We start from the raw sequence: 57671 nt of genomic DNA on the forward strand, positions 1-57671 counted from the left end.
GCTTTGCTCCGGCAGCACCGCAAGGCAATGCGAGTGCGCCATCAAGCCAGTATTGCGGAAACTGCAAAATACCATTGCTTTTTTTCGTAACATGCCGGTCTGCCAATACAGCAGGCGCGAAAAAAGAATTTCTGCCGGATCAACGGAATGCCCGCCGTTGCCCAAGATGGACACACATAAGGAAGACCATGAAAAAGGTTATAGAAGTATGTCCCTATTGTGCTTCAGGCTGCAAAATCAATCTGCTGGTTGAAAATGGCCGTGTAGTTGGCGCAGAAGGCGCCAACGGCCTGACCAATCAGGGGGCCTTGTGTCTCAAGGGTTTGTATGGCTGGGACTTTATCAATGACACCAAGATACTGACCCCACGGATCAAAAATCCCATGATCCGCCGTAAGCGCGGCGGCTCGTTTGAGGCTGTCTCGTGGGATACGGCCATTGACTACGCATCGTCGCGCCTCATGGCCATCAAGGAAGAATTCGGCCCTGATTCCATCATGATATCTGGTTCCTCCCGCTCAACGGGCAATGAAACCAACTACGTGATGCAAAAGTTCGCCCGCGCCGCAGTGGGCACCAATAATGTCGATTGCTGCGCGCGGGTCTGTCATGGCCCCTCTGTTGCCGGGCTTCAGATGTCCGTAGGCAATGGTGCCATGAGCAACTCCATTGTCGAGATTGAAGACACCAAGTGCATATTCATCTTTGGATGGAACCCAGCGGATTCACACCCGATCATTGCCCGCAGGGTTATCAAGGCCAAGGAAAAAGGCGCAACGATCATTGTGTGCGACCCGCGCAAGATTGAAACCGCGCGCATCGCAGACCTCTACGTGCCCATAAAAAATGGCTGCAATGTGGCTTTTGTCAACGCGCTGATGAACGTCATCATCAATGAGGGCCTCACGGACAAGGACTATATCGCCAAATACACATCCGGGTTTGAGGAACTGAAGGCCATTGTTGATAAATACACGCCCGAATCCGTAACGGAAGTAACGGGCATTGACGCCGAAACCATCCGCAAGACGGCCCGCATGTATGCGACCGCGCCGCAGGGAGCGGGGATTTTTTGGGGCATGGGCGTATGCCAGTTTTTTCAGGGTGTGGAGACGGTGCGGGCGCTCACTTCCATGGCGCTGCTCACCGGCAACATCGGCAAGCCCAATACAGGCGTTGCACCGGTGCGCGGGCAAAACAATGTTCAGGGCGCCTGCGACATGGGGGCGCTGCCCAACGTATACGTAGGCTACCAAAAAGTTGTGGATCAGGAAGCCCGCAAGAAATTTGCAAAAGCCTGGGGCCTGCCTGTTGAAAAGCTCTCTGACAAGGTTGGTCACTATCTGACCGAAGTGGCAAAACTTGCCACAGCCGGGCAGCTTAAGGCTTTTTACTGCATGGGAGAAGACCCCTTGCAGACGGAACCGGAACTTTCCGCCGTACGTAGTGGTTTCAGCAAGCTTGACCTGCTCATTGTGCAGGACTGCTTTATGACCAAGACCGCAGCCGTGGCAGACGTGATCTTCCCCACCACCACGTGGGGTGAGCACGAGGGCGTGTATTCGGCTGCCGACCGAGGTTTCCAGCGCTTTTACAAGGCCGTGGAACCGCAGGGGGACGTAAAGGTGGACTGGGACATCATCAGCCGCATGTCCACAGCCATGGGCTATCCCATGCACTACAACAACACCAAGGAAATTTGGGACGAACTTATCTCGCTCTCGCCCAAGTATGCGGAAGCGACCTATGAAAAGCTCGATGCAAACGGCGGGCTTGGCTATGCCCAGTGGCCCTGCACCAAGGATGCCCCCAATGGCACACAGGTACTCTACGCACAGCCGGACGGCAGCATCAAGTTTGAAACAGACGATGGGCTGGGCCGCCTCTACACGGTGGAATGGGTTCCGCCTGTGGACCAGATCAATGAAAAGTTCCCCATGGTGCTCTCAAGCGTGCGCGAAGTGGGCCACTACTCCTGCCGCTCCATGACCGGCAACTGCAAGGCACTGGCGGCACTGGCGGACGAACCCGGTTTTGTGCAGATGAACGACAAGGATGCGGCAAGGCTGCACATTGCAGATCAGGAGCTGGTGTGGGTCGCATCGCGCCACTCCAAGGTTATCAGCCGCGCTCAGGTCAGCCCGCGCACCAATGAAGGCGCGGTGTACATGACCTACCAGTGGTGGATCGGCGCCTGCAATGAACTGATCGGTGAAGTACTGAGTCCCATCAGCAGAACGCCGGAGTACAAATATGCCGCAGTGCGGATTGAAAAAATTGAAGATCAAAAGTGGGCGGAACAATATCTGGTTGAGACGTATACCAACCTCAGGCAACGCCTGCGCAAAGAACTGATAGACGGCTCTGCATCCAAGATCCCTGCCTGACTCCGATAACCCTCAACAACTCCCCGCGCGGCCACTCCCAAGGTGCAACCGCGCGGGGAACCACAACCATGAAACAGCCGCCAGATGCTTCCATAAGTATTGAACGCGCCATTACCCGCATCGGGCCTCAGGGCCGCCGCGAGGTCATGGACGTGCTCCTGCGCGAAGAACGCTACGAACTCTTCTGCAACGGCAATTGCGTGGCCGAGCTGCACTGCATGCCAAGCCTGCTGCGCGAGCTTGCCGTGGGGCGGCTCCGCACTCTGGGGCTTTTACATGAAATCTCCGCCTTGCGGGCGCTTTCCATTGATGAGCAAAACCGCGTCATAGAGGCATCTGTTGCGGAATTTTCCGCGACAGCCGTGAACTCCCCAAGCGATGTGCGGCTTGCCGCCGCGCAGGTGCATGCGCTGCAACTGGCCTTCAACGAGCGCTGCGACCTTTTCCGCGCCACAGGTGCGGCCCACAGCTGCGCCCTGGCAACCCCGGAAGGCCTGCTGCTTTTCTGCGAGGATATCGCCCGCCACAACGCGCTGGACAAAGTCATTGGGGCCATGCTGCTGCAAGGGCTGAGTCCGGATGGAAAGATCCTCATTTTCAGCGGGAGGCTCGCCTCCGACATGCTCTCAAAGGTTGTGGCCTGCGGGGTCAGGCTGCTTATTGCGCCGGGGGCCCCCTCGCTCACATCAGTAGAAATGGCCGAAGCTCACGGCATCACTCTGCTGGGATTTGTACGCCGCGACAACATCAACATTTACACTTGCCCGCAAAGGATCTGCTGAGATGAACCGCGCTCTGCACTCCTTTAAGGCTGACGCGCAGCCCCATATTTCTACCCCGCCGGAGCGGGAAAGTCTGCCGCTGGAGGAAGCTCTGGAGCTTCTTTTACAGCACACGCCCACAGTTGCAGAGTCGGAAGAAGTACCGCTTTTTGACGCCGATGGCCGCATATGTTTTGCCCATATGCGCGCCGAGTTGCCTCAGCCGCCCTACAACCGGGTTCAGGTGGATGGATATGCCCTGCGCAGCGCCGACATTGCCAGCGCCACGGCGGAACGTCCCGCCATGCTGCTGGTAACGCAGCACCTCTATGCCGGTGATGCACCAGGCCATCCCCTCGAACCCGGTCAGGCGGCACGCGTGACCACAGGCGCAGTTCTGCCTCCGGGTGCGGACTGCGTTGTATGGCAGGAGGACACGCTGGCAGATGACCAGACAGTGGTGATTTCCCGCAGTCTTGCGGCCATGCGCAACTGCCGCATGTGCGGGCAGGATATGGAACGCGGCAGCACACTGGCCGAGAGCGGCGATGTGCTGCACAGCGGCACCCTCAGTCTTCTGGCTGGTCAGGGCTACACCCATGTGCGCGTATTCCGCCGCCCCAGAGTCAGCCTGCTGGCAACGGGCAGCGAGCTTGTGCTGCCCGGCGCTCCGCTGCCGCAGGGCGGCATTTACAACATCAGCAGCACCCTGCTGGGCGTGCGCCTGCGCAAAATGGGCGCGCGCATACTGCGCATGATGACCAGAGGTGACAACCGGCAGGCATTGCAGGAGCATCTGGCCGAAATGCTTGCCGAGAGCGATCTTGTCATCACCACGGGCGGGGCTTCTGTGGGCCCCAAAGACCTTGTGCCCGCCATCACTTCGGAGATTGTGGCGGAACAGGGCGGCAGCATGCTTTTTCAGAGCCTGCGCCTCAAGCCCGGCTCCATGACCTTGGCCGCCGCCCTGCCGCAAACCCTGATGCTGGGCCTTTCGGGCAATCCTGTGGCTGCTGCCGCGACCTTTGGCCTGCTGGCGGTTCCGGTGCTGAAAAAAATGAGCGGCGCAACGCGTTTTGCCCCTCTGCGGCTAAAGGCCGTGGCCCGCAATGATTTTGGTTCCTGCCGCAAGGACGAGCGCCGCATTGTGCTGGCGCGCCTTGAAGGCAGGGATGTTTATTTTGCGCGCGATGCGCAACGCATGGGGCAACCAGCCCTGTGCGACGACTGCAATTGTTTTGTGGATATTCCCGCAGGCAGCGCTCCTTTGCGCAAAGGCATGGAGGTAGACGTCATTCTTGCCTGACCCCCTCGGGCAAGCTCGGTAGACAGTCCTATAATCCTGCCCTATGGTGTATGGAGAAATGTTGTGGATATCCCGTCCAGAATCCCCCCCGGACGCACGCCGCCAGCCGGGTTTTTTACAGCCAGCGCTTCCGAGATGGTAAAAAGTACAGCTATTGTCTGGCAGGAAGCCCTGCTCGCAGCCAGCCGGGTGCTGCCCCTGCAAAAAGACATTCCCAGCCTTTTGCGCATGCTGAAAAACTGCTGTGATCCACTCATGGCCTTTCAGCGCATACACATTGTCATTGCCGCGCCCATGCAGGAAAAGGCGCGGCTCTACATGCTTGACGCGCACGCTGACCGCTCTGCCGTTTCAGAACAAGACCTGACCCCCCAGCAGGGCCTGCGCCAGTTCTGGAGCCAGACCGAGGTGGCCTGCTTTGAGGGCGAACACCTGCGCCGGGAATTTCCCGCCATTGCTGATCTTGACCAGTACCGCAATGCCAGCGGCTGCCTTTTTGTTCCCATTTCCACGCAGGGCGGCTGCCACTGCGCCATGGATTTTGTCAAAACAGACGGCAGCGTGTTCAGCGACGATTCGCTTGTTTTTTTCCGTGTACTGGCCGGGGTGGTTACGGCTGCCATCACAGCCATCCTCTGCATGGACAATGTGCGGCAGGAAACCGAACACCTGCGCCGCGAACGCGACCACTTCAGCATCCTCGTTGATGTGACCAACACGGCCATCGGCACCCTTGAAATGAACGACATGGTGGCCGTGGTTGCTGGCGAGATACGGCGGTTCTTCGGCATACGCGATTTTGCCCTGCTGCTGCACGAAACGGACGACACGTTTTCCTTCCACTGCGCCCGCCCGCCGCAGTCTACTGAAAATCCTGTGCTGCCAGCGGGTACGTTTTCGCTGTCCAACACCCTGCTCAAGCGCTGCCACGATATCAACGCCCCCCTGCTGGCGCGGCAGGGCGATCTAGCCAGACTTTCGCGCAAAGATCCGGCCTCGGAATTCATTCTTGGCAACGGCAATCAGGCAGCGGGGCTGTTTCCGCTGCATTTCGGCCAGCACTGCCTCGGGGCCATGCTGCTTGCCCACCGCCACCCCGACGTCTTTACCGATGAATCCGTCAGCCTGCTGGCCCAGATCGCCTCGCGCGTGGCCATTGCCGTGCGCAATGCTCTGGACTACACCACGATATCTGTGCAGAAAAACGACCTTGCACAAGAAAACCTGTATCTTTCTGAACAGATACAAAATCAGTCGGACATGGGCGTCATCATTGGACAGAGCGATGCCATCATGCGCGTTTTGCAACAGGTGGACATGGTGGCCGCCAGCGACAGCACCGTGCTGCTGCTGGGCGAAACCGGCACCGGCAAGGAGCTTTTTGCCCAGGCCATCCACAACCGCAGCCCGCGCAAATCCAAGCGCATGGTCAAGATGAACTGCGCCGCAGTGCCTGCGGGGCTTATGGAAAGCGAACTTTTCGGGCACGAAAAAGGGGCCTTTACCGGTGCTGGCGCGCAACGCAAGGGGCGCTTTGAACTGGCTCAGGGCAGTACGCTGATGCTGGACGAAGTTGGCGACATCCCGCTGGAATTGCAGCCTAAACTTCTGCGTGTGCTGCAATCGCGCGAGATTGAACGCCTGGGCGGGCACAAGGTCATTTCCGTGGATGTGCGCCTCGTGGCCGCCACCAACCGCAACTTGCAGGAAATGGTGCTCGACGGAACGTTCAGGGATGATCTGTTCTACCGGCTCAATGTCTTTCCCATCGCCATTCCGCCACTGCGCGAACGCCGCGAAGATATCCCCCTGCTGGCAAAGCATTTTACGCAGCAGATGGCGCGGCAGATGAAGAAAAACATAACCAATATTCCTTCCGCAGCTCTGCGCTGGCTTTGCGACCAGCCCTGGCCCGGCAACGTGCGCGAGCTTGCCAACGTCATCGAACGCGCGGTCATTCTTTCCAGCGGCCCTAGCCTGAATATCTGCCCGCTGGAGGTTCCAGCCCCAGTTGCGGCCATTTCCCAGCGCAAGCAGGAGGCCAGCGCGCCGCCCGCGCCCGCGCAGCCCAGCCGGCCCGTGTATACGGATGCCCACCACCAGCCCGGCGAAACCCTCAGCGAGCGCGACCGCATTGTGGCAGCAATTCTGGCCTGTAATGGCGTGATGGCGGGTTCGCGCGGGGTGGCCGCCATGCTGGGCCTCAAGCGTACAACCCTGCTCTCGCGCATGCAGCGTATGGGCATAGACATCAAGGACGTGCTGGAATCACGCGGTCAGTCCCTGCCTGCCTAGACACTGCCAGCCCCCCTCCCTAACCCGTTGCCCCATGCCAATTTGGCCTCAGATTTCAGTTGGATATAAAAAAACGCTTGTCCCGCCTTGTTGACATAGCGGGAAGTTCTGATACCCATTACAATATATCTTGAAATTTCGCGGCCTCAGCCTGTGGCCGGTCTGCCCTCTTTTTGGCTTCAAGCTGGCCTGTTTCTGTCACCGTCACCGCAGGAGCAGACCAACATTAAGCATGTTTGTCTGTTCTGCATGGATTTTTGTAAAAATCCGCACTGCGAAGTGCCTGCATGACGAAGACAATCTATCGTCACGCAAGTACTTCAACGTGAAAATGCTCTAACCGGAGCCGCCATGAACAACCGCACTCTGCTTTACGCCCTGACGCTCACCTGTATTCTGCTGATATTTGGCGCGTGGACGCTGGCCTTTTTCCATTACGGGGCAGCCGTGCGGCAAACCCCGGCACCGCAGGCGCTGGCAACATTACAGGCAGGCCCGGCAGCAGAACCGCAGTTCAATCCGCCCAAACCGCAGGACGCGCCGGAAGATATCCGAGAAGCCGTCATGCTCGGCTACAATATTATCAACGATACGGCGCAGTACGCCCCCGAGCACGTGGGCAACGAACTCGCCTGCGCCACCTGTCATCTCGAGGGCGGCACCAGCAAGGCAAGCATCACCCTTGTGGGCGTTGCGGCAACCTATCCGCGTTTTCTGCCAAGCCACGGCTACAGCGCAGATCTTGCCCAGAAAGTGCAGGATTGCTTTGCGCGCAACCTCAATGCCGCGCCCCCGGCCCTTGACAGCCGCACCATGCAGGCTGTGCTTGCCTATCTGCACTGGATTTCAAAAGATATTCCCGTCTATGCCAAGCTGCCGTGGACCCTTCCCGCAAAGCTCGACAGCAGCCACAAGCCCGATGCCGCCAGCGGAGCCAGCGTGTATGCAGACAACTGCGCCTCCTGCCACGGCGATACGGGCGACGGTTCACCCCCGCTCTGGGGCAATGGCGCGTACACTGACGGCTCCACCATGCACGACATAAACACTATTGCCGTGTTCACCCTTCGGTTCATGCCCCCGGAGGCAGCCAACCTCACGCCGGAACAGGCCCTTGACGTGGCGGCCTATGTGGACGGCCAGCCCCGCCCCCATTACGCGCCCGCAAAGCCCGCAACGACAGCGGACGCACCCAAAGCGCCGCAGGGGAAGTAGGCCATGAACTTTCCCATCCTGCATATTCCTGTGGTGGGCGACGGCATGACCATTGCCCTCAATGCGGTGCTGCACGTTTATATCAGCCACGGCCTGGCCATAGGCCTCATGACCATGCTGGTGATCTTTCAAACCCTCACATGGAAGGGCAAGGGCGCGTTCTGGGCCGACATTGCCCGTCGGTTGCTGGGGCCGCTGGTGGTAATTACCACCTCTGTGGGCGCGGTCACAGGCGTGGGCATCTGGATTCTGACCGGGAGCCTCGCGCCGGAAGGCATCGGCGCGCTCATCCACCTGTTTTTCTGGCCATGGTTTATTGAGTGGTTCGCCTTCACCGCCGAAGTCATTTTGCTGCTCTGCTACTACTACCAGTGGGATCGGCTGATAACGCGCAAACCCGGCACCCTGGCCGCCATTGGCTGGGGCTATGTGGGGGCGTCCTTTATCTCTGCGGTTCTTATCACCGGCATTCTGGGCTTCATGCTCACCCCGCAAGGCTGGCCGTGGGCCAGAAGCTTTACCGAGGCCTATTTCAACCCCACATTTGTGCCGCAGTGCTTTTTACGTGTCAGCGGCGGCATGGCGCTGGGCATACTGTTGCTCATGAGTTGGATTGCCTGGCGCTTCAAGGGCACTGCAGAGGAACGCGGCAGAGCCTTACGGGTCTGCGGAACGGCGTTGCTGCTCTCTCTGGTTGTGACGGCAGCGGCGACCTACGTGTATTTTATGCGGGTGCCGCAAACCTACCTCACGCACTGGAAATTCTCGGTCGCCACATCCTACCTCTCGCAAATGCCGGACTTTCTGCCAGCGGTCAACGCGGTTGCCGCGCTTGTGCTCCTGCTGACAGCCCTGGCGGCAATGGCGCGCTCACGGCTTGCATGTCGCTTGCTGTGCTTCCCGGCCCTGATCATGAGCCTGTGCTTTGTCATGGAATTTGAGCGCGTGCGCGAATTTATTCGCGGCCCGTACCTGATGCCGGGCTATATGCACGCCAGCCAGATAACCCTTGTGGAAAGCGAGGCGCTGGCAGCCCAGAACGCCCCCCTGTTGCCCCGGCTGCGCTGGGTCAACACCAGCGGCAATCTGTCCCCGGCAACCCAGGCCGCCAGAACGCTTTTTGCGGCCAATTGCGGCGTATGCCACGCGGAAAGCGGCATCAACGGCATTGATCAACGCCTTGCGGGACGCTCGGCAGACGGCATCAACGCCATGCTGGGCATTACGCAGAGGCTGGCCCCCTACATGACGCCCTTTGTGGGTTCGGAGCAGGAACGCGCCATGCTCACGGAATATTTGTTCCAGCTTTCCTCCAACTATTCCCGCCGCGCCCAACAAGCCGCCAGGGAGAAGTAGCCATGCAGCAGTGGACAGACCTGTTTCTCAACAAACCATTGCCCGAAGGCTGGATGCAGGGGTTGCTCTTCATCACTTTTGGCCTGCATCTGCTCTTCGTGCTGCTCATGCTTGGCACGGCCATCCTGAGTCTGCTGTTCTTTCTGCGTGATCTGCTGCGTCAGCCCTCGCCAGATCAGCACTGGAACGAGCACGTGGCCCACTCGCACATGGGCCTCAAAAGCCTGGCCGTGGTGCTGGGCGTTGGCCCGCTGCTGCTCATGCAGATAAGTCATCCGCATGCCTTTTTTACGGTTACGGGGCTTTTTTCGTATGCGTGGCTGGCGATTATTCCGCTGCTGATCACGGCATTTCTGCTGTTTGACGGCTTTGCGCACAAAATTGGCACCAGCGCATGGCTGGCCCTCATCTGCGGACTGGTGGGCGTTGCGGCCCTCATGACTGTGCCCGCCATCTTTACCGGGGCGCTGACCCTCATGGAACGCCCTGCGGAGTGGGCCGACTTTGCCGCCAGCGGCTTCCGCTTTGATGCGCAGTGGATGCCGCACTGGGTGCTGCGCTACCTGCACGTGATGGGCGCGGCTGTGGCCTTTGGCGCGGCTTTTCACCTGTTTTTCTCCGCCAGAAATGAAAAACAGAAGGCCCCTCTGCTGCGCAAGTGGCTGCTTGGCGCTCTGATGGCTCAGGCCGTCATAGGGCTGGCCCTGCTGGCAACCATTTTGCCGCAACTGTCCGTTCCGGTGTTGTCGTTCATAAGCCTTGGCGCACTGGCCCTTGGCGCTGCGGTCTGGATTCTGAGGCCGGAATCGTCAACCGCCGATTACCGCTTGCTGGCCTTGCTGCCCCTTATCTTCGTCTCCATGCTGCTGGCCCGCCAGCTCATGCAGAACGAGGCGCTGGCCCCCGGGCAGGCGGAAGCTACGGCCCAACGCGAACAGCGCGTTCGGGAACTGGCCCCCTTCAGCCAGAAGGCTCTGGATGCCTTTGCCGTCAAACTGCGCACCGTGTACGACAATGGCGACACCATCTATGACGGCGCTTGCGAGCCGTGCCACGGCCTCACCGGACGCGGCGACGGGCCGGAAGCCTCACGGCTGCGCATCCCCGCCACAGACCTGACCACCATGCGCACAGACCGGGATTACGTGTATGAAATGGTGCGCGACGGCACCCCCGGTACAGGCATGCCTTATTTTCGCATGTTCGACCGTGAAAAGCTGGAGAGCCTGCTGGACGCCATGGGCAAGCGCTTTGGCATGTACGCGGCCACGCCGCCCCCCCCCCGCGATATCAGCCCTGTTTCGCTTGAAGTATGGATAGGTACCTGCGCCAAATGCCATGCGGCCAACGGCAGCGGCAGCCCCTCGGGGCGGGCCATGCAGCCCCCGCCCCCCGATTTTAGGCGCAGCAGCCTGACCCATGAGCAGGCCCTGAAAATCATTACTGAGGGCTATCCCGGAACAGGCATGCCCGGCTACCGGAATCAGCCTCAGACTGTGCGCGAAGACCTCGCCATCATCTGCAACAGTTTCCGCGCCGCGCATAACAAGAGCGAAAAATAGCCTTGGCGCGGGCTGCCCCCGGCCTCGTTGCTGCCATAGAGAATTGCCTGACCAGTTTCTGAGAATCCCATAACAAAGCCCCCGTTCCATAATGGATCGGGGGCTTTGATTTCAATCAGTTACTTGCTCTGTTTGCGGGCGGCTTTTCTGGCCTTGCTGCGCAAACGCCGTTCTTCGTCATCAAGCAGGGCACGCTGCTTGTCAAAGGGAATTCAACCGCAGTTCAGGCGGTCTGTGGGCAGCCAGCCTTTTTTGAGGGCAAGCAGGTATATGGCGGCAATACCGCCAAACACCAGCAGGAGAATCAAAGTATCCATAAAACCTCCGCCGCTTTATCTGGTCCAGGGATAGAGCGCCGATGATCCATCGGCGGCGGCCCTGGCGGCAGTGGCGCGGCTTGCGTACAGGTTAGTGATGCGCAGCCATGATTCCATGATCCGCTGGCGCGAAATGCGCCCGCTTTCCACAAGCCCTCGCAAGGTCTCAAAAGCCTTGCTGGGCAGGGTTTCGTCCCAATACAAGTTATTGCCGAACAGCAGAATGTCCACCCCGGCGTTAACCGCCAGCAGCATTGCCTGCTCCATGCCGTAATGGTCGGTAATGGCCTTCATCTGCATGTCGTCGCTGATGATCACGCCCTGCCAGCCCATGCGCCCGCGCAACAGGTCGGCAACAACAGCGCGGGAAAGCGTGGCAGGATACTGCGGATCAAGCCCCTTGTGGTACAGATGCCCAAGCATCACCATACCGGGCCAGCCCTGTGCAAAAGCCTGCGCATAGGGCGCAAGGTCGGCCTTGGCATTCCAGCTGCGGGTGATATCCGTCAGCCCCAGATGCGAATCCTTCTGCGCGCCGCCCTGACCGGGAAAATGCTTGAGCGCGGGGATGATGCCGCTCTGCGCCAGCCCCTGCCCAAAGGCCAGAGCGTGCGCAGCCACAAGGGCCGGATTGGGGCTGAAGCTGCGCTCCAGCGCGCCAATGGCCGGGTTGGCGGGGTTGCTGTTCACATCCGCCACCGGGGCCAGATCAACAGAAATTCCCAGCGAGGCCAGTTCCACGCCCAGTTGCCGGGCAATGGCGCGGGTTTTCTCCGGGCTGGCCGCGCCCATGCTCTGGGCGGAAGGCAGATCGGCAAAACCGCGTTGCGGCTTGAGCCGCCGCACCCGTCCGCCCTCCTGGTCAACAGCTATGAACATGGGACAGGGGGACGCGGCCCGCAGCGAGGCTGTGAGCCGCCGCACCTGCTGGGGCGAAATGATATTGCGTTCGCCGCCTGTGGTAACATCCCGGTCAAACAGGATAATATGTCCCACATGCCCGGCGCGCACATGGGCAAGAAAGGCATCGCCCTGGGGCAGATCCGCTCCGCGAAAACCCAGCATGAGCATGGAGCCGATCATGACATCCAGCGATGGCGCGACACTGCCCGTATTTGTTTTAGCGGGCGCGGCCTGCGCAGCCGAGGCTTCGGCGCTCAGCAGGGGCGAAAAACAGAGGGCCAGAGCAAATGCAAGCAGACAAAGTGCAGCCCCGCCCTTACGCGCGGCAGCAAAAAAACTCTGGCTGGCGGAACAGCGCCTCACCAAGGGGGATTTGCCCCTGTTTACAGTATCAGACACGACTTTCGCCTCAGCTTTCAGGATCAAGCGTTGTGTAAGGGGCCTGCCCTTGGCAACCAAGGCACTGCGGGCCATGATCCAGAGGATAGGCCTCGCCGCAGCGGGGGCAAATGCCGATGGTGCCCATGTGCCCATGCCCCAGAAAATTCTTGTCCACCTGCACGCGCTGCACCTTACAGATACTGTGCCCGGCTTCTTCAATTTGCCGTTCTAACTCCACGATATCCTGCGCATGCTTGGGCTTTTCCTTCATGAACCAGCCCTGGATTTCCGGATAGGCGAAGAGTTTTGCCGGGTCTATGCTCACGCGCACGCCCAGGCCTGTTTTTTTGTCGTACAGCGAAACCGCGTAAAGCCCCAGGTCGCGCACATGCAACCGTTTGTTGCCCGTGCTGCACAGGCTGAGCAGCTGCACCGCGTCCGGCAGGCATTTGCTGGTTTCCGCCAGTGCTTCAAAAAGGGTTCCTTCGGGCAGCATACCCTTGGCAAGCTCGACCATATAGCCACCGATAAGCAGGCCAGGAGCCGCGCAACCGTGAAACTCCTCTGCGATCCCGTGGAATTGCGAAAACGTATACGCGCCGATATTCATGGACATTCCGTCGTGCTGCCCGCCGTGTGCGGAAGGTAAGGTGGGATGCGCAGGCAGGATGGCTGCGCCAAGAGGCAAAATTCCTCCTGTCACTTGGCATCATTTGCCGCCCAGCGTCAAGTGCGCACGGCAGCTGTGCTTGACCCGGCAGAGCGCGGACTGCTATCGGTTGAGCACGGTCAGATTCATGCATCAGCATTCCGCGCTAACCTGTACGGGCGGCATAACCGCATGAGGCACCTCACATGCAGGCTCTTATAATCATAGATATTCAGAACGATTACTTCCCCGGCGGCAAGATGGAACTTTGCGGCAGCGAGGCAGCGGCCAATAATGCCGCCCTGCTGCTCAAGGCCTTTCGCAAGGCTGGAAAACCCGTTTTTCATGTGCAGCATATTTCTCTTGCGCCCACTGCCACTTTTTTTCTGCCCGGCACCACAGGTGCGCTCATTCATGGCAGCGTTGCCCCCCTTTCGGGCGAAGCCGTAGTGGAAAAACACTTTCCCAATTCCTTCCGCGACACCACCCTGCTTGGCCTGCTTCAGGCGCAGAATATCACGGACATTGCCATAGCGGGCATGATGACCCACATGTGCGTGGATACCACCACACGCGCTGCCTTTGACCTTGGCTTCACCTGCCATCTTGCCCACGATGCCTGCGCCACCCGCGATCTTGCGCACAATGGCAAAACAGTAAGCGCCTCCCATGTGCAAACAGCCTACATGGCTGCCCTTGGGCAGGTATTCGCTCAGGTGCGCAGCACGCAGGAACTGTGCGCGGCCATCAGCTAGAGCAGTTAAGCCACTTCATTCGCAAACTGCTTTAAACCGCGCTGCACACTCCATCAGGGGGAATATCATGGCGTCATTCCTGTTGCGATTCCGTTTTTCCGCACTGGCTCTGTTTTTGTGGGCCAGCCTGCTTGCAGGCTTTTCGCTGGTTTCCCTGCCCTGCCATGCGCAGGAAAAGGCGGGCCTCGAGCTGCTCTTGCTGCACACCAACGACCTGCACTCCTACCTTGCGGGCAGGGATGCCCACGGCAACGCCTGCCTGAAATCCGAGGGCTGCACGGGCGGCTTTGCCCGCCTTGCCACAGCCATGAAGCGCGCCCGCGCGGAGCACGACAACGTGCTGGCCGTGGACGCTGGCGACCAGTTTCAGGGCACCCTGTTTTTTACCGCCAACAAATGGCCCATGCTGGCCGACATCAACAGCCTGATGCCCTATGACGCCATGACGCTGGGCAATCACGAATTTGACGATGGCTGCGAGGCCACAGCCGGATTTGTACGGGCGCAGCCCTACCCGGTGCTGGCCGCCAATCTGGATGCCCGCCCCGGCTGCCCTCTGCGCGGAACACCCTTCCGCCCATGGATCATCAAGGAGGTGCGCGGGGTCAAGGTGGGCATTGTGGGGCTTGCCAACCCCAGCGTGCGCACGCTTTCTGCGGCCTGCCCCGAAACGTGGTTCTACAAGAGCGAAACAACGCTGAAAATGGCTGTGGCTGAGCTGGAAAAGCAGGGAGTGCGGCACATCATAGCCGTGACGCATCTTGGCCTGCCAAAGGATCTGGAACTGGCCCGCAAGGTGGACGGCGTGGATATCATTGTGGGCGGGCACACCCACGACTACCTTGGCCCCAAATCATCCAAGGGGCCGTACCCCATTGTGGAGCACTCGCCCTCGGGCAAGACTGTTCTGGTGGTCACTGCCGGGGCGCTTGCCAAGTATCTGGGCCAGCTCGACGTGACCTTTGACGCGCAGGGCGTCCCTGTGCGCTGGCAGGGCGAGGCCCTGCCGCTGGATGCCTCCATTCCGCCCGACCCGGATGTGGAAGCCAAGATCGCCCAGTATGCTCAAAAGCTGGAAGCCTTCACCTCCGTTACCGTGGGGCAGAACAACCTGAATGCGCCTGACGGCCTGCATCAGTGCCGCATAGGTGAATGCCTTTCCGGCCTGATCGCCACAGACTCCATGCTGGATTATGGCCGCGCCTATGGAGCGCAGGCCGCCATTATCAACGGCGGAGGCCTACGCGCTCCCCTGCGGCAAGGCGCGCTGAACCTTGGCGACATGCTGGCCGTGCTGCCCTTTGGCAACAAGGTCATCATCCGCGATTTCACAGGAGAACAACTGCTGGCCGCTCTGGAACACGGCGTGGCCGACAACAAGGGCGTTGGCTCCCCCGTCTTGCACACGGCGGGCCTGCGCTACGTGTATAATCCCGCCCTGCCCTCCGGCAAACGCATTGTGCGCGCAGAACTGCTGGACGCGGACGGAACCGCGCACGCCCTTGACCCTGCCGCCCGCTACCGGGTGGTTCTTGTGGATTATCTGGAACGCCGGGGCGATGGCTACGCCATGCTTGCCAAGGGATCGCCCGTGGAAGCCCCCGACCCGGTGGATGTGGACGTGCTGGCGGCATACATCAAAAAATTCAGCCCGCTGACAGCCTTGCCGCCTGACCGACTGATCCGCCAGACAAACTGATTGCTGCATGGGCGCAGGCTGCCCCCGCGCGGGCCATGCCTGAGAGAGTCTGAACATGCCGTAACATGCCCGCCCTTGGGACTTGCCAAGGGCGGGCATGTTGGGCAGTGTGGCGAAAAAGTTGAGGCCTTATGAATTCCCGCGACCTTATCATGGTCCTTTCTTCGCTGCTTTCCATGGCGGCGGGCGTTTTTCTGCCCCAGGCGGCAGAGCCACTTGCCGCAATGCCGCGCCTTATTCTCATTTTCATGCTTTATATGAGTTTTCTGGCTGTGGGCATGGAAGCCCTGATGCGCGAAACACGCCACATGAAGGGCACGCTCTGTTTTCTGGTAGCCTTGCGGCTTGCGGTGTTGCCGCTGCTGTGCCTTGCGGTTTTCCGCCTGCTCATGCCCCAGTTTGCGCTGGGGGCCTTTCTGCTTGGCGCAGCGCCCGTGGGGGTCATGGCCGCTGTTTTTTCGCTCATGGTGGGGGCCAATACGGCGCTTATTCTTGTGGCCAACATCGCCACGTCCCTGCTGCTGCCCGCAAGCCTGCCCGCCGTGCTTTCCGCTACCGATGCCGCGCTACGCCTGCTGGGCCTTGAGCCGCTCAACATGCCTGCGCACCTGGAACTGGGGCACATGAGCCTGTCGCTCTGCGTGACCATTCTTGTGCCCTTTGCCGCCGCGCATATTACGCGCATTCACCTTGACGGGCTCCGCAACCTGCTTTTACGCTGGCAGTTCCCGCTCATAACCGTGTCCATCGTGATTTCCAACATTGCCATTTTCAGCCACTACGGCGATCTGCTGCGGCAATCGCCCGACCTGCTGCTCAAATCGCTGGGCGCAGCCTCCCTGCTCTGCCTCATCATGACGCTTGCCGCCATCCCCCTGGCCCGCCGCATGAGCAGGCAGGTGGGCATGGCCTTTCAGATTTCGTTCGGCGTTATCAACAATGTGCTGGTGATGATTGTCTGCATGGAATTTTTCAGCGCCACAGAGGCGATCATGGCCGCCGCCTATCTGGCCCCCCTGTACGTGCTGCTGTTTTATTACCGCCTGTGCAGCCGGGATAAAAGGCAGGGCTGACATGGCAGGGAATGCACTACTCCGGCGGCAAAAACGGGTTTACTTGCGGCCCCGGCAGATGTAGAAATTACCCAGGGGATGGAGTTCCCCTTGAACCGCATTTGCTGATAACTCCTACCAGGGCCAGGGCGTTGGTAGACTATTTTGCGACCGCGCCAAAGCGCGGTTGCTTTTTTTATTCAACGCCGGGGCATTACCGCTGCCATCGGCAAGCATGAAAAAGCGGGCAGCGTGGGCCTTTACCAGCCGTACTTGCACCGCATAACGGATTGACGCATGGTCAAAAACGTTCTTGTCATCACATTGGGGGCCGGGGCCGGGGCCTGCCTTCGCTGGGTGCTTTCAATGCTGCTCAATTCCATCTTTCCGGCTATCCCGCTTGGTACGGTGGCCGCCAATTTCCTCGGCGGGTTCGGCATCGGGCTTTCGCTGGGCGTGTTCAACTCGCTGCCCGGTCTGGCCCCCGAATGGCGGCTGCTTGTCATCACTGGTTTTCTGGGCGGCCTCACCACCTTTTCCACCTTCACGGCAGAGATCGGCACCCTGCTGCAGGAACAACGCATAGGCATGGCCGCCGGGGCCATAGCCCTGCACGTCTGCGGCTCGCTGATCTGTTTTTTCATGGGCCTTGGCGCAGTTTCGCTTCTCAAATCCCTCTTTCGTTAGGAGCAGGCCATGAACGGCTACAGACTGACATTTTATACGCAGCAGGGGCGCTCGCACGGGCACATGAGCATTGCGGAATGGCTGCTCAAGGAAGCAAAGGCCATTGGCGTTGAGGGCGCGACCTTTGCCGCAGCGCAAGGCGGCTACGGGCGCGACGGCAAATACCACAGCGCACGCTTTTTTGATGTGGGCGAGCAGCCCATGGAAGTGACCATGGCCGTGAGCCCGGAACACAGCGAGCAGCTTTTTGCCCGCATTGAGCAGGAAAATCTGCAGATATTCTACATGAAAATCCCTGTGGAATTCGGCATCACCTGCTCGGGGAAAAATCAGCCCGCCTGACCCCAGACGGCCCCCTCCCAATAAAGAAACCCCCGGCGGAAACGGCCTCTCAGACCACATCCGCCGGGGATTCAAAACTTCGGCAGCCAAAAAACTAGGCCTGACCCAGACTCCACTGATCTTCCACCGGCAGATCGGCAAGACGGCGGCGCAGCATGTCCAGCGCATGGCTTGAGGCAAGGCGGCGCGTCCATTCGCGGCCCAGATAACGTCCCTGCGGGCGCATGACGCGCAGCCAGACATGCTCCGCATCGCTCAGGGCAATATATACAAGACCCACAGGCTTTTGCGGGGTACCGCCGCCAGGGCCAGCCACGCCGGTGATGCCAATGCCGTAATCAGCGCCGCTGTGCTCGCGCACGCCCTGGGCCATGGCCCGCGCCACCTCCGGGCTGACAGCCCCGTGCGCGCACAGCATATCGTGCGGCACGCCGAGCAGCCGTTCCTTGGCTTCGTTGGCATAGGTTACCATGCCGTAACCAAAAACATCCGATGCACCGGGCTGGTCAGTGATGCGCTTGGCAAGCAGGCCACCGGTGCAGGATTCCGCAGTGGCAAGGGTTTTGCCCTGACGCGCCAGCTCCTGCACAGCCACTGCCTCCAGCCCCGCAACATTCACGCCGTACACAAAGTGCCCCAGCAGCTTGCGCACCTCCGCCACCATGGGGGCAGCCAGAGCCTCGGCAGCGGCGGCATCCTGCGCCTTGGCTGTTACCCGCACGAACATTTCCGCATCGCCCGCATAAGTTGCCGCCGTGGGATTGGCCCCGCCAGTCAGCCCCGCAATGCGCAAGGCAGCCACGCCCTCGCCTATGCCAAAGGTCTTTACCATGAACGATGAAATGACCGACCCGCTCATGCTCCGCAAAAAGGGCACGGCGCTGTCGTGCAGCATGGGCAGCAGTTCGGATGGCGGCCCAGGCAGCATGAGCACCCAGCGCCCCTCGCCCGCAGGCGTGGCGCAGCCGGGGGCGGTACCCGCCAGATTGGGAAAAGCCACGGATCCGCGCGGCAACATGGCCTGCTTGGCCTGATTGGCCGACATGGGGCGCGTGCCAAAATATTCCCGCAGCCGCGCCATGCTGTCCGCATGTTCCTCAAGCGGCGCTTCGGCCACCAGAGCTACAGTTTCCTTGGTCAGATCGTCTTCCGTTGGGCCTAGGCCGCCGGTGGTGATGACCACCTCCGCGCGTTCCAGCGCCTCGCGCAGAGCTTTCTCGAGCCGTTGCGGATTGTCGCCCACGGTATGCACCTGCAAAAGATCCATCCCCAGTGCGGAAAGCTCCCGCGCCACATGTGTCGCATCCGTATTGACCGTATGGCCCAGCAGGAGTTCTGTGCCGACCGATATTATTTCCGCCTTCATGCGGCCTCCGTTTTGCTTGATGCACACCCCGCCCGCAAAGGCTTGGGACGTGCCGTTGAGCATCCTAATCTCCCAGCCTGCACGGCGCAAGACTGACGCGCCACGCACGCAAGATTTCCCGGCAGGACTTGCTTGACAAGCCCGAATATCTGGGCCAATCATTTCTTACCAATTTACTAAGAAATGATTTGTCGACTAGGATAATACAAACTGCAAAAGAATCAGGGGACTGAAATGAGCGAAAAAAGGAAACCACGTTTTGAAACCCTGCAAGTTCATGCCGGGCAGGAACAGCCGGATCCGGCGACCGGTGCGCGCGCAGTACCGATCTATCAGACAACATCCTTTGTTTTTGACGACTGTGCGCACGCTGAGGCGCGCTTTAACCTCAGCAATGCCGGCAACATTTACAGCCGCCTGACCAATCCCACGCAGGACGCCTTTGAACAGCGAGTTGCAGCACTTGAAGGAGGCGTTGCGGCCCTGGCCACGGCCAGCGGCGCAGCAGCCGTTACCTATGCCCTGCAAAATCTGGCTGAAGCTGGCGACCACATTGTGGCCGAAAAGACCCTCTACGGCGGCACCTACAATCTGCTGGCGCACACGCTCAAGGCCTGGGGCATAGACACCACCTTTGTGGACCCCGATGAACCCGGCGCTTTTGAGCGCGCCATCACACCCCGCACCAAGGCCATTTTTATTGAAACCCTGGGCAACCCGCACAGCAATATTGTGGATATTGAAGCGCTGGCGGATCTGGCCCACAAAAACGGCATCCCCCTGGTGGTGGACAATACCTTTGCCACTCCTTGGCTGCTGCGCCCCATCGAACACGGGGCGGACGTTGTTGTGCATTCGGCAACCAAGTTTATTGGCGGTCACGGCACAACCCTTGGCGGTGTGATTGTGGACGGCGGCAAATTTGACTGGGAGGCCTCGGGCAAGTTCCCCCGGCTGTGCGAGCCGGAACCGAGCTACCACGGCCTGAGCTTTACCAAGGCAGTGGGCGCGGCGGCCTTTGCGGTGCGCGTCCGGGCCATACTGCTGCGCGATCTTGGCGCTACGCTTTCGCCCTTCAACGCCTTTATCCTGCTTCAAGGGCTGGAAACCCTTTCGCTGCGGGTTGAGCGCCACGTCAGCAATGCGCTGGCAGTGGTGGAATATCTGGCCAAGCATCCCAAGGTTGAGCGGGTCAACCATCCGTGCCTTGCCAGCAGCCCCAGCCATGCCTTGTATCAGCGCTATTTCCCCAAGGGGGGCGGCTCCATCTTTACCTTTGAGGTCAAGGGCGGCGCGGCCGAAGCCAGGGCATTCATCGACAGGTTGCAGGTCTTCTCCCTGCTGGCCAATGTGGCGGATGCAAAATCGCTGGTCATTCACCCCGCCTCCACTACGCATTCTCAGCTCACTGCCACAGAGCTTGCCGAAACGGGCATCCGGCCCAACACGGTCAGGCTCTCCATTGGCATTGAACACGTGGATGACATTATTGAAGACATTGCACAGGCACTGGGCTAAGCCCACCCGGTGCAGGGCGCGCACAGCGCACCCGGAACCACAGCTCGGTTTCAAAGGCCCTGCCACAATACGCGGCGGGGCCTTTTTAGCTTGCAGCTTCGAGTAAAAGGCATTGTCTTTTCAGGGGCCATTGCATACAACTGGCTGATCCATTGTAATGCTCTGCGACCGGGACAGCCTACCCCCTCTGGGCAAGCCGCCCGCCGTTAACTGTGCGCTCTCAAGCAGGAGACTTTTCATGTTCAGAAAAATTGCGGTTCTTCTTTTTGTCATGCTCCTGGCCACGCCCGTGCTGGCAGATGAGGTGAGTACAAAGTATATTTCCGTTGACCTTCCCGACAACTGGAAGGCCGTTATGGCTCCCACAGAAAATCAGGGAACTACCACCGTTATTTTTTCAAATGCTTCGGGCAATTCTACGGTGGGTTTTGTGACCGGCCCCACCGGCGGCGCGGATACCAAAACTGTTGCCGAAATGTTCGCCAACCAGTTCAAGGCGCTCAAGCCCCCGGTGGAAAAAAACGGACAATACACCTTTGCCTTCACCCAGCAGCAGACCCCTTGCCAATCCTGGGTAGCGGCGTCTGGCGATATTTTTATGGTCACGACCATCACCGGCGACCGCAAGCTTGGCCTGGCTTTTATCAAAAGGTACGTAAAAAGTGCGGAATACGCCAGTTTACTGCCTAAATAGGCAAATTCTCTCGGTCAATTTTAAGGCTTGATAAAACATCAGGGGCTGTCGGCATTGCTGACAGCCCCTGATGTTAGTTACTGACGCCCCCAAAGTGCATTCACAAAGGAGTGCATTCCTGCCCGCAGCCTTTCCAGATTCTTTTCAGACGATCCACCACGGCATCTGAATACATGTCGTTATTGCGGCCTGCCGCAACCAGATTGTCCAGCAGATCCTTACTGCGGCTCAAGGCCTGTTGAATGGGCGCATAGGCGGGATCTTCCTCCAGCACCACGTTATAGCCATCCACATCCTTGATGCGGTAGCGCAGCGGTACCTTCCAGTTGCGAACGCACATGTTGTACAGATAGTAATTCACCAAAAACAATCCCATGCCGCCGGATTCATCCTTGAAAAGCCGGGCATGTTCCTTGCCTTTATTCAGGTCTGTATCTTCGTATTCCGAATTGTCGTATTTGCCGCCGTTTACAAAAAAATCATTGGCGTCATAATAGTATTGCGTCAATCCGGCACAGTTTACGCGTGAGCCGTAATCCCCGTCATCTGCGCCGTACAGACCGTAATCCTCGCTCCAGTAGCCCAATATGTCTGAAACACTTTTGGGGATGATAATGGCGCTCCCCATGAGCGTGGATGTGCAAATGCCAAGTCTGCCGTCTTCACTGGTGATCGTGCCGGGATTTTTCACCATGTCATGCGCTATGAACGTCGGCCCCAGTGTAGAAACAGGATCACCGTGCGCCCACAGCCTGAAAAGATTCTCCAGCCAGTTGGGCGTTAGGGCCGCCATATCGTTGTCGAGCTTCATGTAATAAGGGGCGTCCACAGCGCGCCAGCCGATGTTGCAGGCGCAGGATATGCCCATATTGCGCGGCAGCAAAAAAAGATTGTCGATGATCCCGTCTTTGTGCAGCTCCACCAGACGATCACGCAGGGCTTGCTCGCTGCCGTTATCCACCACTGTAACCGCAAATGGAATGCCGGGCGCTGTTTTGCGCAGGGCCAACAGTGTCTTCTGCGTAAGATGATACCTGTTAAAAACAGGTATGGTGATGTTTACGACAGGATTGGTCATCTGAACGCTCCTGTACCGACCAGTGATTCAGAATGATGTGCAGACTTACTCTAGCGCACCTCTTCCATCAACCAGCGGCGCATAAAGGCCAGCCCTGCAGCCCGTGCCTGAGCGCCGAGCCTCTGGGCGTCTTCACGTATGGCGCGGGGGTCAAAGCCGTTCACGCCAAGTTCGCAGCAATGGCCCACAAGCCATGTTTCCATCAGGGCCGCGTCCATTTCTGCGTGAAACTGCAAACCGAGCTGCCCCGGCCCGGGCCGGAAGGCCTGATGCGGGGTGATAGCCGTTGAGGCAAGCAGATCGCTGCCCCGGGGCAGATCAAACGTATCGCCATGCCAGTGCAGCACAGGCGCGCCCGCAAGCTCAGCCAGAGGGCCGCTCAATCCCGCCGGGGTGAGTTCAACCTGGCCCCAGCCAATCTCCTTGGCGGTTCCGGGGTATACGTCGGCATCAAGGGCGCTGGCCATAAGCTGCGCGCCAAGGCAGATGCCCAGCAGAGGTCGGCCCGAAGCAAGACGGCTTGCCACAAGCACTTTTTCATCGGCAAGGAAGGGATACACATCTTCCTGATACACGCCAATGGGGCCGCCCAGCACCACGGCAAGGTCGGCATCCTTCCACAGTTCCGGCTCCAGGGGCACAACCCCGGCCTGTACATAGCTGATCGCAAAGCCCGCTTCTTCAAGCGGCTGCACAAACACACCCAGATTTTCAAAAGCCACATGTTGGATAGCAACGCAACGCTTCATGCTTTCTCCCGATGCTGAAATACCTTTTACACTGGATGCCATATGGACAAATACGGCACGCAGCGCTTGCGCCCGCCACTCTGCGGGCATTCTGAACGCCACGGGGGGAAGTTGTACGCGCCCAGGAAAACAAATTAGAGCAATGCAGCTGAACATACACAGGTTCAACATTCTGCGCCGCAGCCCATGGCGCACGCGCAATCATACTGCGCCTGCGCTTTTTTGCTGCGTCTGCCCGCACAATCTTCAGGGCAATTCCAAAAAAACTCTGCCCTGAATGAGCGAGGCCAACGGTCTGCACCAGCAGTTTTCCATCTCACATAGTACGCAGCTTGTGGATGAAGCGCAAGAATGCCGAGCCTGCCCGGCAAAAACATCTTGCTACAAATTTATTTTTTTTGTTACTAAACATCCAGCTACGTCATGCCATGGCGGCAACCCCCTCCACCTCAACCAACAGGAACTTTCTATGTGGAAAATTTGCTGCGCCAGCCTTGCTCTGCTGCTCATGTGGGGAACCCAGGCCCAGGCCCATTTCGGCATGGTCATCCCCTCCACCCCCACGGTTGCAGACAAGAAGGACGCCAACGTGCAGTTGGAGATTTCCTTTGTGCACCCCATGGAGATGCAGGGTATGGATATGGCCGCGCCTGCGGCGGCTACCGTCACCCATGACGGAAAAACAGAAGACATCAAGGCAACGCTCAAGCCCGCCACGGTGCTGGGCCACAAGGCATGGCAAACAACCTACGGGATCAAAAAACCTGGCGTGTACCAGTTTGCCGTTGAGCCCGCCCCCTATTTTGAACCTGCGGAAGACAAGTTCATCGTACATTACACCAAGACCGTGGTAGCCGCCTTTGGCGAAGAAGAAGGCTGGGATGCCCCCCTTGGCCTGAAAACGGAAATCGTGCCCCTTACCCGCCCCTTTGCCAATTATACAGGCAATGTATTCCGTGGCCGCGTTTTGCTTGACGGCAAGCCCGTTGCCGGAGCTGACGTGGAAGTGGAGTGCTACAACAAGGGCAAGGCGCACACCGCTCCCAACGATTTTTATGTCACCCAGGTAGTCAAGACCGATGAAAACGGCGTCTTCAGCTATGGTATTCCCTGGGCGGGATGGTGGGGTTTTGCGGCCCTGAACACCTCCGCCGAAAAAATGGAATACAAGGGTGAAGCCAAGGAAGTGGAACTGGGCGCTGTGATGTGGGTGAATTTTGCCGCACCCAAGACCAAGTAATACTGCGCCAAACATGGCTGCGGCAGGCCGGGCCGGAAATTGCCCCTTCCGGTTCGGCCTCTGCGCATGCGGCCTTGCAAGGTGAAGCCGGGCAAAGGGCAAGCAAAGGCCCAACAAAGGATTGATCATGCATATTGCCGAAGGCGTTCTTTCCCCTGCCGTGCTTGCCACGGGTTACGCCCTTACCGCCGCCGGAACGGCTCTGGGCCTGAAAAAACTCGATTATGACCGGCTCATGACCGTGGCCATTCTGGCCGCGACTTTTTTTGTGGGTTCGCTTATCCATGTGCCCATCGGCATTACCAGCGCGCACCTTATTCTCAACGGCCTTCTGGGCGTGATACTCGGGTGGGCGGCCTTTCCGGCCATCCTGGCGGCTCTGGCGCTTCAGGCGCTACTGTTCCAGTTTGGCGGCCTTGTGGTATTGGGGGTCAACACCTTCACCATGGGATTTTCAGCCGTCGTGGCGGGTTATGTGTTTCGCGGCCTGTGCCGTGCGTGGCCCACACCAGCAGGGCAAAAAATTGCCGCTTTCTGCGGCGGTGCGCTGGGCGTTTTGGGCGCGGGCCTGCTGACGGCGGTGGCTCTGGCCTCCAGTGATGAAGGCTTTGCCACTGCTGCGCGGCTACTGTTTTTGGCGCATCTGCCCATCATGTTGGCCGAAGGGCTTATCACCATGCTGACCGTGGGATTTATCGCCAGGGTGCGCCCTGAAATGCTGCGCCTGAGCGCGGCCTGAGGCCATAAGGAGTCTCCATGCTTTCCATTTGTTCGCGCAAGGCATTCTCCCCCATACTGCCCACACTGTTGTCCACACTGTTTTTGCTCTTCACGCTGGCATTACCCCATGCGGCTCTGGCCCACCGGGTCAATATTTTTGCATGGACAGAAGGGGACCAGGTTGTTGCGGAATGCGGCTTTAACGGCGGCAACAAGGTCAAGCAGGGACAGGTGGTGGTGTACGATGCTGCCACTGGCGCAAAGCTACAGGAAGGCCGCACCGATGATCAGGGCGTGTACCGTTTTCCTGTTCCCGCTGAGGGCAAGGCCCACGGCCTGCGCATTGTCGTCAAGGCTGGCGAAGGCCATCAGAATGAATGGATGATGGACGCCGCCGAACTGGCGGCAGTTCAGACGCCAGCCATTCCCGCCAGCGCCTCCGAAGCAAAGGACGCGGCGGCTCCTGCTGCCGAAAAAACATCTCCGGTTACACACGCAGTATCCACGGCAACCCCCGGAGCAAAAGGCGCGGCTGCACCCACCCCAAGCGCTGCCGGCGTCAGCTCCGGGGAGCTGCAAACCATTGTCAACGCGGCGCTGGATGTAAAGCTTGGGCCCATCCGCCGGGAACTTGCCGAAATGCGCGTGTCCCGCCCCGGCTTTTCTGAAATTTTCGGCGGCATCGGCTGGCTGGTGGGTCTGGCGGGCATTGCCCTTTACTTCAAGGGACGTCGGGGGTAATGGCTGGGAGTGTTTGACCAGCCCTTTGTCCGCCCATCGCTCATACAGCGTATTGACCCCCGCGTTCGCATGGCCTTCGCGGGGGGGCTTGCGGTATGCATATCACTGCTGCACAGCCTGACCGCCTGCGGCATGGCCCTTGCGTTGGGTCTGGCGCTCTTGGCGGCGGCCAATCCGCCTGCCCGCGCGCTGCTGCAACGCCTCGGTGCCATCAATATCTTCATTGTTTTTCTGTGGTGCGTCACGCCCCTGACCACGCCGGGAACCCCGCTGGCGCAATGGGGAATGCTCACAGTGAGCGCCGAAGGCGTACGCCTTGCGCTGCTGGTAAGCATCAAGTCCAATGCCATTGCCTGCATTTTTCTGGCGCTTGTCGCCACCATGAACGCCCCCACCGCCGGTCATGCGCTGGAGCGGCTGCACTGCCCGGCCAAGCTCGTTTTTCTCTTTCTTTTCACAGCCAGATACGTTCACGTTATCGCCCAGGAATGGCACACCTTGCTGGTGGCGGCACGGTTGCGCGGTTTTCGTCCGCGTACCAACATGCATACCTACCGTACCATGGCATCCCTGTTGGGTCTGTTGCTGGTGCGCAGCTACGAACGCTCGCTGCGCGTGCGCGAGGCTATGGTCTTGCGGGGATTTTCCGGCCATTTCAGATCGGTGACGGTATTCCACGCCCAAAGGGGCGACTGTATTTTCGCACTGGGCCTGCTGCTGTGCATGGCGGGGATAATCGCGGTTGAATGCCTGGGAGGCCTCAATGTCTGACCACCATCACGATGCAGCCATTTTCTGCCTCGAGGGCATCTGCTTTGCTTACGGGCAGGGCAGCTCGCCGCGCACAGTGCTGTGCGATGTGGATTTTTCACTGCATCCCGGTCAGCGTATCGGCCTCTATGGACCCAACGGAAGCGGCAAAACAACGCTTTTTCGCTGCATCACGGGGCTGGCACGGCCACAGGCAGGTCAGGTGCTGTTCCACGGCACCCCCCTCAAGGAAGAAAAAGATTTCTACAATCTGCGCTGCAAGGTGGGCTTTGTGCTGCAACACGCGGAAGACCAGCTCTTTTTCCCCACCGTGCTGGAGGACGTGGCCTTTGGCCCGCTGAATCTCGGCTTTTCAGCCGACGAGGCAAGAGATTGCGCCCTGGACACCCTGCGCGATCTCGGCCTGGCAGGTTTTGAAAACCGCCTTACCCACCGGCTTTCCGGCGGCGAAAAAAAGCTCGTATCCCTGGCTTCAGTGATGGCCATGAAGCCCGAGGCGCTACTGCTCGACGAACCCACCAACGGTCTCGACAACGATGCCCGCCAGCGCATCATCGACATTCTGGGCAGCCTGAGCACAGCGCGTATAACCATTTCCCATGACTGGGATTTTCTGGCGCAAACATCCACCCAGTACCTCACCATAGCCAACAATCGGCTAAACGCCTGCGCCCCCTCCTTTGCCCACGCCCATATGCATGCTCACCCGCTGGGCAACGAACCCCACGAGCATTAGCCAAAACAATCTTTCCAGCTTAAATCTTCAACAATGTTAGACTAATACGCCATAAACTATCTGCTATGAAATAATTTTCCAGCACGCTGCTTTGCACCGTCCTTCGGTAACGCAGCGCTGGCGTTACCCTTTGACTCGCCTCTGGTCGCCGCGCATTTTAATCCCCGCACCCGATATCTACTTGCATATATAAAATGATAGTAGCATTCTTTCCTAAACAATAGTAGGGTCGCGCAGCAATTTATGCTCTGCGTCAGATTCCTCTCTTTTGGCACAAGATCTTGGCCTCCCAAGGATTGCCATGCGCGAACCCCATCCCAGCCGCCCTCTGCCGCTTATCCAGACGGACACAACCGATGCCGTGCTGGAATGGCGCGTTGCCCCAGACATTCTCCGCTTCAGCCTTGGGGCCAAGCGGCTGCTTGGCATTGAAGCAAATACTCCTTGCAGCATGGCGGCATTTCTTGGCGTATGTCATGAAGATAAAAGGGATATGCTTGGGCAATCGTTGCAGACGTTTCTCGAAGGGCACATAGGCGGGCATATGGAAATATGCTTCCCTCTCAATGCTCTTGTGGCGCGAACCCAGCTTATAGCCCTTGCGCGCAACGGCGCGGGGCAGGCAGAGCATGTGGTTGGCTGCATCAGCGCGGTGGAACGTCAGACGCAGCAAATTTTGCCATCCGCGCGTTTTTCCATGCAGCACCTTGCTACGCCGCACTCCACGCAGGATGCGGCCCGCCTGATGCTGGCGCTCAATGCTTCCGGCGATGGACTGTGGGATTGGGACGCCAACACCAATACCGTCTACTACAGCCCCCGCTACATCGAAATGCTGGGCTACACTGCCGAGACGTTCCCCGCAACGTTGCGCAGCTGGGAAGAGAAGATCCATCCAGAAGATTACGCCCATGTGGTGCCCATACAAAAAGACATCATTGCCTCGCCCTCCCACGGCGATACTTTTGAATGCACCTACCGCATGCGCAGGGCAGACAACACATGGGCCTGGATTCTTGGTCGCGGCAACGTGACGCAGCGCGATGCCAGCGGCAGGGCCACGCGTGTGGTAGGCCTGCATACCGACATCAGCGCAAGCCAGGCCGACAGGGCTCACCTTGAAGACATGGTGCGCAACGATCCGCTCACCGGTTTACGCAGCCGAACTTTCTTTACCATGACCGTGGACGAACTGGAGCAAAACGCCGTTCGTCCCGTGGGGATAATCGTTGCCGATGTCAACGGCCTGAAAATGATTAACGATTATCTCGGGCACGAAGAAGGCAATACCGTATTGTGCCAGGCGGCCCTGCTACTGCGCGGCGGGCTGGATTCCGCAGCCTGCGTGGCGCGCATGAGCGGCGATGAATACACCGTGCTGCTGCCCGGATGCGACAGCCTGAAGGTTGCCGAAATTTTGCACGAGCTCATGCAGCGCTTTAAAAGGCACAACAACCAGCAAAACCGGCCCCCGGTCTTACTGGCAATGGGTTCCTCCTGCGCGGAAGACATGCAGACCAGCATTGCCAACGCCATTGTGGAGGCAGACCGGGCCATGCTGCGGAACAAACTGACCACAAGAGCTGAAACCCGCCAGCGCGTCCGGGACTGGATTGAAAACCACACCTTTGCCAAGGTTTCCATGAACGACTGCCGCTATCTGTAACACGCAGCAGGCAGGCCGCGCCTCTGGCCGCTCTTGACGCAAGGCTGGCTTTGCGCCAGAGTATCCCCATGTCGGAAGATAACCCTCCCCCTACGCAGGCCCAGGACTCTGGCATCGGCATCAGCAGGCAATCGCCCCTGGAACAGCCGATAGTTCAGGAGACCGAAAGCGGCCAAAAGTTGTTACAGTTCCTGCAAAGGCGGCTGAACTTGCCCCCCACCCTGCTCCACCGCTGGGTGCGCACCGGACAGGTGCGTATCAACGGCAGCAGATGCAAGCCCTTTGCCCGCGTGCAGACAGGCGACATTGTTCGTCTTCCTCCCTTTGCCTTCAAGATGGCGGAAGAAAGCGCATCAGAAACGGCCCCCCTGCCGCAGACGGATACAGCTCTCGACACGCAGCCGGTTGATTCTCCACCGTTGCCGCCCATGATCGGCACAGACGGTTACCTGTGGGCTTTTAACAAACCCGCAGGCCTGCCTACACACCCCGGCACCGGGCATGACGACAGTCTCAGTTCCCGGCTGGCCGCTTGCTTCGCAAGCGCGCCCTTCAAACCCACGCCCGTGCACAGGCTGGACAAGGAAACATCGGGCGTGCTGCTCGTGGCGGCCTCATACGAAGCTCTTGCCAAGGCTCAGGACGCCATACGCGATGGAACGCTGGTCAAGGAATATGTGGTCTGGGTGCAGGGGCGCTGGCCTTTTGCCGAAACGCAGATGCTGCGCCACTTTTTGCGCAAGGATACTGCCCAGGGCTACGAGAAGATACGCACGGCTGCGCCCGGCGAGGCCGACAGCCGCGAGGCCCTGTGCATGGTGCGCCCCCTGAGGGTGGAGCAAGCGCAAAGCCTGCTGCTTGTGCGCCTGCTGACAGGCCGCACGCATCAGATCCGCGTACAGCTTGCCACTGTTGGGCATCCTGTGATTGGCGATGCCAAGTACGGGCAGGCTGCCCCCACGCGCCGCCATGTGCCGCGTGGGGCTTACGCCCTCCCGGCCCCGGCCCGCGTGAGTTCAACTGACAATTCCGCCCCTGAGCCGGAAAGCCTGATGCTCCACGCCCTGCGCGTGACAATGCCCTGCGGGCACGTGTTTTCATGCCTGCCGCCGTGGTCTGGCGCGCATGCCCTTGAGCAGATGCCAGAGCCTGTCGCCGCCATGACAGCCCCGGAACATAGGGGTGAATGCGGGGTCTTCCCTTTGACGGAACAAAGTGCTAAAAATAAATTTTTACGCCAGTAAAACAGTCTTAAAACCCAGCTGTCCTGGCAGCCGCGTGGTCTGCGCGGCACTACACGCCAGACGCCTCAGAGAGCATATGCTCCGGGCGCTTTCTTTTCATCGGAGCGCATGACCGCATGGCGGCGCACTCCGCTTCACGCTTGCAATCTCGCCTGGCAAATCCCAGGCGTACACTAAGGTATTCTCATGGCAGATACATTGCCCCGCGTCATTCTGGTGGGTCGCCCCAATGTGGGCAAATCCACCCTGTTCAACAGGCTTATCCGCAGCAATCGGGCCATCACCCATGACCGCCCCGGCGTGACCCGCGACCGCATGGACGGCGTGGTGCGCCGCAAGGACACTCCCGTTTTCGGCATTGTGGACACGGGAGGCATCACGCTTGACGCCCACGCAGCCGTGGTTGAAGGCCCCGAAGGCATTCGCGGCTTTGAGCGCGACATCCTTGCGCAAACCGAGGCGGCGCTGGTTGATGCCGCAGCCGTGGCCTTTGTGGTGGATTCGCGTGACGGCCTGCTGCCCCTGGACGAGCATCTCGCAGCCCATGTGCGCCGCAAGGGTTTGCCCACCATCTGCGTGGTCAACAAGGTTGACGGCGTGGAGCGCGAAGATGAACTCATGGCCGAATTTCATGTTCTGGGCTTCCCGCTGCTGGCGGTTTCTGCCGAGCACGGGCACAACATCACCGCTCTGGTGGAAGAACTGGTAGCCCTGTTACCGGAAGAAACCTCCACCGAGCCGCCCGCCCCGCCGACCCTCAAGCTGGCCATGCTTGGCCGCCCCAACGCGGGCAAGTCATCGCTTATCAACGCCATTTCCCGCAGTGACCGCATGATTGTTTCCGATGTGGCGGGCACCACGCGCGACAGTGTTGACGTGCGCTTTGCGAGCGGTGGGCGCGACTACGTGTTTGTGGACACTGCGGGTGTGCGCCGCCGCACCAAGATCAGCGACAGTCTGGAAAAGTACTCCGTCAACTCGGCCATCAAGTCGAGCACCAAGGCCGACGTGACCCTGCTGACACTGGACGCCGCCGAAGGCGTGAGCCAGCAGGACAAGCGCCTCATGGACATGCTGAACACGCGCAAAACGCCCTTTATGGTGCTTATCAACAAGTGCGACCTGGCCCCCCGCGACTCGCTGGACAGACTCAAGAAAAACGTGGCCGAAATGCTGGCCTTTTGCCCGCATGTGCCGATTCTGAATGTTTCCGCCCTCAAGGGAACCGGCCTGAAAAAAATTCTGCCCCTGGCAACCCAGATTCACGAAGAATGCAGCGTCCGCATTTCTACCGGCAAGCTCAACCGCGCCATGGAAGAAGTGCTCGACAAGCACCAGCCGCCTGTGGTCAAGCGTGTGCGCGCCAAGTTCTTCTACCTGACCCAGGCGGAAACCGCGCCGCCGACCTTTGTGTGCTTTGTGAGCGATGCCACCCGTGTTCCTGAAAGCTATACCCGCTATCTTGAACGCGCATTGCGCAAAATATTCGGCATCACGCACGCCCCCATGCGCCTGCACCTGCGCTCAAGCCACAAGAAAAAAACTGAAAAATAGCGGCAGGCCTGGCTGAGACCAGGCTGCCCGCCGAGCAAAAAAAATCCCCCGGGTCAAACCGGGGGACACGATGTCAGTCTGCAAAAGACGGCAAGCCCAATGAGCATGGATAAAAGAGCTTGAATGGCGGAGACGTATAGGGGTCGAACCTACCACAGACCGCAAGGCCTGCCACCGGTTTTGAAGACCGGGCGCCACACCGGTGACGAAACGTCTCCGCATGGGCGCACCATAGGGCAAAAGCCCCTTGCCCGCAAGAGGGCAAACTTATTTGGCCTTTGCAGCACAGCAAAAGCAGCAAAGCCCGCAGCACAGTTTGAGCATGCGCAACACGCACCCGGCATGCTGTTTTGACTTCAGAACGTCAAACCTCCATTGCCAAGTGTGTTTTGCGCATTATTATGAACAAGACAAGCGCAGCCGAAACCCCTGTTGCCTGAACTGCAAATGCCCACAAACATTTGACACCAGACACATACAGGTAGTAATTTCTTAACTGTGCTGGCCATATATCCGGCCTGGCCGTGCGCCACCGCGCACGGAAAACGTAACGGAGGCAGTGTTGAATCAGATAAGTCGCAACCTGATGCTGTGGGCGATAATCGTCCTGGCGATGGTCATGCTTTTCAATATGTTCCAGCAACCGCAGGGGATCACCCAGCGGGTGCCCTACTCAGATTTTCTCAGTCAGGTGGACAACGGCCAGCTCATGTCCGTGACCATTCAGGGGCACACCCTCATCGGGCGCACCTCTGACGGAAAAACCGTGCAGTCCTACGCTCCGCAGGACATCGGCCTCGTAAACCGCCTTATTGAAAAAAAGGTCGAAATCAAGGCCGAACCGCCGGAAGAACAGCCATGGTACATGACCCTGCTGGTTTCATGGTTCCCCATGCTTTTGCTTGTGGGCGTGTGGATTTTCTTTATGCGCCAGATGCAGAGCGGTGGCGGCAAGGCCATGAGCTTTGGTCGGTCGCGCGCTCGCCTGCTCAATCAGGACAGCACCCGCGTTACCTTTGCTGACGTGGCTGGTGTTGACGAAGCCAAGGACGAGCTTTCGGAAGTTGTGGAATTTCTCTCCAACCCCAAAAAGTTTACCCGCCTTGGCGGGCGCATCCCCAAGGGCGTGTTGCTCGTGGGCCCTCCCGGCACGGGTAAGACCCTTCTGGCGCGAGCCGTGGCTGGCGAGGCCGGGGTGCCGTTCTTTTCCATTTCTGGCTCCGACTTTGTTGAAATGTTTGTGGGCGTGGGCGCTTCGCGCGTTCGCGACCTTTTTGTTCAGGGCAAGAAAAACGCGCCCTGTCTGATATTTATTGACGAAATTGACGCCGTTGGCCGTCAGCGTGGCGCTGGCCTCGGCGGCGGACATGATGAACGCGAGCAGACCCTGAACCAACTGCTTGTGGAAATGGACGGCTTTGAAAGCAATGAAGGAGTTATCCTCATTGCCGCCACCAACCGCCCAGATGTGCTGGACCCCGCCCTGCTGCGTCCTGGCCGTTTTGACCGTCAGGTGATGGTGCCCACGCCCGATCTGCGTGGCCGCCGCCGCATCCTTGAAGTGCACACCAAACGCACGCCGCTTGCGGGCGATGTTGATCTGGAGGTGCTGGCGCGCGGTACACCTGGCTTTTCCGGCGCTGACCTTGAAAATCTGGTCAACGAAGCGGCCCTTCAGGCCGCCAAGCTCAATCAGGACCGTCTGGACATGCACGATTTCGAGTATGCCAAGGACAAGGTTCTCATGGGCCGCGAACGCCGCAGCCTTATCCTCTCCGAGGAAGAAAAGCGCATCACCGCCTATCACGAAGGCGGTCACGCCCTGGCTGCCCGCCTGCTGCCCGGTTCCGACCCCGTGCACAAGGTTACTATCATTCCGCGTGGGCGCGCCCTCGGCGTGACCATGCAGCTGCCGGAAGAAGACCGCCACGGCTATTCGCGCTCCTTCCTGCGCAATAATCTGGTGGTGCTGCTGGGCGGACGCGTAGCGGAAGAAATTATTTTTGACGACATTACCACCGGCGCCTCCAACGACATTGAACGCGTCACCCGTATGGCCCGCAAGATGGTCTGCGAGTGGGGCATGAGCGAAGCCGTGGGTACGCTGGCCATCGGCGAAACCGGCGAAGAAGTTTTTATTGGCCGCGAATGGGTGCAGAACAAGAACTTCAGCGAAGACACGGCACGGCTTGTGGATTCGGAAGTGAAGCGCATTGTGGAAGACGCGCACAGCCGCTGCCGCAAGCTGCTTGAGGAAAATCTGGATACCCTTCACCGCATTGCCCAGGCCCTTCTTGACCGCGAAACCATCACTGGCGAGGATCTTGAGCTGCTCATGGACAACAAGGAGCTGCCCCCGCTCGACAGCAACGGCAAACCCGTACCCGCCAGCACTGCCGCCAAGGGTGGCAAGGCTGCCAAATCCGGCGCTGAATTTGTCATTGAACCAGATACCGATGCTCAGGCTCCTGAACAGAATGTAGAGCAGAAACCGGAGCAGCAATCGGAGCAGGCGGAGTCCAAACAGTCCAAAACCGAGAACACCCGGAACAACAGTAAAGAAAATGACCGATAGCATTTGCCCGGCCGCTCTTTCCAGGGGCGCAGACTGGCATATTCTTGGGGGGCGGGCGTTGAAGACGCCCTCCCCCTTTGGCGTCATGGGTATTGTGAATCTGACCCCAGATTCCTTCTATGACGGGGGCCGGCACAACGCCCCGGCATCGGGCCTCAACCATGCGCTGACCCTGCGCAACCAGGGTGCAGACATTCTTGACCTTGGTGCGGAATCGTCGCGGCCCGGAGCTGCGGAACTGCCCCCCCAGCAGGAAACCGAGCGCCTGCTGCCGGTTCTGTCAGGGCTGCGCCAGGCTGCGCCCGGAGCCGTAATCTCCGTTGACACCTACCATGCCGCCACGGCTGCCGCAGTGCTGGACATGGGGGCTGCCATCATCAACGATATTTCGGCCTGCGCCTTTGATCCCGCCCTGCTGGATGTGCTTGTGCAGTACAAGCCCGGCTATGTGCTGATGCACAGTCAAGGCCGCCCGCAGACCATGCAGCACGATCCGCGCTACACTGACGTTCGACGTGAAGTGCTGGAATTCTTTGAGCGCGAGATGTCGCGTCTGGTGCGGGCGGGCCTGCCGGAAGACCGCATTGTGCTTGACCCCGGCATCGGCTTTGGCAAGACGCTTGAACACAACCTCACCCTGCTGGCCCACCCGGAAGACTGGCTCGCCCTTGGGCGCCCCGTGCTCATGGCCTTGTCCATGAAATCCGTTTTTGGCGGGCTTCTGGGCCTTCCGTCGCAGGAGCGCGGCCTGGCAACAGCCACGGCCACGGCAATGCTGCGCGGCAAGGGTGTGTTCTGGCACAGGGTACATGATGTTGTTGCGGCCCGTCAGGCCATGACTCTTGCTTTGGCTCTTGAGGCCAACTAGGGATTCAAACCGTCAACGATTGCGAGTCTGCCGGTATGGTGCGATTTTTTTCAACGCGCCCATTCACTGGAATGCTGCTCATCACGTTGGCCTTCAACTTACTTTTGACCTGGGTTTTGATTGACCGCAAACAGCAGATTGAACGGGTCAAACTTGAGAGCATCGCCCGCTCGCAGCGCGATAATCTCCAAAACGATCTGTTGCGCCTGATATTCAAAACGGAAACCCTGAACGCGCTTGTTATTGACAACCATGGGAACATTCAGGAATTCGAGCGCGTTGCCGCTGCCCTGCGGGATGAAGATACCATTCAGGCCTTTGTGCTCGCTCCGGGGGGCACCATCGACAAGGTGTACCCATATACACCAGCCAATAGCCTGCTGGTGGGGCAGGACATGCTGGACGGCAATCTTGGCTGCCACGAGGCCGTCACGGCCCGTCACGGCGCACCCCTGACCCTGGCGGGGCCGGTACTGTTGCCCAACGGGGATGCGGCTCTGGTGGGGCGACTTTCCGTATTCCTTCCTGATGCTTCCGGTCGCCCTCAGTATTGGGGTATCGCCGCGATATTGCTACGTTTTCCTGACGTGCTGACAGCCTCGGACCTTTCCCTGCTGGACAGCATGGATATCGACTTTGGCCTTTGGCGCACATCCCCCCACAAGGGAGGGGCTTTGCTTATTGCTGGCAGCGCGGATTCAGAAAAAGACGCAGGCAGCATAGACGTACCGGTGACAATTCTTAACGCCCACTGGCTGATCCGCATGTCGGCAGGCGTTGCGTGGTATAGATCACTGGAATCATGGCTCTATGTGGGCATGAGTGTTCTTCTCAGCCTTTTCCTTGCGACTCTAGTTCAAAGGAATCATGATCTTACACAAATTCGCACCTATCTTGAGGCCATCGCTTACAGGGACGCACTCACGGGCGCGCTCAACAGGCGTGGACTCTTTGAGGAACTGCAACGGCGCATAGCCGCACCAATTTCAAAAGATTTTACTTTATATTACTTTGACTTAAATAATTTTAAAAGCATTAACGACACCTATGGACATGAGGCGGGCGACCGAGTATTGCAACTCTTCGCAGAGGTTGTTCGCGCACATGCCCCGGTGACGCACATTCTGGGGCGTATGGGCGGGGATGAATTTGTGTTGCTGCTCAACGGCACCCCGTCCAAGGAGAGGGACAAAGCCGCCTTTGCCCGTATGCACGCCGATCTTGCAAAGGGGCTGCCCGAGCTGAACATACCCGGGCCGATCACGTTCAGCATGGGCAGTGCAGTGTACCCTGATTCGGCCCTCACGGTGGATGCGCTGCTCTCCTGCGCGGATACTGCCATGTACCAAGACAAGGAACGCGCCAAGGCTCTCGGCTGACAGCGCTGCGGTTGCCCGATACACTTTGCTGCAAGGAACACACCGTGTTTGACCATATTGCCATAGACTGGCGCGATGTAATGGATATAGCTGTGGTCAGCATTCTGCTGTACCAGGTTATCCAGATGCTGCGCGGCTCGCGGGCGCTGACAGTCCTTACAGGGCTGGGCCTGCTTACGCTGTTGTATTTCTTTTCAAACGCTCTCGGCCTGTACACGCTTACCTGGCTGTTGCAGCACATCTTCAGCTCCCTGTTCATCCTCATAGTCGTTATTTTTCAGGCCGACATCCGTCAGGCCCTGGGCGAAATGGGCGCACGGCCTATCTTTCGCCGATCCAGCATAAAGAATATTGGCGTGGAAGAAGTGGTGACCGCATGTGTTGAAATGGCACGGCTGCGGGTGGGTGCACTTATTGTTATTGAACGCAGCATGCGCCTTGGCGATATGATCAAACGCGAAGGCGTGCGCATTGATGCGCAGCTTTCACGGCAGCTGCTCATGAATATTTTTTACCCCAAGGCCCCCCTGCACGATGGCGCAGTAATCATCAGCCGAAACAGAATCACCGCTGCGGCCTGCATTCTGCCGCTGGCCGAAGCCAAGGGGCAGAACTTCGGCACGCGGCACCGGGCGGCACTGGGTATCGCCCGTGAAAGTGATGCTCTGGTCATTGTTGTTTCTGAAGAAAGAGGCGAAATTTCCGTGGCCCTCAAGGATGAGCTGATGCGCGCCCTTGACGCTACCCGCCTCAGGCAGGTGCTTAATGAAATCCTCTGATCCCTCACGCCGCCCGCCGCACCTGCTTTCCATGCTGCTGGCGATCTTTATCGCCGTGAGCATGTGGTACATGGTCAGCGTTCGCGACAGGCTGGAAGCGCAGATCGAAGTAAGCCTTGATTATTTTGGCATCCCCGCCAACCTTGTGGTGACTGACGGTCTCATCAACAAGGCCATTGTGCGCCTGCGCGGGCCGGAAACTCTTTTGCGCTCCATAACGCAGCGCAAGATTATTCAGGCTGTTGACCTTTCCTCCATCAAAAAGGGCACCACAGTAGTTCCGCTTTCGGCAGAACACCTGGGCGCGGCCTTCCGCGCGTTTGAGCTCATTGATGTGCAGCCCCCGCGCATTGTGGTCAAGGCCGACACCGTGCAGGAGCGAAGCGTACCTGTTAAGGCTGTTGTGGATTCGCCCCTGCGCAGCGGCGCCCTGACGGTGGAAAACGTCAGCGTGACCCCGGCCACGGTGGTTTTGCGCGGGCCGGAATCCGTTGTCTCCGCCATTGCCAGCGTGCCGCTGACCATCATGCTTGACCCCAAGGCAGCGGGCACAACAACGCAGCAGACCATCACGCTGGACACGCCGGGCATGGTCACGGCCACGCCGCCTTCCGTCAAGGTGCAGTACACCATCACCAGTGGGCGCACCGTCATCTCGCGCCGCTGCAAAGTGGAAATTGCCAAGGAAAGCCGCCTGGCCTATACGGTGACCCCCGATGAAATTGCCGTGCTGGTGGAGGTGCCCGAGGCTCTGGCAAAGAACAGCCATTACCTTGGCGAGATGGAAGTTTCTTTCGTCACGCCTGAAATCCAGCCGGGAGAGAGCGTTAAAACCCCCCTGCACTTCAAACTGCCGGAAGGAATGACTCTCTTGAACCCGGTTACGGAAGAAGTTACGGTAACAAGAAAAAAGAAATAAGCGACGCCCTTCAACTGCCGCATCCGGCGGCCTGAATGGAGCGCAACCGTGCCTTGGCCCTTGCGGTCCGCACGGCATATACGACAAAACCCTGCAACAGCGCCCATGCTGAAACGCATCCGCGCGCTGCAACAGCATTAGAGGTAAGGAGTTTTCATGGCTGAGCGTCTTTTCGGCACAGACGGACTGCGCGGCACGGTCAACAACTATCCCATGACCGTGGATGTGGCCCTGCGACTTGGTCTGGCGGCAGGTGCGCGCTTTCGGCGCGGCGACCACCAGCACAAGGTGGTCATCGGCAAGGATACGCGCCTTTCAGGCTATATGTTTGAATCTGCCCTCACTTCCGGCCTGTGCGCCGCCGGCATGCACGTGATCATGACCGGCCCGCTGCCCACCCCGGCCATATCCTTTCTCACCCGCAGCATGCGGGCCGACCTTGGGGTGGTTATTTCCGCCTCGCACAACCCCTTTCACGACAACGGCATCAAGTTTTTTGACGCCGATGGCTACAAGCTCCCCGACCTGACCGAAGACGAAATATCAGCCATGGTGCTGGATTCGGACTATAAATGGCCCTACCCCGAAGCGCGCGGCGTTGGCCGCGCCACCAAGATTGAAGACGCCGGGGGCCGCTATATTGTTTACACCAAGAGCTGTTTTCCTCCCCAGTTGACACTTTCTGGCCTGCGCATTGTGGTTGACTGCGCCAACGGCGCCAGCTACAAGGTTGCCCCTCTGGCTCTTGAAGAACTGGGAGCAGAAGTTTTCCGCATCGGCACAAGCCCAGACGGCACCAACATCAACGAGCACTGCGGCTCGCTCTATCCCGAAGTTGTGGCCGCCAAGGTGCGCGAGGTTCGGGCCGATGTGGGCCTTGCGCTGGACGGCGACGCCGACCGCCTCATTGTTGTGGACGAACACGGCGACATCATTGACGGCGACCAGCTCATGGCCATGTGCGCCCAGGCCATGATGGCCCGGGGCGAACTGCCGGGCAATCTGCTTGTGGCAACCGCCATGAGCAATATGGCCCTGGAAATTTTTATGAAGGATCACGGCGGTTCGCTGCTGCGCACCAAGGTGGGTGACCGCTACGTCATGGAAGCCATGCGGCGCGAAGGCGCCATGCTGGGCGGCGAGCAGTCGGGCCACCTTATTTTCCACAAGTACAGCACCACTGGTGATGGCCTGCTGGCGGCCCTGCAAATTCTGCGCATCATGCGCGAGAAGGACAAGCCCCTCTCCGAACTGGCAGGCAGGCTTAAGCCATTCCCGCAGAAGCTTATCAACGTGCGGGTCGAAAAACGTCTGCCCTTTGAGGAACGCCCCGCTATTGGCGAGGCTGTTGCCAAGGTCGAGGCGGAACTGGCCGGACGTGGGCGTGTGCTCCTGCGGTATTCCGGCACGGAATCTCTTTGCCGCGTCATGGTGGAAGGCGAAAATCCCGAAAAGGTCAAAGCTTTCGCTGAAGATCTGGCCGTTGTGGTTGAGCGCGAACTGCGCTGATTTGACCGTTGAACATCGCGGCGGCACTACCGGGCAGGTACTGCTTGCAGTATGGCTGCTATCCGTTTATTGCTTACATCGGTTTGCCGCTAATAAAAATTGTTTTGTCTACCCCCCTTGGAGGCATGCATGAAGGATATTCGTAAAGTCGTCATTCCCGTGGCCGGATGGGGCACCCGTTCCTTGCCTGCAACAAAGAATATTCCCAAGGAAATGCTGCCCATCTACAACAAGCCCGTCATCCAGTATGTGGTTGAAGAAGCGCAGCGCGCCAATATTGAAGACGTGATTTTCGTCACCAACCGCGACAAAACGGTTATTGAAGATCACTTCGACTACAACCTCCAGCTTGAGGGCGTGCTTGAACGCGCGGGCAAGCTCGACAAACTGGCTGAAGTGCGCAAGGTGGCCGAGATGGTCAACATCATGTCCGTGCGGCAAAAGCGCCAGCTTGGACTTGGCCATGCGGTGCTGTGCGCGCGCGAACTTGTGCGTGACGATCCCTTTGCCATCATGGTGGGCGATGACCTCATGTTTGGCGGTGCTCCCGGCATCGGCCAGCTCATTGAAGTTGCCATGGCCGAAAAAATGCCGGTCATCGGCGTGATGGAAGTACCGTGGGAAAAGGTCAGCCGCTACGGCATCATTGATGGCGATGAAGTGACCCCCGGCGTGTTCCGCGTCAAAAACATGGTGGAAAAACCCGCCCGTGAAGACGCGCCCTCGCGCATGGCAATTGTTGGCCGTTATGTACTCACGCCTGATATTTTTGACTATCTTGAAAAGGTCGAACCCGGTCACGGCGGCGAAATCCAGCTTACCGACGCACTCCAGGCCATGGCTCAAGAAAGGGGCATGATGGCCGTGCGTATGTCCGGCATGCGCTTTGACGCAGGCGACTGGGCGGAATTTCTCACCGCCAACATCTACTTTGCCCTTCAGGACGAAGAACTGCGCTACGATCTGCTCAAGCTGCTCAAGAATTTTGTGCAGTTCCATTAAAACCCACTGCACATATGTATTGCCCCAAGCCTCCTCTGGTTCGCCAGAGGAGGCTTGCCATTGGGGCCGTATTACGTAACTCTCCCCCACATGTACGCCACCGTCGCCCTGCTCACCCCTCCATACGCCAGCCTTACCTACACACTGCCGCCCGAATTTCCCGCCGATTTCTGGCAGCCCGGATTGCGCGTGGCCGTGCCGCTGGGCCGTGGCGAGCGCACCGCCCTGCGCGCCGCAGTGCTTTTGCGCGTCAGCCCCACCGCCGACCTGCCGGAAGGCGTGGACTGCAAAAGCCTTGGCTGGCCGCTGGAAAACGCCCCCCTGCTCCCCGCTGTGCTGCTGGAACTGGCTGAAGATCTGGCCAGACGGCAAGGGCTGCACCCCGGTCATATTCTGGGGCATGTGCTGCCACAGGGCCTGCGCCTTGCACGGGTGCGGCTGCGTAATATCGAATCCGGCAAGGCAGTGGCCTGGACTCTTGCCCGCATCCGCGAAGCCCTGCCTGAACAGCGCCGGACTCTCGCCGAGGCCCTTTGCAACGGCACGGCCCGCATGCTGCCCCCCGGCACAGACGCCGCCAGCGAAGAATTTTGCCTGCTGCGCGTTGACCCGCCCTGGCCTGTACGGCCCTCGGCCAAACGCCAGATCGAGGTTCTGGACTATCTGCACCAGCACGGCAGCGTAAGCCGCAGACGGCTGGTGCAATCCCTCGGGCAAGCAGTAACACCTGCCCTCCATACCCTGCTGGAGGCCGGGCACGTCAACCTTGCGCGCGATAACGGCGTTGACGATGATGACGCCCTGGACGCCACAGAACAAAGCCTGTTGCCGCCCCCACCAGCCCCCTTTGCCCTTAACGATGAACAGGCATGTGCGCTTGAGAGCATGCTGGAGGCCCTGCGGGCAGACGAGGCTTCCTCGCGCCTGCTCTTTGGCGTGACCGGCAGCGGCAAAACAGCAGTATACCTTGAACTTGCCAAGGCCTGCCTTGCAGCGGGCAAAAGCATCATGCTGCTCGCCCCCGAAGTGGCGCTGGCTCACAAGTTGCGGCGAGATGCCACGTGCGCGCTGCCCGATGCCCCCTTATTTTTCTACCACGGCTACCAGTCGCCCGCGCGGCGGGAAGCGACCTTTCGCCAGATGGCGCAGAGCGACAGCCCCTGCATCGTCGTGGGTACTCGCTCGGCATTGTTTCTGCCAGTGCCCCACCTGAACTGCATTGTGCTGGACGAAGAGCACGACGGCTCTTTCAAGCAGGACGAAAGCCTGGCCTATCAGGCCAAGGAAGTGGCGTGGTTCCGCGTTGCCCAGGCAAAGGGGCTGCTGGTGCTTGGTTCTGCCACGCCAGACCTCAAGACCTTTTATGCGGCTGAAAACGGGCACCTGCCCATCCTGCGGCTACCGCACCGCGTGGGCGGACGCGAACTGCCACCGGTGGAACTGGTGGACATAAGCTCCCTAGCGCCCGGCTCAACCAGCATGGACGGTCTGCTGGCCCCACAAAGTGAAGCCGCACTGCGCGAGACCATTGAACGCGGCGAGCAAGCCGTGGTGCTGCTGAACAGGCGCGGCTACGCCCCCCTGATGTACTGCCTTGACTGCAACCGCACCCTGCGCTGCCCGCACTGCGAAATTGGGCTCACCTATCACAAAGGGCTGGAAAAACTCGTCTGCCACTATTGCGGCTATAGCCGACCATTTCCCTCGCCCTGCCCAGAGTGCGGCGGCATGAACTTTTTGCCCATGGGCGAAGGCACGGAACGCCTGGCCGAGCGCCTGAGCGTACTGGCCGGGGGGCCTGTGCTGCGGCTGGACAGGGACAGCACCCGCAGGCCCGGACGCATGGAAGAAATCCTTGCGGCCTTTTCCCGGCAGGAGGCCCCCATACTGGTGGGTACGCAAATGCTCTCCAAGGGGCATCACTTCCCTCTGGTGACGCTGGCCGTCATCGCGGATGCGGACCTGGGTCTGAACCTGCCGGACTACCGCGCCGCCGAGCGCACATTCCAATTGCTGGTGCAGTCTGCCGGGCGCGCTGGCAGGGGCGACAAGCCGGGCCGGGTGCTTATCCAGACGCGTGATGTGGAGCACTACTGCTGGCAGTACGTGCGCACCGCAGACTATGAGGGCTTTTATCAGGCAGAGCTTGCCAAACGTCGGTTGCGCCGTTACCCGCCCTTTGTACGGCTGGCGCTCATTCGCATATCCTACGCGCTGAACGAACAGGGCGGCCCCCCTGCTCTCAACGATCTGGCTCAGGCCCTGCGCAGCAAGGCAGCGGAACTGGGCGTGCAGCTTCTTGGCCCCGCCCCGGCCCCACTGGCCCTGTTGCGTGGGCGCAAGCGTTTTACATGTTTAATAAAAGGGCAGGACTGGCAGGCGTTACGCTCGCTCTATTTTTTTGCTTTATCACAAAAAGCTTCAAGACACTTGCGACTTTTTCTTGACCTTGATCCAATAAATATGTTGTGACAGCCCATTACTGTTGTCGAGGGCGGCCCGATAGCCGCGTCCGTTTCTGCGACATTGCAACCGTACCAGTGTGCTAAGGTATGCCGGGATGGGCTGTTGTGCGCTTTTTTGCATCTTAGTGGAGGGGTGATGAAGGTTTTTCGTGCTGTATGTCTGGCGCTGGCTCTGGTAGCCTGTTGCGCACCCGTAGCCTGGGGCGAAGGTTTCTCCCTGAATGAATGGAGCGCCAGAGGTGTTTCCCTGGCTGGCGGCATGGTGGGCCGCGCTGATGATGTTTCGGCCATTGCGTACAATGCCGCAGGCATTACGCAACTGCCCGGCACGCGCATGATGGGCGGTTTTGCCCTCATCAGCCCCTCAGGCGGCATAACCACCAATGCTGGCAGCCGCCAGACCGATACCTACACAAAACCCGCGCTCTGGAATGCCCCGCATGCATATCTGAGCCACCAGCTCAGCGACAACGCTTGGGTTGGCCTGGGCGTTTTTTCGCGTTTCGGCCTTGGCAACAGCTATGCTGGCGACTGGGCGGGCAGGTATAATGTCTATGACATCGGCGTACAGACCATCTCCTTCGTGCCCACCCTTGCGGTCAAGCTCAACGATACAGTTTCCTTCTCCGTAGGCGTGGAAGCCATGAATGCCCACATGTACATGGGCAACAAGATTCCCACCAATAAAGGTACAGGGGCTACCTTTGACAACGACATGCAGCTTGAAGGCAACGGATGGGGCTACGGCGCGCATCTTGGGCTGCACATGCGCCTCAACGACCAGTGGTCGGTTGGCCTGTCCTACAAGAGCCAGGTGACCATGAACATCAATGGCGACGTGGAATTTGCCTATCAGGGCTACAACGCCATCAGCAGACCTAAACACCTGCCCGAAGCCAGAAACTGCGGCGCAAACACAGTGCTTCAGTTGCCAGATTCAGCAGCGCTGGGCGTTACCTACAAGCCGCTGGACAATCTGAGCTTTGAAGTGGGCACGGTCTGGACCCGCTGGTCCACCTACAATGCCCTGAACATCTATATGGATAACGGCTACAGTTCCATCAACAACAAGGAATGGCGCGACGGCTGGAACTTCAACGGCAGCGTGGAATACAAACCCCTTGACTGGTGGAGCCTGCGCGCGGGTTTTTCGTATGAAACCCCTGTAGTCAATGAAAGCCATGCCGACTTCATGATCCCCACCAATGGCCGCAAAACGCTCAGCGTGGGCACCGGCTTTAACTGGAATAACTGGACCGTGGACCTCGCCTACGCCCACCTGTGGATCAATTCGCTTGACTACGGCGGCACCGATGCCAAGGGCATATCGCCCGATGTGGGCATTACAGGCGGCAACTCCAAGGATGTTTCTGCAAACATCTATATGCTTTCAGTGGGTTACACGTTCTAAAAAGCCACATGGGGCACATAGTCGCCGCTGTTGTTGTATGGGCGGCTGGCGCTTGACCGCAAAAGCAGATGAACCCGGTTGTTAAAAAAACAGCCGGGTTTTTCTTTTTATACAGAATGCATTTGCTCCCCAGATGAATCCGCACGTTGCAACATGCTGTTTTGCATGGCTAACACAGTAAAGATACGTCATCACTCCTGCCAATATAGAAAAAATATTGACATTTTCTAATGATTGTTTCAACTTTAAAGCTGCCTTCATTTTTTTGGAGGAAAGTACCTAGGAGGACTGTCATGAAACGCTTTATTCTTGCGTTGGCGCTGGTGCTGAGTCTGGCACTGCCCAACATTGCCGCTGCTGAAGGCAACGGCATGTATCTGGCCCCCAAATTCCTGATGAGCTTTCAAAATACCGGCCAAATTGAACGCTCCCGCGCCATGGCTGGCTCAGGCGTAGACCAGTACAGCCAGTTCACCCTTGGTGGCGCCCTGGCCCTGGGCTATGACTTCTGGCCCCAGCAGATGCTGCCCCTGCGTGCCGAACTTGAATTCGCCATGCGCGGCAACAATGAAAAGACCTGGAGCGATGGCGGCGCAGCCATCAAGCAGGTCAAGGGCACCTGGAATTCCTCGACCCTGTTTGCAAACCTGTTCTGGGATTTCCACAACGACAGCATCATGACCCCTTATGTGGGTGGTGGTCTTGGCATGGCCTTCAACTACGCTGGCTATGACTTTACCGCCAACAACGGCGACAAGTTCAGCGGCGACCAACGCACCACCAACTTTGCGTGGAATCTGGGCGCTGGTGTTGCCTTCAACATCAACGAGCACTTCGCCATTGACGCTGGCTACCGCTTTGTGAGCCTTGGCTACAACGATGTGAGCGTCACCTCTGCCGGCAACAAGTACAACGTCGGCAACCGCCCCTACGAAAACGAGTTCATGCTCGGCCTGCGTTACGGCTTCTAAGCCGCAGATAAGCACCGCAGCCTCACTAGAGGCAAAGCAACGTGCTGTGGACGGTAGATTCAGCGCCAGCGCTGCTTGCGCTGTCCGTCCCTCAGGAAAAAACCCCGGCTCAGGCCGGGGTTTTTGCATTCTGGCGTCAGGCGCATTGATCGGCTGCCCGCATGCGCCGGGCATGCCTGGATATTTTCTTAACTTTCTTTAATATCAACGGTTTTTATATAATTTTCGTGGAAATTCCGGTCCAAACAAGCGGCATGAAACCGCCGAAAATTTCTTTTTCCCCCTTGACAATCTGCCTTGCCTTACGGTGCGCATAGTTTACTGATCCCTTGTTGAAAAATGAAGAATACATGAGGAAAACAGAGAAAAAACAAATTATATTTGTGTAAAACTTTTCAACTCAATGTTTAAAACATCAAGACACCCCATGAAAGCCTTGCCCTAAAAGGATATCACATCATAGGGACTACAGGCCGAGTAACTAAAAAATATTAAAATTCAGACCTATTAGATATAAACAAAGTTGGGGATAAGAAATTGGCCCCATGTCTCAAACAGCTCGGAATCATCAATTGCCCCAAAATCTGATTTTGCGCTACAAGGCTGCATGCGCGAACAATGGTCGGAAATTTCTGAAAATCTCAAGAAAATGCTGCATTCCGGCGTTTTCAAGGTCTGGATTGCACCCTTGCAGGCACAAGTGCACGCGGGGGGGCTTTTGCTTACCGCGCCCAATGCTTTTGTGGCCAGTTGGCTTGAAGGCAAGATGCTCTCCACCCTGCGTGAAGCAGCAGCCCCGGTGCTGGGGCTTGACCCAGCTTCTGTTGATGTTCGCATTACAGCTGCCAGTGATACCGCTCACAGCAGCAAGCCTGCGGCTAACCTGCCAGCCAGTGACAACCGTAATGGCTCGGCCTTTGCTGCCAGCCCTGTGCAACAGACTCCTTCTTTTGCCCTGGCCCAGACTGCAGAAGTCCCCGCCAGACAGGCTGACACGGCAGAGCAGTTCGCGCACTCATCTTCCATACTAAACGCGACTTTTCCCGGTTTGGCGGCCAACGCCACGGATTCCATCAGCCGTCAGGAAACTACCACCCAGCAGATGGCGCGCCCGCAGTTGCAGGCCACCCTGCCCATCAGCAGCACCCCGGCCTATCGTCTGGCGACCAACTGGCGCTATGCTTTTGCGGACTTTGTAGTTGGCCCCACCAATAATATGGCTGTTGCGGCAGCTCAGGATGTAAGCCGTAGCAGCGGCTGCGTACGCACCCTGTTCATGAACTCTGCCCCCGGCCTTGGCAAAACCCACCTGGCACAGGCCGTTGGCCGCGCCATTGCAGAAGAACGTAGCGGCGCGCGCGTGGGCTACCTGACAGCAGAAGATTTTGCATCGCGCTTTGTGGCTGCCCTGCGCACCCACGACATCGAAAATTTCAAGACCCGTTTTCGCGATCTTGACGTACTGCTGCTTGAAGACGTGCATTTTCTTCAGGGTAAGGAAAAAATGCAGGACATGGCTCTGGCCGTGGTTAAAAGCCTTCAGGCCAAGGGCGGACGAGTCATTTTTACCTCATCGTTTTCGCCGCGCGAACTGCAACGCGTCGACAGCCAGCTTGTGTCGCATTTCTGCTCGGGCATCCTCACCGATATTGGCCGCCCCACAGAAGACATGCGCCGCCACATTCTTGAGCGCAAGGCCAAGAGTTACCAGGTGCTGCTGCCCGACTCCGTTTGCGAACTGCTGGCCAGCCGCCTTGACGGCGATGTGCGCCAGATGGAATCGTGTCTGAACAGCCTCATTTTCAAGGCGCGTCTGCTCAATTGCGGCCTTAACCTTGATCTGGCCATGGAAGTGCTCAGCCAGTACGCTGAAATCAGCTGCGGGCCGGATATGCCCACCATCGTGCGTCTGGTCTGTGAAAGCTACGGCCTCAACGAGCGCCAGCTCAGCTCCCGCTCGCGCCGCAAGGAATGCGTGCTGGGCCGCAACACCGTATACTATCTCGCACGCAAACACACAGAACTGACTCTTGAAGAAATCGGCGAAAAATTCAACCGTCGCCATTCCACGGTTATCAAGGGCATCACCAGTGTGGAACGTGAACTTTCCAAAGAAACCAGCCTTGGCCGCCAGATTGCCAGAGCCGTCAAACTTATCGAACGCAATGCAGGCATGGGCGCGTAAGCGTCCTTTGCCCTGCTGATGCCTTGCCCCTGCACCGTCTGGGGTACAGAGCTTCTTCTGCCTTCCATATCCAAATTTTCGTTTCGCATACTTGTCTGAGGTGCGGACTCTGGCCTTGCAGGCCTTTGGCTGTGTACAACACAGCAAAGGCACAAGCCTGCTCCGCTTCATCCCTCAGGATATGCAGATTGCCCCTGCGAGCGCATTCCAACATGCACGCTTATGATATAAACCGTGTATTTATTGATACATGGCTTCACTCTCCGTATGGTCTTAATGATCGCTGGATATGACGCAACTGGCCGCACAAGGCGTCTGGTCATGCCCCAGCCCGCGTTCAGGACAGGCCATGCTGCACGTAGATATCCATAAAAAACACGGTGATTTTGAACTGCAAATTGCATTTACGCTTGCGGAGTGCGGTATTGCTGTGATCTTTGGCCCTTCCGGTTCCGGAAAAACAAGCCTTATCAATTGTATTGCAGGGCTGGAAACGCCCGATGCAGGGCAGATACTCTGCCACGGCATCACCTGCTTTAACGCGGAACAAGGCATAAACCTGCCGCCAGAAGCCAGACGCCTTGGCTATGTTTTTCAGGATGCCCGCCTGTTTCCACACCTTTCTGTCCGCGAGAACCTGCGTTTCGGCCTCCGGTTCCATGCCGTTCATGCCTGCAAGGATGCGCCCGCCCTCGATGACGTTGCCGACCTGCTTGATATTGCCCCCTTGTTGCACAGACGCCCGGCCCATCTTTCCGGCGGCGAAAAGCAGCGCGTTGCCATTGGGCGTGCCTTGCTCTGCCGCCCGCGCCTTCTTCTCATGGACGAACCCCTTTCATCGCTGGACATGAGCCTCAAGGATGGCCTTATGGCCTACATTGCGCGCATTCCGCAGCAGTGGAACGTGCCCGTGCTGTACGTCACCCATTCGCCAGATGAGGCCTTGGCCCTTGGCAACAGCATGCTGCTGTTGCGTCAGGGCCGCCTTGAAGCACAAGGATTAGTTGAGGTTACCCTTCGCAAGGCGCACCGTCTGGGCCTGTTGCCTTACCCCACCTTTTATCTGTCAGGAGCCGCACATGAAGCCTCTGGTATTGCCTGAACGTTTTCGCCTTTTGCTGGTGCTGACCGCATGCCTCCTTGTTTTTGCGCAGTCGGCCCACGCCGAAGGGCCATCCATCACCACCGGGCTTGGATACAAGCCCATGGTCCAGCAGCTGTGCGCGGCCTATGCGCAGCAATCCGGCGTAAAACCTACAGAAATGTACAGCGGCAACATCGGGCAGATAATCGAGCAGGCCAAGGCGGGGAGTGGCGTCAGCATTATTGTTTCAGAAAAAGGCACGTTGCAGGATTCCGGCCTGGCCTTTGCCGCCTATGAACCGCTTGGCGAAGCCGTGCTCGTGCTGGCGTGGCGCAAAGGGCTGCACCTTGCCTCGGCACAGGATCTCACCAAGCCGGAATTTGCCCAAATTGGCTATCCCGATGCCAAGGGGGCCATTTACGGCAGAGCGGCAGTGGCCTTCATGAAGGGCAACAACCTGCTGGAGCCACTCAAGGCAAAGCTTTCCATGCTTTCCACTGTGCCCCAGGTCTTTTCCTACCTTGTTTCCGGCGATCTTGACGCCGCCTTTGTGAACGAGGCCATTGCCCGCAAGCAGGGCGACAGCGTTGGCGGCTGGATGGAAGTGCGCGAGGGGTATACGCCAATGCTGCTGGTGGCGGGGGTTGTGGCCGGGCAGGAGAACAAGGCCGAAGTACGCTCGTTCATACAGTTTCTGAAAACCCCTGAAGCGCAACGCATCCTTGCTGGCAACGGCCTGCGCCTGTAGCCATGCAGTTTCATGAACTATGGCGCGCCCTGTGCGCGCCTGAGGTCAGCTTTTCCGTATTGCTGACCCTGCGGGTCTGTAGCGCCTGTCTGATCTTGCACGCGCTGACGGCCATTCCTCTTGCCCGGCTGGGCATGGCGAAAAATCCGCATCTGCGGCGGGTGATCAACTTTATCATCACCCTGCCGCTGGTTTTTCCGCCCATGGCCCTTGGCTTTTTGCTGCTCATGCTCTTTGGCCGCAACGGCTGGGGAGGCATTGCCCTGAGGGAGACACTGGGCGTCAGCCTGGTGTTTTCGCAGGGGGGCATCATTCTTGCCTCGTGGCTTGCCGGGCTGCCCCTTGTGGTCAAGCCCGTGCAAACCGCGCTGAACAATCCCGAACTGCTGCGCTTTGAACAGGCGGCGCGGGTGTGCGGCGCAACACCCCGCAAATGTTTTTTTCTTGTGACCTTGCCGCTCATCAGGCATGGCCTTGCCGCCGGGCTGCTGCTGGGCATCACGCGAGCCATGGGCGAGGTGGGCATCAGCCTCATGCTCGGCGGCAACATTGCGGGGCGCACCAATACGCTCTCTCTGGAAGTGTTCAACGCAGTTTCCACGGGGGAATTTCAGCGGGCAGCCCTGCTCTGCGCCATACTGGCGATAATCAGTCTTTTGCTGTACCTTGGCATTGACTGGTGTCAAAAAAAGTCATTCTAGAGCATTATCACTCCGCTGCTTCAGCGCACATGCAGGATCCTGCGCCGTTGCCGGAACATTCTCAACCGACATTGCTCTAGCCTGTACAGAGTGTTGCATTCACAAGGAGCATGTCATGCACTTTCCCTGTTCTGATACATGGCTTGAGGGCCTGCTGGCAGACGACTGCCCCGGTCTTGACCTCACAGTAGAGCTGCTCGGCATTGCCGGGGCTTCTGGCATCATGCGCTTCGCGCCCAAGGCGGATTGCACCATCAGCGGCGTGGAAGAGGCCGAATTGCTCCTGCGCAAATGCGGCCTTTCTGTCAGCCGCACCGCAGCCAACGGCAACAGGCTTGCAGCGGGCCAGCAATGTCTGGAGGCCACAGGCCCATCCGCCGCCCTGCACCGTGGCTGGAAGCTGGCCCAGACCCTGATGGAATACATGACAGGCATTGCCACGCGCGCGGCGCACATGGTGGAGCAGGCCCACTCAGCAAACCCCGCCGTGCGCGTGGCCGTGACACGCAAAAACTTTCCCGGCGCCAAGAGCATCTGCCTGGAGGCGGCCATGAACGGCGGGGCCATGATTCATCGGCAAAACCTCTCGGACAGCATCCTCATTTTTGAGCAGCACCGCGTTTTTCTGCCCGGCGAGCAGCAGGCCTCGTTACGCAGTGTGGCAGCCATGATGGACAAATTGCGCGCGCGAGCACCAGAGCGCAAAGTCAGCGCCGAGGTAGACACCTTTGACGATGCACTGCTCGTGGCGGAGGCGGGCATTGATATTGTTCAGTGCGAAAAATTTGACTGCGAAACTCTTGCCGCAACCGTGGGCGCGGTGCGCGCCCTGCGTGACGACATCGTCATTCTGGCCGCTGGCGGCGTCAACGGCGGCAACGCCGCCCAGTATGCGGCCACAGGCGTTGACGTGCTCGTCACAAGCTGGCCCTACTTTGGCAAACCGGCAGACATCAAGGTTGTCATGGAAAAAGCCCCCTAGGGCAATAATCGCGGAGGTACAGATGCCTTTTGTAAATATCAAGGTAACAGGCGGTGCAGAAGCCCCCACTGCGGAGCAGAAAGCAGAACTCATCAGCGGCGTCACGGAACTGCTGCAAAGGGTGCTGAACAAAAACCCCGCAACCACCGTGGTTCTTATTGAAGAACTCTCCACGGATAACTGGGGCATTGGCGGCGAAAGCGTTACAGTGCGCCGCCGCAAACAGTAGCAGCCATCAAATAGGCAAGGCGGCAGCCCGGACATGAAACCCGGGTCGCCGCCTTTATTTTTCTACTGGGGTACAGCCCTACAGCCAGGTGACATCCAGCGCCTTGCGCGGCGGCCTGAAGTGGGGGGCAAGCAGGGGAAAACCCATCATCTGCGCGGCATAGACCTGCTCATCATCCTTCACGCCGACAAAGGCCCGCAGAGCGTGGGCAGAGGGATGCCCCATGGCAAAGCACACGTAGCCGCCCCAGCAACAGCCCACCTTGTGGCCGTGGGCCAGTAGCTCCAGGTAGGCGGCGGCAATGGAGGCATCCGCTGGCCCCCAGTGTCCTTTGGGGGCAACAATCAGGGCAAGATGCGGGGCCGTGCGGGTGATGACGTCATACCCGGCGTCCCATGCCCGCACGAGGCTTTCGGCATGCACATCCCTGGCGGTGGCAGGGTCAATTTCCGGCAGGGCGCGCAACCAGTCAATGACCAGGGCTGCCAGCTTTTCCGTCTGCTCGCGGGTTTCCAAAACAATCCAGCGCAGCTCCTGCGTGTTTTTGGCCGAGGGTGCAAAGCGCGCGCCGTCGAGGATCCTGTGCAGCAGATCATGCGGAACAGGTTTGTTTTTGAAATTCCGCACCGACCGGCGCGAAAATACGAGTTCTTCAACCTGCTCGGCGGATGGTATCTGCTCACGCCGCAAGGGGCGGCTGTCTTGCGATGAAAGCCCCGGCGCTGAACAGGCGTTGGCGGGGCAAAAGGCCATGCACTGCCCGCAACCAATGCATACCCTGACCTTGTGTGAGGATATGGAGGGGTATTCGCCCACATTGCCATCTATAATCTGGATAGGGCACACTTTGGCGCAAATTCCGTCCTTGCGGCACAATTCTGTATCTACTATAAAAGCATTCATAGGCTCCCTGGCGTTATAACGCATGGTCAAAAATGCAAAATGCCGCCTTTGCAGGCATGAGCCTGCTCAGGGGCTTGTATCCTGCGCATAAGAGCGGCGGTTTACAGACTGCCGTAGGTGCGAATACTACGGTAATGCCTGCCAAAAGGCAAAAATCCGCCAGCACGCCCATGGCTCGGCCCCCAGCACGGGCACCAGCAGCCCCACCACCTCAGCCGCCTCTGTTTTCTCAGCAATCCGCTACCACCAGTTGCCGTGTCCTTCGGTTATCAGTTTCCTGCTTTTGAGTTTCCACTCCTAGTTTCCCTAAAAAGCGATCCCCAAAATTACCGGAATGAAGTTTTGAGAATAATTTCTCATTATTAAACGATATCATCTGGGAACTTGTTTTTTTCACACTGCCATGGTATCATTTATGCTTGTGTTCTGAACAAATATACTCTGCCTTATGCTATTTATTAACAAATAGTGACGTTTGAGTCTTTGTCTTTTTACACAACCTGTCACAAGCCTAAAGTTTTTTCACAAGCAAGCGATAGTATTTTAAACTATTGCATATGGAGAACTCTGATGCAATTACGCGCAAAAGTCTGCATCCCAATAGCTGGCATCACACTTGCTATCGGCATTTGTTGTTATTTTGTCATTCAAAAGCAATTTGAAAGACTTAACGAAACAAATATACAGACTTTGGTCGAAGCCCGCTCCTCGCAGATGACGCAGGCAATTGAACTGTGCAGCGAACAGGCCATGCGTATGGCGGCACTGGTGAGCAGACTGCCCGAGGTTGAGGCCGCCTACAGAACAGCCATGGAAGGCGACATTAATGATGAAAACAGCGCCGCCGCACAACGAGGGCGGGAAATGCTGCGCGCATCCCTCGCTCCCATGCTGGAGGGATTCAAGGCGGTTATCGGCGAAAAACCGCAGATTCATTATCACTTTCCCCCGGCCCGGAGCTTTGCGCGCCTGTGGCGCGACAAACAGACCAAACGTGGGGACAAGTGGGTTGATATTTCAGACGATCTTTCGACCTTCCGCCCCACCGTGCTTGACGTAAACAAGAACGGCAAAGCCCTGTGCGGGGTCGAAATCGGCAGCGGCGGTTTTGAAATCCGGGGTCTTGCGCCTGTCACAAGCCTTTCGGGCAGCCAGTTGGGTTCTGTTGAAGTGCTGGTGAGTTTTACGCACGTGCTGAGCGGCCTGAGCTCTGGCGAGGGAGAATCCTCGCTTCTGTATATGAACGCCGAGCACCTTAAGGTTGCCACGGGCCTGCAAAACAAGGAAAAGCACCCCATTGTCGCCGATTCATATGTTCTTGTGAGCGGCACCAAGGACGGCAAGGTTGAGGGATTGCTGGACAAGAGCTTTCTGGACGCCACCCGCAAGGGCTCGACCACCCGAATTGTCGGCTCCACCCTGCTTTCCGGCATGCCCATTACAGATTTCAAAGACAAGCAGATCGGCGTGCTCGTGTTCAGCACTGACCTCTCTGAACAGCAGGGCATCATGAGCCGCGCGGGGATCATCTTAGCTGCGGCCTTCCTTACCCTGCTTGTGGTGCCGCTGGTCATGACGTTCTTTGTGCTCAGCATTACGGTGTTGCGGCCCGTGCAGAGCATCCGACAGACCATTCAGGAAATTGCCGAAGACAGGGCCGTGCTGGCCAATCGCCTAAAGTATTCCTCCGAGGACGAAATCGGCGCGCTGGCGTCATGGTTCAACCAACTGCTGGACAAGATTGAAAGCATGCTCACAGAGGTGCAGGGATACAGAAACCTGCTGGATTCCGTGCCCGATCCCATCTTTGGCGTGGACGACGACTACCGCATTATCATTGCCAACAAAGCCACAGAAACTTTGCTTGAGAAGGATATCAAAAAACTTCGCGGGGAGTTCTGCCACGACAACTTCAATACCGAAGTGTGCCAGAGCGATGACTGCCCCATAGCGCAGTCCAAGTGCAGCGGCAAATCTGTGGTGGCGCGCATACTTGATATCGGGACTGCGGAAAATCCGCATTATATTCAGCCGTTCAGTGATGTGCTGCGCGACAACCAGGGCAATAAAATCGGCTATGTGGAAATTGCGCGCGATGTGACCACTCTGGTGCTGAAAGAACGCGAAATTGAAACCACCATGAAGCATATGAAGGAAGTGAATGCCTCCATAAGCGCAGCGGCTGACAGCCTGACAGAAGCCGTAGGCCTGATGAAGGATCGCTTCCAGCAGGTTTCGGACGGTGCGGATGCGCAAAACGGCCGCGCGCAGGAAACCGCCACCGCCATGGAAGAAATGACTTCCACCGTGCGCGAGGTGGCGCAAAATGCTTCTTCCGCCGCAGACCAGACGGAGGACGCACGGCAAAAGGCCCGACATGGCGCAGAGATAGTTGACGAGGCTGTTTCTGCCATTGCAGAGGTCAACAGTCACACAGGCGCCCTGCTCAAGGAAATGGAATCCCTTGAAACCCATACCGAGGGCATTGGCCGAATCATGGGAGTTATCTCGGATATTGCCGATCAGACCAATCTGCTGGCCCTTAACGCGGCGATCGAAGCTGCCCGAGCGGGCGATGCAGGACGCGGTTTTGCCGTAGTGGCGGACGAAGTGCGCAAACTCGCGGAAAAGACCATGCAGGCCACCAAGGAAGTCACAGAGGCCATTACCACCATCCAATCTGTGGCAAAGGGCAATATGCAGGAAATGCGCGACACTGCCGACACTGTCAGCAGGGCCACTGAAATGGCCAACCAGAGCGGCGCCGCACTTTCCCAGATAGTGGAAATTGTCGCCAGTGCCAGCAACAGCGTGCAATCCATCGCCACGGCAGCGGAGCAGCAATCCGCCACAAGCGAAGAAATCAACCATGCTATTACAGATGTGAAGCATGTTGCAGAAACCACCAATACCCTGACGCGTGAACTGCACGGCACAGTTACCGAACTTTCACGCCTTGCAGCGCAGTTGAAAGCGTTGTCGCAAGGGTAAGTTACCGTAGATTCCGAACAGGCGCAGATATAATAGGGCCCGCATCAGCCATGCTGTTTGCGGGTCCTGTGGCCTCTTCTTGACGTTTGGCACAAGATGCCCTACCCAGTGCCTATGGAGCTTTGCTGCAAGGACTTGTTCAAGCCCAACTGACCCGACGCCAGCACTGACCGGGCCAATAGTCTGCCAAGCAGCCAAAGCAAAGAAACTCTGCCCCAATTACAGACAATCCAGCAGCCCCCCTTGCCGCCCGCAGCGCAATATCAATGTCTCACAAATTTCGCCCCCCAAAAATCCCGCAACTACACACGCCCCAACCCACGATGTTTATTGAGGTTATTTGATGAAGAACGTTGAACGCTTGCTTCAGGGGAATGAATTTTTTCAAAAAAACTACTTCTGCAAGCATGAAAATGAGCTTCTGGAACTGGTTTCCAGCGGCCAGCACCCCAAGGTGCTCTATATCGGTTGCGCCGATTCCAGGGTTATTCCATCGCTTATCACCAACACTCCTCCCGGCCAGCTCTTTGTGCTGCGCAATGTGGGCAACTTTGTGGCCCCTTACAAACCGGACGAAGACTATCACGCCATGGCCGCAGGCATTGAATATGCCGTAACGGCCTTGAATATTGAAGAAATTATTATCTGCGGGCACACTTATTGCGGCGCCATCGCAGCTCTGTACAAGGACATTCACGACGAGGCCTTTGTGCACACGCAAAAATGGCTTTCCCTTGGCAAAAAAGCCAAGGAACTTGCCACGCTGGCACTTGGCAAGGAAGTTGGACAGGATAAACTGCTGCGGCTGACAGAGAAACTCTCCATCATTTTTCAGATAGAAAACCTCATGACATACCCGTGCGTACGCGACAGAGTAAAATCGGGCGACCTGCACGTTCATGGCTGGCTCTACTATATTGAATCTGGCGAAATCAAATATTACGACCCTGACGAACATGATTTTCTGGCCCTGAAAAAATAACGGCCCAGCGTGCAGGCCAATGCGTTGACTTGTGTTGCGACATACCGCTGACAGCGGATTTTCCAGCTATGGAAAATCCGCTGTTTTTATATGCCTTCTAGTATTTCGCATTCTGTGTTGTGAATGCGGGCATTGATGGCCTTTGCCAAATGCGTATCAGCGTGTTCGCAATATATCCGTGATCAGTCTTAAAGGCGTACTACAATATGTTTTTTACCATTGAAGTGTGTCTGCTAACAATCACAGTCATATGTTTATCAATTTGCAACGATACTGTGATCTGGATTTATAAAAATTTCACGTTTACACCAGATAAATTTTATATTTAACTAATTTGAAATACATTCCAAGCTAGTCAGCCTCAAGCAAGGGACTACTTCCATGAACAAAAATCTGACAGATCAATTCATGAAGTGGAATAGTTCAGCTAATATTGCATGTTGTCTTTTAACTCGGCTTGAGGGCAACACCTTCTCCATTAGCGCCGCCACCACAAGATTTACGGACCTCATAAAAATCAAAAGTTTTGGAGAATTAGAAAAGATTATTGAAAACAGGGAGCATCTGAACAAATCGCTCTCCCAGGATTATGCGGAGGAATGGACCGTATTTTGTGAAACCAGCCATTGCTTCCTTGATTGCCGCTGTCAGCGGATTGAAGACGAGGTTTGCGTATTGTGGATTTCTGCAGCAGAACAGCAACCTACTGATGTTCTGTCTGATATTCCAATCGGCATCATCCGCATGAAGGCCACGCAAGGGCCAGCCAAACTTCAATGCACCTACATGAACAGCGAGGCGCTGGCCATGACAGGCACGTCGGGACGTGAGGCGAGCAAATGCTTCCACGTCAGTGAACTCATGCATGTTCACAGTGCCGACGTGTGCAAGGTAGAACACCTGCTGGCAATGTTCATATCCGGCAAGGCGTTGCAGCCTCTTGAGTGCAGACTGCGCCCGCGCGATGGTCACGTCAGGTGGATTCGCGTCAGTCTCTCCTGGATTATCCCCCAAGAAATTCTACAACTGGCATTTGTCAATATTTCTACAGAAAAAGAGACCCAAGCGCACAGCAGGCAAAGCCAGGTTTTGCTGCAAAAAATTCTGGATACCACGCAGGCTGCAATCTTCTGGAAAGATGCAGAAAGGCGCTTTATCGGGGTAAACAAGGCTTTTCTGGAATACTACGGATTTGATTCCGAGCAGGTGCTCTTGGGCAAGAATGATGAAGATATGGGCTGGCA

48 protein-coding genes, 1 tRNA gene and 1 riboswitch (1 of these 50 only partly in view) are annotated in these 57671 nt (G+C 58.1%); of the genes, 41 read left to right on the forward strand and 8 right to left on the reverse strand.

Going from position 1 to position 57671, the window contains the following annotated elements; genetic code table 11:
* Nucleotides 1-188 precede the first annotated feature (188 nt).
* From fdhF to JMF94_RS08980, 7 genes are all read left to right on the forward strand, one after another.
* Nucleotides 189-2387, forward strand: a complete 2199-nt coding sequence (gene fdhF, locus JMF94_RS08950; protein ID WP_240824759.1) for a formate dehydrogenase subunit alpha — start codon at nucleotides 189-191, stop codon at nucleotides 2385-2387.
* 68 nt (nucleotides 2388-2455) lie between these two features.
* Nucleotides 2456-3169 carry a formate dehydrogenase accessory sulfurtransferase FdhD gene (locus JMF94_RS08955; protein WP_240824760.1) on the forward strand — a complete coding sequence of 238 codons (714 nt, stop codon included), beginning with the start codon at nucleotides 2456-2458 and terminating at the stop codon, nucleotides 3167-3169.
* 1 nt (nucleotide 3170) lies between these two features.
* Nucleotides 3171-4454 carry a molybdopterin molybdotransferase MoeA gene (locus tag JMF94_RS08960; protein WP_240824761.1) on the forward strand — a complete coding sequence of 428 codons (1284 nt, stop codon included), beginning with the start codon at nucleotides 3171-3173 and terminating at the stop codon, nucleotides 4452-4454.
* A gap of 135 nt (nucleotides 4455-4589) precedes the next feature.
* A complete protein-coding gene (locus JMF94_RS08965) occupies nucleotides 4590-6749 on the forward strand; it encodes a sigma 54-interacting transcriptional regulator (protein ID WP_240824762.1) in 2160 nt (719 codons plus the stop codon).
* A gap of 351 nt (nucleotides 6750-7100) precedes the next feature.
* Nucleotides 7101-7964 carry a c-type cytochrome gene (locus JMF94_RS08970; protein WP_240824763.1) on the forward strand — a complete coding sequence of 288 codons (864 nt, stop codon included), beginning with the start codon at nucleotides 7101-7103 and terminating at the stop codon, nucleotides 7962-7964.
* A 3-nt stretch (nucleotides 7965-7967) separates the two neighbouring features.
* On the forward strand, nucleotides 7968-9320 hold the full coding sequence (locus tag JMF94_RS08975) for a cytochrome ubiquinol oxidase subunit I (RefSeq protein ID WP_240824764.1): 1353 nt from the start codon (nucleotides 7968-7970) through the stop codon (nucleotides 9318-9320).
* 2 nt (nucleotides 9321-9322) lie between these two features.
* A complete protein-coding gene (locus tag JMF94_RS08980; protein WP_240824765.1) occupies nucleotides 9323-10882 on the forward strand; it encodes a cytochrome c in 1560 nt (519 codons plus the stop codon).
* Between the two features lie 332 nt (nucleotides 10883-11214).
* Here JMF94_RS08980 and JMF94_RS08985 read toward each other — a convergent pair whose 3' ends face one another.
* Nucleotides 11215-12501, reverse strand: coding sequence for a glycoside hydrolase family 3 protein (locus tag JMF94_RS08985; protein WP_240824766.1), 1287 nt, complete (start codon nucleotides 12499-12501; stop codon nucleotides 11215-11217).
* A gap of 10 nt (nucleotides 12502-12511) precedes the next feature.
* Nucleotides 12512-13171, reverse strand: coding sequence for an FmdE family protein (locus JMF94_RS08990; protein WP_240824767.1), 660 nt, complete (start codon nucleotides 13169-13171; stop codon nucleotides 12512-12514).
* Nucleotides 13172-13338: 167 nt separating this feature from the next.
* On the opposite strand from JMF94_RS08990, the gene JMF94_RS08995 reads away from it, so the two are divergent.
* From JMF94_RS08995 to JMF94_RS09015, 5 genes are all read left to right on the forward strand, one after another.
* Complete coding sequence (locus JMF94_RS08995) at nucleotides 13339-13887, forward strand: cysteine hydrolase family protein (RefSeq protein ID WP_240824768.1); 549 nt, start codon at nucleotides 13339-13341, stop codon at nucleotides 13885-13887.
* Between the two features lie 67 nt (nucleotides 13888-13954).
* Complete coding sequence (locus tag JMF94_RS09000; RefSeq protein ID WP_240824769.1) at nucleotides 13955-15586, forward strand: bifunctional metallophosphatase/5'-nucleotidase; 1632 nt, start codon at nucleotides 13955-13957, stop codon at nucleotides 15584-15586.
* Between the two features lie 131 nt (nucleotides 15587-15717).
* The gene (locus tag JMF94_RS09005) at nucleotides 15718-16659 is read left to right on the forward strand and encodes a symporter (protein WP_240824770.1); all 942 of its coding nucleotides are present in this window, start codon (nucleotides 15718-15720) and stop codon (nucleotides 16657-16659) included.
* A 65-nt stretch (nucleotides 16660-16724) separates the two neighbouring features.
* A riboswitch (Fluoride riboswitch) is annotated at nucleotides 16725-16783 on the forward strand.
* Between the two features lie 152 nt (nucleotides 16784-16935).
* Complete coding sequence (gene crcB / locus JMF94_RS09010) at nucleotides 16936-17325, forward strand: fluoride efflux transporter CrcB (protein ID WP_240824771.1); 390 nt, start codon at nucleotides 16936-16938, stop codon at nucleotides 17323-17325.
* 9 nt (nucleotides 17326-17334) lie between these two features.
* Nucleotides 17335-17667 (forward strand): DUF190 domain-containing protein, encoded by a 333-nt coding sequence (locus JMF94_RS09015; RefSeq protein ID WP_233482686.1) that lies wholly within the window; start codon nucleotides 17335-17337, stop codon nucleotides 17665-17667.
* A 94-nt stretch (nucleotides 17668-17761) separates the two neighbouring features.
* On the opposite strand, the gene JMF94_RS09020 is transcribed toward JMF94_RS09015, so the two are convergent.
* Nucleotides 17762-19033 (reverse strand): competence/damage-inducible protein A, encoded by a 1272-nt coding sequence (locus JMF94_RS09020; RefSeq protein ID WP_240824772.1) that lies wholly within the window; start codon nucleotides 19031-19033, stop codon nucleotides 17762-17764.
* Nucleotides 19034-19267: 234 nt separating this feature from the next.
* Between JMF94_RS09020 and JMF94_RS09025 the strand changes: the two genes are divergently transcribed.
* Nucleotides 19268-20551: an O-acetylhomoserine aminocarboxypropyltransferase/cysteine synthase family protein gene (locus tag JMF94_RS09025; protein WP_240824773.1), complete on the forward strand. Its 1284-nt coding sequence runs from the start codon at nucleotides 19268-19270 to the stop codon at nucleotides 20549-20551.
* Between the two features lie 238 nt (nucleotides 20552-20789).
* Nucleotides 20790-21245 (forward strand): hypothetical protein, encoded by a 456-nt coding sequence (locus JMF94_RS09030; protein WP_240824774.1) that lies wholly within the window; start codon nucleotides 20790-20792, stop codon nucleotides 21243-21245.
* Between the two features lie 100 nt (nucleotides 21246-21345).
* Here the strand turns inward: JMF94_RS09030 and JMF94_RS09035 are convergent, their stop codons facing one another.
* A complete protein-coding gene (locus JMF94_RS09035; protein ID WP_240824775.1) occupies nucleotides 21346-22323 on the reverse strand; it encodes a glycosyltransferase in 978 nt (325 codons plus the stop codon).
* A 50-nt stretch (nucleotides 22324-22373) separates the two neighbouring features.
* Nucleotides 22374-23072 carry a glutamine amidotransferase gene (locus tag JMF94_RS09040; RefSeq protein ID WP_240824776.1) on the reverse strand — a complete coding sequence of 233 codons (699 nt, stop codon included), beginning with the start codon at nucleotides 23070-23072 and terminating at the stop codon, nucleotides 22374-22376.
* A 469-nt stretch (nucleotides 23073-23541) separates the two neighbouring features.
* Between JMF94_RS09040 and JMF94_RS09045 the strand changes: the two genes are divergently transcribed.
* The 8 genes from JMF94_RS09045 to der all read left to right on the forward strand — a co-directional run bounded on the left by JMF94_RS09045 (nucleotide 23542) and on the right by der (nucleotide 31744).
* Nucleotides 23542-24312 carry a DUF4198 domain-containing protein gene (locus JMF94_RS09045; RefSeq protein WP_240824777.1) on the forward strand — a complete coding sequence of 257 codons (771 nt, stop codon included), beginning with the start codon at nucleotides 23542-23544 and terminating at the stop codon, nucleotides 24310-24312.
* Nucleotides 24313-24439: 127 nt separating this feature from the next.
* Nucleotides 24440-25051 carry a cobalt transporter CbiM gene (gene cbiM, locus JMF94_RS09050; RefSeq protein ID WP_192111358.1) on the forward strand — a complete coding sequence of 204 codons (612 nt, stop codon included), beginning with the start codon at nucleotides 24440-24442 and terminating at the stop codon, nucleotides 25049-25051.
* A gap of 17 nt (nucleotides 25052-25068) precedes the next feature.
* Nucleotides 25069-25773, forward strand: a complete 705-nt coding sequence (locus JMF94_RS09055; protein WP_240824778.1) for a cobalamin biosynthesis protein CbiL — start codon at nucleotides 25069-25071, stop codon at nucleotides 25771-25773.
* A gap of 9 nt (nucleotides 25774-25782) precedes the next feature.
* A complete protein-coding gene (gene cbiQ, locus JMF94_RS09060; RefSeq protein WP_346770015.1) occupies nucleotides 25783-26544 on the forward strand; it encodes a cobalt ECF transporter T component CbiQ in 762 nt (253 codons plus the stop codon).
* Nucleotides 26537-27280: an ABC transporter ATP-binding protein gene (locus tag JMF94_RS09065; RefSeq protein WP_240824780.1), complete on the forward strand. Its 744-nt coding sequence runs from the start codon at nucleotides 26537-26539 to the stop codon at nucleotides 27278-27280. Before cbiQ ends, JMF94_RS09065 begins: the two co-directional genes overlap by 8 nt.
* Before the next feature lie 301 nt (nucleotides 27281-27581).
* Nucleotides 27582-28946 carry a diguanylate cyclase gene (locus JMF94_RS09070; protein ID WP_240824781.1) on the forward strand — a complete coding sequence of 455 codons (1365 nt, stop codon included), beginning with the start codon at nucleotides 27582-27584 and terminating at the stop codon, nucleotides 28944-28946.
* 68 nt (nucleotides 28947-29014) lie between these two features.
* Nucleotides 29015-30190, forward strand: a complete 1176-nt coding sequence (locus tag JMF94_RS09075; RefSeq protein ID WP_240824782.1) for an RluA family pseudouridine synthase — start codon at nucleotides 29015-29017, stop codon at nucleotides 30188-30190.
* A 186-nt stretch (nucleotides 30191-30376) separates the two neighbouring features.
* Nucleotides 30377-31744: a ribosome biogenesis GTPase Der gene (der, locus tag JMF94_RS09080; protein WP_240824783.1), complete on the forward strand. Its 1368-nt coding sequence runs from the start codon at nucleotides 30377-30379 to the stop codon at nucleotides 31742-31744.
* 124 nt (nucleotides 31745-31868) lie between these two features.
* Here the strand turns inward: der and JMF94_RS09085 are convergent.
* Nucleotides 31869-31962 (reverse strand) — tRNA-Sec (locus JMF94_RS09085).
* 368 nt (nucleotides 31963-32330) lie between these two features.
* Between JMF94_RS09085 and ftsH the strand changes: the two genes are divergently transcribed.
* From ftsH to JMF94_RS09165, 16 genes are all read left to right on the forward strand, one after another.
* Nucleotides 32331-34319: an ATP-dependent zinc metalloprotease FtsH gene (gene ftsH / locus JMF94_RS09090; RefSeq protein ID WP_276612887.1), complete on the forward strand. Its 1989-nt coding sequence runs from the start codon at nucleotides 32331-32333 to the stop codon at nucleotides 34317-34319.
* Complete coding sequence (folP, locus tag JMF94_RS09095) at nucleotides 34309-35187, forward strand: dihydropteroate synthase (protein ID WP_240824784.1); 879 nt, start codon at nucleotides 34309-34311, stop codon at nucleotides 35185-35187. Before ftsH ends, folP begins: the two co-directional genes overlap by 11 nt.
* A gap of 71 nt (nucleotides 35188-35258) precedes the next feature.
* Entirely contained in the window at nucleotides 35259-36566 is a 1308-nt protein-coding gene (locus JMF94_RS09100) for a diguanylate cyclase (RefSeq protein ID WP_240824785.1), read from the forward strand.
* Nucleotides 36567-36610: 44 nt separating this feature from the next.
* Nucleotides 36611-37345 carry a diadenylate cyclase CdaA gene (cdaA, locus tag JMF94_RS09105; protein WP_240824786.1) on the forward strand — a complete coding sequence of 245 codons (735 nt, stop codon included), beginning with the start codon at nucleotides 36611-36613 and terminating at the stop codon, nucleotides 37343-37345.
* Complete coding sequence (locus tag JMF94_RS09110; RefSeq protein ID WP_240824787.1) at nucleotides 37332-38264, forward strand: CdaR family protein; 933 nt, start codon at nucleotides 37332-37334, stop codon at nucleotides 38262-38264. The genes cdaA and JMF94_RS09110 overlap by 14 nt, the downstream gene beginning before the upstream one ends.
* A 156-nt stretch (nucleotides 38265-38420) precedes the next feature.
* Nucleotides 38421-39773 carry a phosphoglucosamine mutase gene (glmM, locus tag JMF94_RS09115; protein WP_240824788.1) on the forward strand — a complete coding sequence of 451 codons (1353 nt, stop codon included), beginning with the start codon at nucleotides 38421-38423 and terminating at the stop codon, nucleotides 39771-39773.
* Nucleotides 39774-39902: 129 nt separating this feature from the next.
* The gene (gene galU, locus JMF94_RS09120; RefSeq protein ID WP_192111349.1) at nucleotides 39903-40775 is read left to right on the forward strand and encodes a UTP--glucose-1-phosphate uridylyltransferase GalU; all 873 of its coding nucleotides are present in this window, start codon (nucleotides 39903-39905) and stop codon (nucleotides 40773-40775) included.
* Nucleotides 40776-40865: 90 nt separating this feature from the next.
* Entirely contained in the window at nucleotides 40866-43247 is a 2382-nt protein-coding gene (gene priA / locus JMF94_RS09125; RefSeq protein ID WP_240824789.1) for a primosomal protein N', read from the forward strand.
* A gap of 129 nt (nucleotides 43248-43376) precedes the next feature.
* Complete coding sequence (locus tag JMF94_RS09130; protein ID WP_240824790.1) at nucleotides 43377-44651, forward strand: outer membrane protein transport protein; 1275 nt, start codon at nucleotides 43377-43379, stop codon at nucleotides 44649-44651.
* A 293-nt stretch (nucleotides 44652-44944) separates the two neighbouring features.
* A complete protein-coding gene (locus tag JMF94_RS09135) occupies nucleotides 44945-45622 on the forward strand; it encodes an outer membrane beta-barrel protein (protein ID WP_022658394.1) in 678 nt (225 codons plus the stop codon).
* Between the two features lie 607 nt (nucleotides 45623-46229).
* A complete protein-coding gene (locus JMF94_RS09140; protein ID WP_240824791.1) occupies nucleotides 46230-47807 on the forward strand; it encodes a DnaA/Hda family protein in 1578 nt (525 codons plus the stop codon).
* Between the two features lie 349 nt (nucleotides 47808-48156).
* The gene (gene modC / locus JMF94_RS09145) at nucleotides 48157-48909 is read left to right on the forward strand and encodes a molybdenum ABC transporter ATP-binding protein (protein ID WP_240824792.1); all 753 of its coding nucleotides are present in this window, start codon (nucleotides 48157-48159) and stop codon (nucleotides 48907-48909) included.
* Nucleotides 48887-49639, forward strand: coding sequence for a molybdate ABC transporter substrate-binding protein (modA, locus tag JMF94_RS09150; protein ID WP_240824793.1), 753 nt, complete (start codon nucleotides 48887-48889; stop codon nucleotides 49637-49639). Before modC ends, modA begins: the two co-directional genes overlap by 23 nt.
* Nucleotides 49640-49641: 2 nt before the next feature.
* Nucleotides 49642-50340, forward strand: a complete 699-nt coding sequence (locus JMF94_RS09155) for an ABC transporter permease subunit (RefSeq protein ID WP_240824794.1) — start codon at nucleotides 49642-49644, stop codon at nucleotides 50338-50340.
* A gap of 115 nt (nucleotides 50341-50455) precedes the next feature.
* Complete coding sequence (gene modD, locus JMF94_RS09160; RefSeq protein ID WP_240824795.1) at nucleotides 50456-51322, forward strand: ModD protein; 867 nt, start codon at nucleotides 50456-50458, stop codon at nucleotides 51320-51322.
* Nucleotides 51323-51344: 22 nt separating this feature from the next.
* Nucleotides 51345-51551, forward strand: coding sequence for a 4-oxalocrotonate tautomerase family protein (locus JMF94_RS09165; protein ID WP_192111341.1), 207 nt, complete (start codon nucleotides 51345-51347; stop codon nucleotides 51549-51551).
* Between the two features lie 78 nt (nucleotides 51552-51629).
* Here the strand turns inward: JMF94_RS09165 and JMF94_RS09170 are convergent, their stop codons facing one another.
* The gene (locus JMF94_RS09170) at nucleotides 51630-52454 is read right to left on the reverse strand and encodes a nitroreductase family protein (RefSeq protein WP_240824796.1); all 825 of its coding nucleotides are present in this window, start codon (nucleotides 52452-52454) and stop codon (nucleotides 51630-51632) included.
* 570 nt (nucleotides 52455-53024) lie between these two features.
* Here JMF94_RS09170 and JMF94_RS09175 point away from each other — a divergent pair.
* Nucleotides 53025-55445: a methyl-accepting chemotaxis protein gene (locus JMF94_RS09175; protein WP_276612873.1), complete on the forward strand. Its 2421-nt coding sequence runs from the start codon at nucleotides 53025-53027 to the stop codon at nucleotides 55443-55445.
* A gap of 343 nt (nucleotides 55446-55788) precedes the next feature.
* The gene (locus JMF94_RS09180; RefSeq protein ID WP_240824798.1) at nucleotides 55789-56427 is read left to right on the forward strand and encodes a carbonic anhydrase; all 639 of its coding nucleotides are present in this window, start codon (nucleotides 55789-55791) and stop codon (nucleotides 56425-56427) included.
* Between the two features lie 534 nt (nucleotides 56428-56961).
* Here the strand turns inward: JMF94_RS09180 and JMF94_RS09185 are convergent.
* Nucleotides 56962-57294: a hypothetical protein gene (locus tag JMF94_RS09185; protein WP_240824799.1), complete on the reverse strand. Its 333-nt coding sequence runs from the start codon at nucleotides 57292-57294 to the stop codon at nucleotides 56962-56964.
* Between JMF94_RS09185 and JMF94_RS09190 the strand changes: the two genes are divergently transcribed.
* Nucleotides 57289-57671: the 5' portion of a response regulator gene (locus JMF94_RS09190; protein WP_240824800.1), read on the forward strand. 1408 nt of this gene lie beyond the right edge of the window; the window shows 383 of its 1791 coding nt (coding positions 1-383); it begins with the start codon at nucleotides 57289-57291; its stop codon lies beyond the right edge, outside the window. The genes JMF94_RS09185 and JMF94_RS09190 overlap by 6 nt on opposite strands.

It is taken from the genome of Desulfovibrio sp. UIB00, from assembly GCF_022508225.1.
In the GTDB taxonomy this organism is placed as follows: Bacteria; Desulfobacterota; Desulfovibrionia; order Desulfovibrionales; family Desulfovibrionaceae; genus Desulfovibrio.

Bases quoted from the DNA above. Each gene is read 5' to 3' on its own strand.
- fdhF (WP_240824759.1), top strand. From the start codon at position 189: ATGAAAAAGGTTATAGAAGTATGTCCCTATTGTGCTTCAGGCTGCAAA.
- JMF94_RS08955 (WP_240824760.1), top strand. From the start codon at position 2,456: ATGAAACAGCCGCCAGATGCTTCCATAAGTATTGAACGCGCCATTACC.
- JMF94_RS08960 (WP_240824761.1), top strand. From the start codon at position 3,171: ATGAACCGCGCTCTGCACTCCTTTAAGGCTGACGCGCAGCCCCATATT.
- JMF94_RS08965 (WP_240824762.1), top strand. From the start codon at position 4,590: ATGGTAAAAAGTACAGCTATTGTCTGGCAGGAAGCCCTGCTCGCAGCC.
- JMF94_RS08970 (WP_240824763.1), top strand. From the start codon at position 7,101: ATGAACAACCGCACTCTGCTTTACGCCCTGACGCTCACCTGTATTCTG.
- JMF94_RS08975 (WP_240824764.1), top strand. From the start codon at position 7,968: ATGAACTTTCCCATCCTGCATATTCCTGTGGTGGGCGACGGCATGACC.
- JMF94_RS08980 (WP_240824765.1), top strand. From the start codon at position 9,323: ATGCAGCAGTGGACAGACCTGTTTCTCAACAAACCATTGCCCGAAGGC.
- JMF94_RS08995 (WP_240824768.1), top strand. From the start codon at position 13,339: ATGCAGGCTCTTATAATCATAGATATTCAGAACGATTACTTCCCCGGC.
- JMF94_RS09000 (WP_240824769.1), top strand. From the start codon at position 13,955: ATGGCGTCATTCCTGTTGCGATTCCGTTTTTCCGCACTGGCTCTGTTT.
- JMF94_RS09005 (WP_240824770.1), top strand. From the start codon at position 15,718: ATGAATTCCCGCGACCTTATCATGGTCCTTTCTTCGCTGCTTTCCATG.
- crcB (WP_240824771.1), top strand. From the start codon at position 16,936: ATGGTCAAAAACGTTCTTGTCATCACATTGGGGGCCGGGGCCGGGGCC.
- JMF94_RS09015 (WP_233482686.1), top strand. From the start codon at position 17,335: ATGAACGGCTACAGACTGACATTTTATACGCAGCAGGGGCGCTCGCAC.
- JMF94_RS09020 (WP_240824772.1), bottom strand. From the start codon at position 19,033: ATGAAGGCGGAAATAATATCGGTCGGCACAGAACTCCTGCTGGGCCAT.
- JMF94_RS09025 (WP_240824773.1), top strand. From the start codon at position 19,268: ATGAGCGAAAAAAGGAAACCACGTTTTGAAACCCTGCAAGTTCATGCC.
- JMF94_RS09030 (WP_240824774.1), top strand. From the start codon at position 20,790: ATGTTCAGAAAAATTGCGGTTCTTCTTTTTGTCATGCTCCTGGCCACG.
- JMF94_RS09035 (WP_240824775.1), bottom strand. From the start codon at position 22,323: ATGACCAATCCTGTCGTAAACATCACCATACCTGTTTTTAACAGGTAT.
- JMF94_RS09040 (WP_240824776.1), bottom strand. From the start codon at position 23,072: ATGAAGCGTTGCGTTGCTATCCAACATGTGGCTTTTGAAAATCTGGGT.
- JMF94_RS09045 (WP_240824777.1), top strand. From the start codon at position 23,542: ATGTGGAAAATTTGCTGCGCCAGCCTTGCTCTGCTGCTCATGTGGGGA.
- cbiM (WP_192111358.1), top strand. From the start codon at position 24,440: ATGCATATTGCCGAAGGCGTTCTTTCCCCTGCCGTGCTTGCCACGGGT.
- JMF94_RS09055 (WP_240824778.1), top strand. From the start codon at position 25,069: ATGCTTTCCATTTGTTCGCGCAAGGCATTCTCCCCCATACTGCCCACA.
- JMF94_RS09065 (WP_240824780.1), top strand. From the start codon at position 26,537: ATGTCTGACCACCATCACGATGCAGCCATTTTCTGCCTCGAGGGCATC.
- JMF94_RS09070 (WP_240824781.1), top strand. From the start codon at position 27,582: ATGCGCGAACCCCATCCCAGCCGCCCTCTGCCGCTTATCCAGACGGAC.
- JMF94_RS09075 (WP_240824782.1), top strand. From the start codon at position 29,015: ATGTCGGAAGATAACCCTCCCCCTACGCAGGCCCAGGACTCTGGCATC.
- der (WP_240824783.1), top strand. From the start codon at position 30,377: ATGGCAGATACATTGCCCCGCGTCATTCTGGTGGGTCGCCCCAATGTG.
- ftsH (WP_276612887.1), top strand. From the start codon at position 32,331: ATGCTGTGGGCGATAATCGTCCTGGCGATGGTCATGCTTTTCAATATG.
- folP (WP_240824784.1), top strand. From the start codon at position 34,309: ATGACCGATAGCATTTGCCCGGCCGCTCTTTCCAGGGGCGCAGACTGG.
- JMF94_RS09100 (WP_240824785.1), top strand. From the start codon at position 35,259: ATGCTGCTCATCACGTTGGCCTTCAACTTACTTTTGACCTGGGTTTTG.
- JMF94_RS09110 (WP_240824787.1), top strand. From the start codon at position 37,332: ATGAAATCCTCTGATCCCTCACGCCGCCCGCCGCACCTGCTTTCCATG.
- glmM (WP_240824788.1), top strand. From the start codon at position 38,421: ATGGCTGAGCGTCTTTTCGGCACAGACGGACTGCGCGGCACGGTCAAC.
- galU (WP_192111349.1), top strand. From the start codon at position 39,903: ATGAAGGATATTCGTAAAGTCGTCATTCCCGTGGCCGGATGGGGCACC.
- priA (WP_240824789.1), top strand. From the start codon at position 40,866: ATGTACGCCACCGTCGCCCTGCTCACCCCTCCATACGCCAGCCTTACC.
- JMF94_RS09130 (WP_240824790.1), top strand. From the start codon at position 43,377: ATGAAGGTTTTTCGTGCTGTATGTCTGGCGCTGGCTCTGGTAGCCTGT.
- JMF94_RS09135 (WP_022658394.1), top strand. From the start codon at position 44,945: ATGAAACGCTTTATTCTTGCGTTGGCGCTGGTGCTGAGTCTGGCACTG.
- JMF94_RS09140 (WP_240824791.1), top strand. From the start codon at position 46,230: ATGCGCGAACAATGGTCGGAAATTTCTGAAAATCTCAAGAAAATGCTG.
- modC (WP_240824792.1), top strand. From the start codon at position 48,157: ATGCTGCACGTAGATATCCATAAAAAACACGGTGATTTTGAACTGCAA.
- modA (WP_240824793.1), top strand. From the start codon at position 48,887: ATGAAGCCTCTGGTATTGCCTGAACGTTTTCGCCTTTTGCTGGTGCTG.
- JMF94_RS09155 (WP_240824794.1), top strand. From the start codon at position 49,642: ATGCAGTTTCATGAACTATGGCGCGCCCTGTGCGCGCCTGAGGTCAGC.
- modD (WP_240824795.1), top strand. From the start codon at position 50,456: ATGCACTTTCCCTGTTCTGATACATGGCTTGAGGGCCTGCTGGCAGAC.
- JMF94_RS09165 (WP_192111341.1), top strand. From the start codon at position 51,345: ATGCCTTTTGTAAATATCAAGGTAACAGGCGGTGCAGAAGCCCCCACT.
- JMF94_RS09170 (WP_240824796.1), bottom strand. From the start codon at position 52,454: ATGAATGCTTTTATAGTAGATACAGAATTGTGCCGCAAGGACGGAATT.
- JMF94_RS09175 (WP_276612873.1), top strand. From the start codon at position 53,025: ATGCAATTACGCGCAAAAGTCTGCATCCCAATAGCTGGCATCACACTT.
- JMF94_RS09180 (WP_240824798.1), top strand. From the start codon at position 55,789: ATGAAGAACGTTGAACGCTTGCTTCAGGGGAATGAATTTTTTCAAAAA.
- JMF94_RS09185 (WP_240824799.1), bottom strand. From the start codon at position 57,294: ATGCATGAGTTCACTGACGTGGAAGCATTTGCTCGCCTCACGTCCCGA.